50 protein-coding genes, 7 tRNA genes and 2 pseudogenes (1 of these 59 cut by a window edge) are annotated in these 52,995 nt (G+C 65.8%); 33 read left to right on the top strand and 26 right to left on the bottom strand.

Annotation, left to right across the window (positions count from 1 at the left end):
- Window positions 1–1,807: VCBS domain-containing protein (locus tag ACFOLG_RS15855; protein WP_386093578.1), on the bottom strand; the 1,807-nt coding region annotated here is incomplete at its 3' end.
- 229 nt (window positions 1,808–2,036) lie between these two features.
- Window positions 2,037–3,500, bottom strand: coding sequence for an IMP dehydrogenase (gene guaB, locus ACFOLG_RS15850; protein WP_386093575.1), 1,464 nt, complete (start codon window positions 3,498–3,500; stop codon window positions 2,037–2,039).
- Between the two features lie 155 nt (window positions 3,501–3,655).
- On the opposite strand from guaB, the gene ACFOLG_RS15845 reads away from it, so the two are divergent.
- From ACFOLG_RS15845 to ACFOLG_RS15795, 11 genes are all read left to right on the top strand, one after another.
- Window positions 3,656–4,036: a DUF4124 domain-containing protein gene (locus ACFOLG_RS15845; protein WP_386093572.1), complete on the top strand. Its 381-nt coding sequence runs from the start codon at window positions 3,656–3,658 to the stop codon at window positions 4,034–4,036.
- Window positions 4,036–5,835, top strand: a complete 1,800-nt coding sequence (gene uvrC, locus ACFOLG_RS15840) for an excinuclease ABC subunit UvrC (RefSeq protein ID WP_386093569.1) — start codon at window positions 4,036–4,038, stop codon at window positions 5,833–5,835. Before ACFOLG_RS15845 ends, uvrC begins: the two co-directional genes overlap by 1 nt.
- A gap of 16 nt (window positions 5,836–5,851) precedes the next feature.
- Complete coding sequence (gene pgsA, locus ACFOLG_RS15835) at window positions 5,852–6,433, top strand: CDP-diacylglycerol--glycerol-3-phosphate 3-phosphatidyltransferase (protein WP_386093567.1); 582 nt, start codon at window positions 5,852–5,854, stop codon at window positions 6,431–6,433.
- A 93-nt stretch (window positions 6,434–6,526) separates the two neighbouring features.
- Window positions 6,527–6,602 (top strand) — tRNA-Gly (locus ACFOLG_RS15830).
- Window positions 6,603–6,625: 23 nt separating this feature from the next.
- Window positions 6,626–6,701, top strand: a tRNA-Gly gene (locus tag ACFOLG_RS15825).
- Between the two features lie 25 nt (window positions 6,702–6,726).
- Window positions 6,727–6,802 (top strand) — tRNA-Gly (locus ACFOLG_RS15820).
- 22 nt (window positions 6,803–6,824) lie between these two features.
- Window positions 6,825–6,900, top strand: a tRNA-Gly gene (locus ACFOLG_RS15815).
- Between the two features lie 25 nt (window positions 6,901–6,925).
- Window positions 6,926–7,001: transfer RNA gene (locus ACFOLG_RS15810), tRNA-Gly, on the top strand.
- 51 nt (window positions 7,002–7,052) lie between these two features.
- Window positions 7,053–7,126, top strand: a tRNA-Cys gene (locus ACFOLG_RS15805).
- A 528-nt stretch (window positions 7,127–7,654) separates the two neighbouring features.
- Entirely contained in the window at window positions 7,655–8,938 is a 1,284-nt protein-coding gene (locus ACFOLG_RS15800; RefSeq protein ID WP_386093564.1) for an acetyl-CoA C-acetyltransferase, read from the top strand.
- 57 nt (window positions 8,939–8,995) lie between these two features.
- A tRNA-Leu gene (locus tag ACFOLG_RS15795) sits at window positions 8,996–9,080 on the top strand.
- Between the two features lie 18 nt (window positions 9,081–9,098).
- Here ACFOLG_RS15795 and ACFOLG_RS15790 read toward each other — a convergent pair.
- From ACFOLG_RS15790 to ACFOLG_RS15770, 5 genes and pseudogenes are all read right to left on the bottom strand, one after another.
- A pseudogene (locus ACFOLG_RS15790) lies at window positions 9,099–9,362 on the bottom strand (tyrosine-type recombinase/integrase); the annotation flags it as partial.
- Between the two features lie 245 nt (window positions 9,363–9,607).
- Window positions 9,608–10,021 (bottom strand): OsmC family protein, encoded by a 414-nt coding sequence (locus tag ACFOLG_RS15785; protein WP_386093561.1) that lies wholly within the window; start codon window positions 10,019–10,021, stop codon window positions 9,608–9,610.
- Window positions 10,022–10,035: 14 nt separating this feature from the next.
- Window positions 10,036–10,638 (bottom strand): FMN-dependent NADH-azoreductase, encoded by a 603-nt coding sequence (locus tag ACFOLG_RS15780; RefSeq protein WP_386093559.1) that lies wholly within the window; start codon window positions 10,636–10,638, stop codon window positions 10,036–10,038.
- Between the two features lie 54 nt (window positions 10,639–10,692).
- Window positions 10,693–11,319 carry an isochorismate family cysteine hydrolase YcaC gene (ycaC, locus tag ACFOLG_RS15775; RefSeq protein WP_386093556.1) on the bottom strand — a complete coding sequence of 209 codons (627 nt, stop codon included), beginning with the start codon at window positions 11,317–11,319 and terminating at the stop codon, window positions 10,693–10,695.
- Between the two features lie 228 nt (window positions 11,320–11,547).
- Window positions 11,548–12,411, bottom strand: coding sequence for a pirin family protein (locus tag ACFOLG_RS15770; protein WP_386093553.1), 864 nt, complete (start codon window positions 12,409–12,411; stop codon window positions 11,548–11,550).
- Between the two features lie 95 nt (window positions 12,412–12,506).
- On the opposite strand from ACFOLG_RS15770, the gene ACFOLG_RS15765 reads away from it, so the two are divergent.
- Window positions 12,507–13,394 carry a LysR family transcriptional regulator gene (locus ACFOLG_RS15765; protein ID WP_386093550.1) on the top strand — a complete coding sequence of 296 codons (888 nt, stop codon included), beginning with the start codon at window positions 12,507–12,509 and terminating at the stop codon, window positions 13,392–13,394.
- Between the two features lie 414 nt (window positions 13,395–13,808).
- Here the strand turns inward: ACFOLG_RS15765 and ACFOLG_RS15760 are convergent, their stop codons facing one another.
- The 6 genes from ACFOLG_RS15760 to ACFOLG_RS15735 all read right to left on the bottom strand — a co-directional run bounded on the left by ACFOLG_RS15760 (window position 13,809) and on the right by ACFOLG_RS15735 (window position 20,818).
- Window positions 13,809–14,795 carry a hypothetical protein gene (locus tag ACFOLG_RS15760; protein ID WP_386093547.1) on the bottom strand — a complete coding sequence of 329 codons (987 nt, stop codon included), beginning with the start codon at window positions 14,793–14,795 and terminating at the stop codon, window positions 13,809–13,811.
- Between the two features lie 629 nt (window positions 14,796–15,424).
- Window positions 15,425–16,222, bottom strand: a complete 798-nt coding sequence (gene map, locus ACFOLG_RS15755; RefSeq protein WP_386093544.1) for a type I methionyl aminopeptidase — start codon at window positions 16,220–16,222, stop codon at window positions 15,425–15,427.
- Entirely contained in the window at window positions 16,219–16,449 is a 231-nt protein-coding gene (locus ACFOLG_RS15750; RefSeq protein WP_386093541.1) for a ParD-like family protein, read from the bottom strand. Before ACFOLG_RS15750 ends, map begins: the two co-directional genes overlap by 4 nt.
- Before the next feature lie 173 nt (window positions 16,450–16,622).
- Window positions 16,623–18,158 carry a DHA2 family efflux MFS transporter permease subunit gene (locus ACFOLG_RS15745; protein ID WP_386093538.1) on the bottom strand — a complete coding sequence of 512 codons (1,536 nt, stop codon included), beginning with the start codon at window positions 18,156–18,158 and terminating at the stop codon, window positions 16,623–16,625.
- 10 nt (window positions 18,159–18,168) lie between these two features.
- Window positions 18,169–19,311 (bottom strand): HlyD family secretion protein, encoded by a 1,143-nt coding sequence (locus ACFOLG_RS15740; protein ID WP_386093535.1) that lies wholly within the window; start codon window positions 19,309–19,311, stop codon window positions 18,169–18,171.
- A gap of 73 nt (window positions 19,312–19,384) precedes the next feature.
- The gene (locus ACFOLG_RS15735) at window positions 19,385–20,818 is read right to left on the bottom strand and encodes an efflux transporter outer membrane subunit (protein WP_386093532.1); all 1,434 of its coding nucleotides are present in this window, start codon (window positions 20,816–20,818) and stop codon (window positions 19,385–19,387) included.
- 110 nt (window positions 20,819–20,928) lie between these two features.
- Between ACFOLG_RS15735 and ACFOLG_RS15730 the strand changes: the two genes are divergently transcribed.
- The gene (locus ACFOLG_RS15730; protein WP_386093529.1) at window positions 20,929–21,534 is read left to right on the top strand and encodes a TetR/AcrR family transcriptional regulator; all 606 of its coding nucleotides are present in this window, start codon (window positions 20,929–20,931) and stop codon (window positions 21,532–21,534) included.
- Between the two features lie 9 nt (window positions 21,535–21,543).
- Here the strand turns inward: ACFOLG_RS15730 and ACFOLG_RS15725 are convergent, their stop codons facing one another.
- Entirely contained in the window at window positions 21,544–22,134 is a 591-nt protein-coding gene (locus tag ACFOLG_RS15725) for a TetR/AcrR family transcriptional regulator (RefSeq protein ID WP_386093526.1), read from the bottom strand.
- Window positions 22,135–22,217: 83 nt separating this feature from the next.
- Here ACFOLG_RS15725 and ACFOLG_RS15720 point away from each other — a divergent pair, with 83 nt between their 5' ends.
- Complete coding sequence (locus ACFOLG_RS15720; protein ID WP_386093523.1) at window positions 22,218–23,096, top strand: alpha/beta hydrolase family protein; 879 nt, start codon at window positions 22,218–22,220, stop codon at window positions 23,094–23,096.
- A 141-nt stretch (window positions 23,097–23,237) separates the two neighbouring features.
- Here ACFOLG_RS15720 and tauD read toward each other — a convergent pair whose 3' ends face one another.
- The 4 genes from tauD to tauA are packed head-to-tail and all read right to left on the bottom strand — an operon-like array spanning window position 23,238 to window position 26,743.
- Window positions 23,238–24,071, bottom strand: a complete 834-nt coding sequence (gene tauD, locus ACFOLG_RS15715) for a taurine dioxygenase (protein WP_386093520.1) — start codon at window positions 24,069–24,071, stop codon at window positions 23,238–23,240.
- 42 nt (window positions 24,072–24,113) lie between these two features.
- Window positions 24,114–24,968, bottom strand: a complete 855-nt coding sequence (tauC, locus tag ACFOLG_RS15710) for a taurine ABC transporter permease TauC (protein ID WP_386093517.1) — start codon at window positions 24,966–24,968, stop codon at window positions 24,114–24,116.
- A complete protein-coding gene (gene tauB, locus ACFOLG_RS15705) occupies window positions 24,965–25,747 on the bottom strand; it encodes a taurine ABC transporter ATP-binding subunit (RefSeq protein WP_386093513.1) in 783 nt (260 codons plus the stop codon). The genes tauC and tauB overlap by 4 nt, the downstream gene beginning before the upstream one ends.
- A 12-nt stretch (window positions 25,748–25,759) precedes the next feature.
- A complete protein-coding gene (tauA, locus tag ACFOLG_RS15700; RefSeq protein ID WP_386093511.1) occupies window positions 25,760–26,743 on the bottom strand; it encodes a taurine ABC transporter substrate-binding protein in 984 nt (327 codons plus the stop codon).
- Window positions 26,744–26,996: 253 nt separating this feature from the next.
- On the opposite strand from tauA, the gene ACFOLG_RS15695 reads away from it, so the two are divergent.
- The 4 genes from ACFOLG_RS15695 (at window position 26,997) to ACFOLG_RS15680 (ending at window position 33,152) form a co-directional block, all read left to right on the top strand.
- Complete coding sequence (locus ACFOLG_RS15695; protein WP_386093509.1) at window positions 26,997–27,833, top strand: hypothetical protein; 837 nt, start codon at window positions 26,997–26,999, stop codon at window positions 27,831–27,833.
- Between the two features lie 171 nt (window positions 27,834–28,004).
- Window positions 28,005–28,640 carry a peroxiredoxin gene (locus ACFOLG_RS15690; RefSeq protein ID WP_386093507.1) on the top strand — a complete coding sequence of 212 codons (636 nt, stop codon included), beginning with the start codon at window positions 28,005–28,007 and terminating at the stop codon, window positions 28,638–28,640.
- A gap of 334 nt (window positions 28,641–28,974) precedes the next feature.
- Window positions 28,975–32,052, top strand: a complete 3,078-nt coding sequence (locus tag ACFOLG_RS15685; protein WP_386093505.1) for a response regulator — start codon at window positions 28,975–28,977, stop codon at window positions 32,050–32,052.
- A complete protein-coding gene (locus ACFOLG_RS15680) occupies window positions 32,049–33,152 on the top strand; it encodes an HD-GYP domain-containing protein (RefSeq protein WP_386093503.1) in 1,104 nt (367 codons plus the stop codon). The genes ACFOLG_RS15685 and ACFOLG_RS15680 overlap by 4 nt, the downstream gene beginning before the upstream one ends.
- Window positions 33,153–33,199: 47 nt before the next feature.
- Here the strand turns inward: ACFOLG_RS15680 and ACFOLG_RS15675 are convergent, their stop codons facing one another.
- Window positions 33,200–34,252 carry an NADP(H)-dependent aldo-keto reductase gene (locus ACFOLG_RS15675; RefSeq protein WP_386093502.1) on the bottom strand — a complete coding sequence of 351 codons (1,053 nt, stop codon included), beginning with the start codon at window positions 34,250–34,252 and terminating at the stop codon, window positions 33,200–33,202.
- A 233-nt stretch (window positions 34,253–34,485) separates the two neighbouring features.
- Here ACFOLG_RS15675 and ACFOLG_RS15670 point away from each other — a divergent pair.
- The 6 genes and pseudogenes from ACFOLG_RS15670 to ACFOLG_RS15650 all read left to right on the top strand — a co-directional run.
- A pseudogene (locus tag ACFOLG_RS15670) lies at window positions 34,486–35,217 on the top strand (methionine ABC transporter ATP-binding protein); the annotation flags it as partial.
- Window positions 35,218–35,268: 51 nt separating this feature from the next.
- Window positions 35,269–35,496 (top strand): NIL domain-containing protein, encoded by a 228-nt coding sequence (locus tag ACFOLG_RS18110; RefSeq protein ID WP_449369295.1) that lies wholly within the window; start codon window positions 35,269–35,271, stop codon window positions 35,494–35,496.
- Window positions 35,496–36,173 (top strand): methionine ABC transporter permease, encoded by a 678-nt coding sequence (locus ACFOLG_RS15665; protein WP_386093498.1) that lies wholly within the window; start codon window positions 35,496–35,498, stop codon window positions 36,171–36,173. Before ACFOLG_RS18110 ends, ACFOLG_RS15665 begins: the two co-directional genes overlap by 1 nt.
- Window positions 36,174–36,270: 97 nt before the next feature.
- Window positions 36,271–37,059 carry a MetQ/NlpA family ABC transporter substrate-binding protein gene (locus tag ACFOLG_RS15660; protein ID WP_386093496.1) on the top strand — a complete coding sequence of 263 codons (789 nt, stop codon included), beginning with the start codon at window positions 36,271–36,273 and terminating at the stop codon, window positions 37,057–37,059.
- Window positions 37,060–37,379: 320 nt separating this feature from the next.
- Window positions 37,380–38,621 carry an MFS transporter gene (locus ACFOLG_RS15655; protein ID WP_386093494.1) on the top strand — a complete coding sequence of 414 codons (1,242 nt, stop codon included), beginning with the start codon at window positions 37,380–37,382 and terminating at the stop codon, window positions 38,619–38,621.
- The gene (locus ACFOLG_RS15650) at window positions 38,614–39,549 is read left to right on the top strand and encodes an alpha/beta hydrolase fold domain-containing protein (RefSeq protein WP_386093492.1); all 936 of its coding nucleotides are present in this window, start codon (window positions 38,614–38,616) and stop codon (window positions 39,547–39,549) included. Before ACFOLG_RS15655 ends, ACFOLG_RS15650 begins: the two co-directional genes overlap by 8 nt.
- Window positions 39,550–39,842: 293 nt before the next feature.
- Here ACFOLG_RS15650 and ACFOLG_RS15645 read toward each other — a convergent pair whose 3' ends face one another.
- Window positions 39,843–40,727 (bottom strand): DMT family transporter, encoded by an 885-nt coding sequence (locus ACFOLG_RS15645; RefSeq protein ID WP_386093490.1) that lies wholly within the window; start codon window positions 40,725–40,727, stop codon window positions 39,843–39,845.
- Window positions 40,728–40,835: 108 nt separating this feature from the next.
- On the opposite strand from ACFOLG_RS15645, the gene ACFOLG_RS15640 reads away from it, so the two are divergent.
- A complete protein-coding gene (locus ACFOLG_RS15640) occupies window positions 40,836–41,636 on the top strand; it encodes an AraC family transcriptional regulator (RefSeq protein WP_386093488.1) in 801 nt (266 codons plus the stop codon).
- Window positions 41,637–41,649: 13 nt separating this feature from the next.
- Window positions 41,650–42,321 (top strand): thermonuclease family protein, encoded by a 672-nt coding sequence (locus ACFOLG_RS15635; protein ID WP_386093486.1) that lies wholly within the window; start codon window positions 41,650–41,652, stop codon window positions 42,319–42,321.
- Window positions 42,322–42,564: 243 nt separating this feature from the next.
- Here the strand turns inward: ACFOLG_RS15635 and fabI are convergent, their stop codons facing one another.
- The gene (gene fabI / locus ACFOLG_RS15630) at window positions 42,565–43,353 is read right to left on the bottom strand and encodes an enoyl-ACP reductase FabI (protein WP_386093484.1); all 789 of its coding nucleotides are present in this window, start codon (window positions 43,351–43,353) and stop codon (window positions 42,565–42,567) included.
- 176 nt (window positions 43,354–43,529) lie between these two features.
- Here fabI and trxA point away from each other — a divergent pair, with 176 nt between their 5' ends.
- The 4 genes from trxA (at window position 43,530) to ACFOLG_RS15610 (ending at window position 46,639) form a co-directional block, all read left to right on the top strand.
- The gene (trxA, locus tag ACFOLG_RS15625; RefSeq protein ID WP_349583372.1) at window positions 43,530–43,859 is read left to right on the top strand and encodes a thioredoxin TrxA; all 330 of its coding nucleotides are present in this window, start codon (window positions 43,530–43,532) and stop codon (window positions 43,857–43,859) included.
- A 205-nt stretch (window positions 43,860–44,064) separates the two neighbouring features.
- Window positions 44,065–45,321 (top strand): transcription termination factor Rho, encoded by a 1,257-nt coding sequence (rho, locus tag ACFOLG_RS15620; RefSeq protein ID WP_386093482.1) that lies wholly within the window; start codon window positions 44,065–44,067, stop codon window positions 45,319–45,321.
- Window positions 45,322–45,389: 68 nt separating this feature from the next.
- Window positions 45,390–46,034 (top strand): trimeric intracellular cation channel family protein, encoded by a 645-nt coding sequence (locus ACFOLG_RS15615; RefSeq protein WP_386093480.1) that lies wholly within the window; start codon window positions 45,390–45,392, stop codon window positions 46,032–46,034.
- Window positions 46,035–46,045: 11 nt separating this feature from the next.
- The gene (locus ACFOLG_RS15610; RefSeq protein WP_386093478.1) at window positions 46,046–46,639 is read left to right on the top strand and encodes a CoA pyrophosphatase; all 594 of its coding nucleotides are present in this window, start codon (window positions 46,046–46,048) and stop codon (window positions 46,637–46,639) included.
- Between the two features lie 223 nt (window positions 46,640–46,862).
- Here the strand turns inward: ACFOLG_RS15610 and ACFOLG_RS15605 are convergent, their stop codons facing one another.
- Window positions 46,863–48,143: a haloacid dehalogenase-like hydrolase gene (locus ACFOLG_RS15605; RefSeq protein ID WP_386093476.1), complete on the bottom strand. Its 1,281-nt coding sequence runs from the start codon at window positions 48,141–48,143 to the stop codon at window positions 46,863–46,865.
- A 287-nt stretch (window positions 48,144–48,430) separates the two neighbouring features.
- Between ACFOLG_RS15605 and ACFOLG_RS15600 the strand changes: the two genes are divergently transcribed.
- A complete protein-coding gene (locus tag ACFOLG_RS15600; RefSeq protein WP_386093474.1) occupies window positions 48,431–49,198 on the top strand; it encodes a DeoR/GlpR family DNA-binding transcription regulator in 768 nt (255 codons plus the stop codon).
- Window positions 49,199–49,321: 123 nt separating this feature from the next.
- Here the strand turns inward: ACFOLG_RS15600 and nadC are convergent, their stop codons facing one another.
- The gene (gene nadC / locus ACFOLG_RS15595) at window positions 49,322–50,164 is read right to left on the bottom strand and encodes a carboxylating nicotinate-nucleotide diphosphorylase (protein WP_386093472.1); all 843 of its coding nucleotides are present in this window, start codon (window positions 50,162–50,164) and stop codon (window positions 49,322–49,324) included.
- A 135-nt stretch (window positions 50,165–50,299) separates the two neighbouring features.
- On the opposite strand from nadC, the gene ACFOLG_RS15590 reads away from it, so the two are divergent.
- Together ACFOLG_RS15590 and ACFOLG_RS15585 are read left to right on the top strand one after the other, a co-directional pair.
- On the top strand, window positions 50,300–50,962 hold the full coding sequence (locus tag ACFOLG_RS15590) for an energy-coupling factor ABC transporter permease (protein ID WP_386093470.1): 663 nt from the start codon (window positions 50,300–50,302) through the stop codon (window positions 50,960–50,962).
- Between the two features lie 25 nt (window positions 50,963–50,987).
- On the top strand, window positions 50,988–51,368 hold the full coding sequence (locus ACFOLG_RS15585; RefSeq protein WP_386093468.1) for an MAPEG family protein: 381 nt from the start codon (window positions 50,988–50,990) through the stop codon (window positions 51,366–51,368).
- 84 nt (window positions 51,369–51,452) lie between these two features.
- On the opposite strand, the gene ACFOLG_RS15580 is transcribed toward ACFOLG_RS15585, so the two are convergent.
- The 3 genes in view from ACFOLG_RS15580 to ACFOLG_RS15570 are tightly spaced (at most 56 nt apart) and all read right to left on the bottom strand, a layout consistent with a single transcriptional unit that may run on beyond the window.
- Window positions 51,453–51,821 carry a bleomycin resistance protein gene (locus ACFOLG_RS15580; RefSeq protein ID WP_386093467.1) on the bottom strand — a complete coding sequence of 123 codons (369 nt, stop codon included), beginning with the start codon at window positions 51,819–51,821 and terminating at the stop codon, window positions 51,453–51,455.
- 56 nt (window positions 51,822–51,877) lie between these two features.
- The gene (gene murB / locus ACFOLG_RS15575) at window positions 51,878–52,906 is read right to left on the bottom strand and encodes a UDP-N-acetylmuramate dehydrogenase (RefSeq protein WP_386093465.1); all 1,029 of its coding nucleotides are present in this window, start codon (window positions 52,904–52,906) and stop codon (window positions 51,878–51,880) included.
- A gap of 8 nt (window positions 52,907–52,914) precedes the next feature.
- On the bottom strand, window positions 52,915–52,995 hold the 3' end of the coding sequence (locus tag ACFOLG_RS15570) for an MATE family efflux transporter (protein ID WP_386093463.1). The gene runs 1,299 nt beyond the window's last position; the window shows 81 of its 1,380 coding nt (coding positions 1,300–1,380); the start codon falls outside the window, past its right edge — the gene reads right to left on this strand; it ends in the stop codon at window positions 52,915–52,917.

Genomic DNA, 52,995 nt, shown 5'->3' with positions numbered 1-52,995 from the left:
TGAAGGTTTTGTCGGCAGTGGAGCCGTCGGCGCTGGTGGCGCGCACGGTGATGTCGTAGTGATCGGCGGCCTCGCGGTCGAGCGCGCCGGCGACGGTGACCAGGCCGGTGCTGGCATCGATGGCGAAGCGGCCGCCGGCGTTGTCGCTCAGCGTGTAGGCAATTGCCTGCCCGCCGGCATCGGCATCGCTGGCGAAGGCGGTGAGGCCGACTGTGGTACCGACGCTGCTGTTCTCATCTACCGCATTGTTGGCCGCATCGCTGTCGCTGGGGCCGACCACCGGGTTGTCGTTGACGTTGCCGATATTGATGGTGAAGCTCTGGCTGCTGCTGCCTCCCACGCCGTCGGCAGCCAGTACGGTGATGCTGTGGCTGGTGGCGGTTTCGTAGTCCAGAAGTGCGCCATTGGCCACGCTGACCACTCCGGTGACGGGGTCGATCTGGAAGCGGCCGCCGGCATCATCGCTAAGGGTGTAGGTGACGACGCTTCCGTGATCCACGTCTGTGGCGTGAGCGGTAATGCCGACCAGTGTGCCGTTAGCTGCGCCTTCGGCCACGATATTGGTGGCGGCATCGCTGTCTGTGGCAACGGTGGGGGCGTCGTTGGTGCCGGTGATGGTGATGGTGACCAGCTGGTCGACATAGCCGCCGTGATTGTCGCTGACACGCACGGTGAAACTGTCGGCAAGGGTTTCGCCTGCCGCCAGGGCATCGACCGCACCGCTGTCGTGAACGGTGTAGTGCCAGCTGCCATCGGTATCCACGCTGGCAGTGCCGTAGGCTGCCGGGGTGCCATGCAGGGCAAAGCTGTGGCTGTCGCTGCTATCGACATCGCTGTAGGCAATGACGCCGCTGGTGCTCATGCTGCTACTGTCGTCACCTTCCGACACCGTGCCGCTGGCGGTGGTGTGGGTCGCATCGATCTGCGGCGCGTCATTGGTGCCGACGATGGTGACGGTGACATTCTGCGTGAGCACTGCGCCATGCCCGTCGTTGATGGTGACCACATAGGTTTCGGTAACGGTCTGGCCTTCAGCGAGGTACTGGGCGGCGGCATTGTTCAGTGCGTAAGTCCAGTTCACGCTGCCGTCGGTGGTGCCGCTGCCTTCGGTCAGCGGGGCCAGTGTAAAAGTGCCCAGCGCGGTGCTGTTGCCGGCGGCGGGGGCAAACGAGGCACTGTGGAGGTCGTGCGCGTCCGCGTCATGGAAAGCGATGCTGCCCGAGGTGGTCAATTTGTCGCTGGGGCTGGGCGTCTGCTGGGCATCTTCGGTGACCGTGCCGCTGCTGATGCTGGCCGTGCTGAGGGTGATGACATCGTTGGCACCGGAGAATGCCACCTGTGCCGTTGCCCAGCTGAGCGTGCCGTTACCAAGGCGGATGGCATAGGTAAAGCTGTCCTTCAGCACTTCGCCCGCCGACAGTGCCTGCAGGCTGGCTTTGAACGTGTCGGATAGCATGGTTGCGTCGTAGCCCACCTTGCCGTCGGCGGTAATCCAGATCTTTGCGCCATTCGCGCTGTAGTCGGGGGTCGAGTCGATGACCCCCCCTTTGTCGTCCTGCACCAGCAGGTCCGCCGGGGCGTAGGTTTTGGTGCCGGTCGAGGTGCTGATGCCATCATCCAGCGACCACAGCGTTTTCGCATTGCCACCCAGGTCGTTGGCCATCACGTCCAGGTACATCACCGCCAGCAAGTCTTCCGTGATGGTGCTGCTTAGCCCGTTGATCAGCGCGCTGCTGAAGGTGTCGTCCGAGGCTTGGGGCGTATTCGAGAACGAGGTGGTGGTACCGCCGCTGCTTGTCGTGGCCATGTTGATCTCCCTGAATGGTGGTGCTCGCTTGCGTTTACCCAGCAAGCCAATCTGTAAACTTTTCGAATAGTAGTTTTCAGGAGAGTTAAATCTATTGTCCTTCGGTACACCCCGTTTTTTGCTGGTAAAAGAACGGCCGATGCGCTATTTGCGGCATTTTTCCGGCGGCAGAAATGCAAAAACCCCGCACCGGGGTGCGGGGTTTGTCGTGCGGCCAACCTTGCGGGTGTTAGCGATCCACGTGGTAGTTCGGCGCTTCCTTGGTGATCTGCACGTCGTGCACGTGGGATTCGCGCATGCCGGCGGAGGTGATCTCCACGAAGCCGGCTTTTTCGTGCATTTCGTCGATGGTCTTGCAGCCGAGGTAGCCCATGGAGGAGCGCAGGCCGCCCACCAGCTGGTGGATTACCTGGGCGATCGGGCCCTTGTACGGTACGCGGCCTTCGATGCCTTCCGGCACGAACTTGTCGGCGTTGCTGGTGGTGTCCTGGAAGTAGCGGTCGGCGGAGCCCTGGCTCATTGCGCCCAGGCTGCCCATGCCACGGTAGGACTTGTAGGAACGGCCCTGGTACAGCTCGACTTCACCCGGGGCTTCCTCGGTACCGGCGAACATGCCGCCCAGCATCACGGCGTTGCCGCCGGCGGCCAGCGCCTTGGAGATGTCGCCGGAGAAGCGGATGCCACCGTCGGCGATCATCGGTACGCCGGTGCCTTTCAGCGCCTCGGACACGTTGTGGATGGCGGTCAGCTGCGGTACGCCGACACCGGCCACGATACGGGTGGTGCAGATGGAGCCGGGGCCGATGCCGACTTTCACGCCGTCGGCGCCGGCAGCCACCAGCGCGCGGGCGGCGTCGGCGGTGGCGATGTTGCCGCCGATCACGTCAACCTGCGGGAAGTTGGTTTTTACCCACTTCACGCGATCCAGCACGCCCTGGCTGTGGCCGTGGGCGGTGTCGACCACGATCACGTCCACGCCGGCAGCCACCAGCGCGGCTACGCGCTCGTCGGTGTCGCCACCGGTGCCGACCGCTGCGCCTACGCGCAGGCGGCCCTGGCTGTCCTTGTTGGCGTTCGGGTGTTCGCTGGTCTTGATGATGTCTTTAACGGTGATCAGGCCCTTCAGTTCGAAGGCATCGTTGATCACCAGCACGCGCTCCAGGCGGTGGGTGTGCATCAGGCCGCGGGCTTCTTCGATGCTGGCGCCTTCCTTGACCGTCACCAGACGCTCGCGCGGGGTCATGATGCTGGCTACCGGCTGATCCAGGCGGGTTTCGAAGCGCAGGTCACGGTTGGTGACGATGCCGACTACCTTGCCATCCTGCACCACCGGCAGGCCGGAAATCTTGTGTTGACGAGTGAGCAATACCAGATCGCGCACCAGCATGTCCGGTGCGATGGTGATCGGATCCTTCACCACGCCGCTTTCATGGCGCTTGACCTTGGAGACCTCCTGCGCCTGCTTGTCGGCAGACATGTTCTTGTGGATGATGCCGATGCCGCCTTCCTGCGCCATGGCAATGGCGAGGCGGGCTTCGGTCACGGTATCCATGGCAGCGGAGATCAGCGGCAGGTTCAGGCTGATATTGCGGGTCAGGCGGGTGGTGAGGGCAACGTCGCGCGGCAGTACAGCGGAATGGGCCGGGACGAGGAGAACGTCGTCGAAAGTATAGGCTTTCTCGATGATGCGCATCTTGGCGTTCCTTAAGCGGCAAAAACGCATTATACCGATACCCGCCGGGCTCTGCAAAACCCTGCTAGGCTTCGTCTGATAGGGCTGGCCATATACAATTCAGTCTATCGTGCAAACGCTACTGGGGATCGATGATGGGTAAGGGATACAGATGGTTGCTGCTGGCGGGCCTGTTGGCCGCAGGCGTGGCCGAGGCAGCCGATGTGTACCGCTGGGTGGATGCCAATGGCCGCACCGTTTTTTCCGATACGCCGCCGCCGGGCCGCCGCTCCAGCAAGCTGACGCTGCAGCCGGGAGGCATCGTGCCGGCACCGGAGGCCTCGGCACCGGACGGCAAGGCGCCGCTGGATGCCAAGGCGCTGGCGGCCAAGGCACAGGAACAGAACCGGCGCATGATGGCGGCCAACTGCAAGACCGCCAAGGAAAACCTGGCGCTGATGTCCAAGCCGCCGGTGCCGGGGCGCGCGCCGGATGCGGGCAAGGCCGAGGCCATTCGCCGGGCACAGGATGACGTGAAGACCTGGTGCCAGCAGTAATGACGCAAAAGTTTGACCCCAAGCCGGTACTGGCCAGCCTGCCTGGCCTGCCCGGCGTGTACCGTATGCTGGATGCCGCTGGCAACGTGCTGTATGTCGGCAAGGCCATCGACCTCAAGAAGCGCGTCAGCTCCTATTTCCAGAAAAGCGATCTCAGCCCGCGCATCCAGCTGATGGTGGCGCAGATCGCCGGCATTGAGACCACGGTGGTGCGCAGCGAGGCCGAAGCGCTGATCCTAGAAAACAACCTGATCAAGGCGCTGGCCCCCAAGTACAACATCCTGTTCCGCGACGACAAGTCCTATCCCTACCTGATGTTGTCCGGGCATGACTACCCGCAGCTGGCGTACTTCCGCGGCGAGCCGAAAAAGCCCAACCAGTTTTTCGGCCCTTATCCCAATGGCTACGCGGTGCGCGAGAGCATCCAGATCCTGCAGAAGGTGTTCCGCCTGCGCACCTGCGAGGACAGCGTGTTCGCCAATCGCTCCCGTCCCTGCCTGCTGTTCCAGATCAAGCGCTGTTCCGGGCCGTGCACCGGCGAGATCAGTCCCGAGCATTACCGCGAGGACGTGCGCCGGGCGGTGACTTTCCTGCAGGGCAAGCAGAGCGAACTGATCGACGAACTGAGCGACCGCATGTTGGCCGCATCGCAAAACCTGGAGTTTGAACAGGCTGCCGAGCTGCGCGACCAGATCCAGGCGTTGTCGCGGGTGCAGGAGAAGCAGTTCGTCTCCAGCAATGCCACCCAGCTGGATGCCGACGTGGTAGCCATCGCCAGCGACGGCGGCCTGGTGTGCGTCAACCTGGTGATGATCCGCGGCGGCCGCCACCTGGGTGACAAGAGCTTCTTCCCCAGCAATCCGGACGACACCCTTGCGGCCAACCTGGAGGCCTTCCTGGCGCAGCATTATCTGGGCGCGGCGCTGCCGGCGGTGATCATCCACAACGAGCTGGTGGCACCGGAATTGCAGCAGTTGCTCGTAGAGCAGGCGCAGAAACGGTTGGCCTTTGTCGGCAACCCGATCGGCGAGCGCCGCGTCTGGCTGGAGATGGCGGAGAAGAACGCGCGCATCGCCATCGGCCAGCGCCTGTTGAGCGCCGCCAGCCAGCACGCCAGGTTGGCCGCACTGGCCGAACTGATGGAGGTGGACGAGGTGGCGCGGCTGGAATGCTTCGACATCAGCCACACCATGGGCGAGGCCACGGTGGCGTCCTGCGTGGTGTATGACCGCGGCGGCATGCAGCCGTCGGAATACCGCCGCTTCAATATCGAAACCGCGGCGGCGGGCGACGATTATGCCGCCATGCGCGAGGCGCTGACCCGGCGCTACAGCAAGCTGGCCGCCGGCGAGGGCAAGTTGCCGGACGTGCTGCTGATCGACGGCGGCAAGGGGCAGGTGGGGGTGGCGCTGGAAGTGCTGGCGGAAGTTGGTGTGGATGTGCCCATCGTCGGCGTGGCCAAGGGCGAGGAGCGCAAACCGGGGCTGGAAACACTGATCGTGCCGCACTTGCAAAAAACGCTACAATTGCCGCGCGATCACGCCGCCCTGCACCTGATCCAGACCGTGCGCGACGAGGCCCACCGCTTCGCCATTACCGGACACCGCGCACGACGGGCCAAGGCCAGGACGCAATCCACGCTGGAGGACATCCCGGGCGTGGGGCCAACGCGGCGCCAGCGCCTGCTCACCCGTTTTGGCGGCTTGCGCGGCGTGATCGCCGCCAGTATCGATGATCTGGCGCAAGTAGACGGCATCAGCCATGCGCTGGCCGAAAAAATCCATAATGCCCTGCATTGAATAACAAGACCCAACCATGCCCTTCAACTTGCCGATTTTGCTTACCTGGCTGCGCGTGGCGCTGATTCCCGTCTGCGTAGCCGTGTTCTTCCTGCCCGATAGCGTGCTGATCCAGCACCATCGCAACAGCCTGGGCGCCTTCATCTTCGGCATGGCGGCCGCCACCGACTGGCTGGATGGCTACCTGGCACGCCGGCTGGGGCAAACCTCCGCCTTCGGCGCCTTCCTCGACCCGGTGGCGGACAAGCTGATCGTGGCGGCGGCGCTGATCCTGCTGGTGGAACTGGGGCGGCTGGAGGGCTGGATGGCGATGATCATCATTGGCCGCGAGATCACCATCTCGGCGCTGCGGGAATGGATGGCGGAAATGGGGCGCCGCAACAGCGTGGCGGTGGCCTATATCGGCAAGCTGAAAACCGCGGCGCAGATGGGGGCCATTCTGCTGCTGCTGTATGCCGGCCCGATTGTGCCGGGTATCGATACCATGACCGCCGGCAGCCGCTTGATGGTGGTGGCGGTGATTTTGACTTTGTGGTCAATGGTTTATTACTTGCAGATGGCGGCGCGGGAATTTTCGGGCAAAAAAATTGATGGTTGAGCGTTGACAATCTCGAATCCATCATTATAATTCGCCTTCTCTTAACGACGCAGTCAGCAGCAAGGGCAGCGAAGTGACAGAAAAAACGGTTTTGCGGGAATAGCTCAGTTGGTAGAGCGCAACCTTGCCAAGGTTGAGGTCGCGAGTTCGAGCCTCGTTTCCCGCTCCAAAAAACCAAGCAGTTTTAGCAGTGCGGGAATAGCTCAGTTGGTAGAGCGCAACCTTGCCAAGGTTGAGGTCGCGAGTTCGAGCCTCGTTTCCCGCTCCATAAAACTGCCGCAGTAGTTAGCGACGCGGGAATAGCTCAGTTGGTAGAGCGCAACCTTGCCAAGGTTGAGGTCGCGAGTTCGAGCCTCGTTTCCCGCTCCAAAAATTCAAGCAGTTTCGCAGTGCGGGAATAGCTCAGTTGGTAGAGCGCAACCTTGCCAAGGTTGAGGTCGCGAGTTCGAGCCTCGTTTCCCGCTCCATAAAACTGCCGCAGTAGTTAGCGACGCGGGAATAGCTCAGTTGGTAGAGCGCAACCTTGCCAAGGTTGAGGTCGCGAGTTCGAGCCTCGTTTCCCGCTCCATAGATTGTTCAAATTGTCTGAATGATATAAGCTTCGGGCAAGCAAGTTTACGGCGCGGTAGCAAAGCGGTTATGCACCGGATTGCAAATCCGTGTAGGTCGGTTCGACTCCGGCCCGCGCCTCCAACAAAACCCTTGTCAATCAAGGTGCTAGACGCCCAGCAGATGCTGGGCGTTTTGCTTTTCTAGCCTCGAATACCTCTCAAATCGGTTCGTGACCGCTCCAAATTAGCGGTCAGACCGCTCAAAATCGGATTGTTTTGCCTGTTAAGGTCTGCAAGCCGCGCGGCCAAATACATTGCCCGGTCTGTCGCCGTGGCCAGCCAGCAGGCCGGGCACGCGTTGCTAGTGGCGCGTGCGTCGCAAGCGGCCTGCCAAGTCTCTGCGCCAGGCCGTTGCAAGTGCGGCTGCCACGCGTGGTGGCGGCTCGGCAGCTCGGCACCCTGCGGCCAACCTTTACCGGCTGGCAGGCGGCGGCACTGCCGGCCGGAGGGGTATCTAGCGCGCGCAGATCGGGCCAATGCCGGCTGTGCGGCTACCGACGCTAGTGCGCATTTTTGCTTGTGTGAAATTCAAACGAGTGTTTAATTCTATTGCTTGCGTGCCCTCGGCACGCCCTATAAAGCACAACAACATCACACGAGGCGCACACACATGCTTAACGGAACACCTCGCCGGGTGGCCGTCGTCGGGGCCAACCGCATTCCCTTTGCCCGCTCCGGCACCGCCTACGCCCAGCTTTCCAACCAGACCATGCTCACCGACACCCTGAAGGGGCTGGTGGATAAGTACGGTCTACAGGGCAAAGTGCTGGGCGAGGTGGTGGGCGGCGCGGTGATGAAGCATGCCCGCGACTGGAACCTGGTGCGCGAATGCGTACTGTCCTCCGGTCTGCACTCGGCCACCCCTGCCTACGACGTGCAACAGGCCTGCGGCACCGGGCTGGAAGCCGCCATCCTGGTGGCCAACAAGATCGCGCTGGGGCAGATCGACGCCGGCATCGCCTGCGGCAGCGACACCACCTCGGACGCACCGGTGGCGGCGCATCGCGGCCTGCAGCGTGCGCTGATGGACCTGAACGCCGCGCGCAGCAGCGGCCAGCGGCTGAAGCACCTGCTGCGGGCGCTGAATCCCGCGCACCTGCTGCCGGAGCTGCCGGCCAATGCTGAGCCGCGCACCGGCAAGTCCATGGGCCAGCATGCCGAGCTCACCGCGCAGCGCTACGGCATCAGCCGCCAGGCGCAGGACGAGCTGGCGCTGGCCAGCCATCAAAGGTTGGCCGCAGCCTATCAGCGCGGCTTCTTCGATGATCTGGTGATGCCATATCACGACCTGCAGCGCGACAACAATCTGCGCGCTGACAGTTCGCTGGAGAAAATGGCCAAGCTGGCGCCGGCGTTCGATCGTCAGCACGGCACCATTACCGCGGCCAACGCTTCGCCGCTGACCGACGGCGCCTCCGCCGTGCTGCTGGCCAGCGAGGAGTGGGCCGCGGCCAACGGTCTGCCAGTGCTGGCCTGGCTGGTGGCCGGCGAGACCGCGGCGGTGGATTTCGTCGACGAGCGCGAGGGGCTGCTGATGGCGCCGGCCTATGCCATTCCGCGCCTGCTGCAAAAGCATGGCCTGACCCTGCAGGACTTCGACTTCTACGAAATCCACGAAGCCTTCGCCGCCGTGGTGCTGTGCACCTTGGCCGCATGGGAGTCGGACGAATTCTGCCGCCAGCGCCTGGGCCTGCCCGGTGCGCTGGGCAGCATCGACCGCAGCAAGCTCAACGTGGCCGGTAGCTCCATCGCCGCCGGTCACCCGTTTGCCGCTACCGGCGGCCGGGTGGTGGCCACGCTGGCCAAGCTGCTGGCGGAGAAGGGTAGCGGGCGCGGCCTGATCTCCATCTGCGCGGCCGGCGGGCAGGGGGTAACGGCGATTCTCGAGCGCTGATGGCGCGCCGGGTGGCGGTCTGGCGGGGTTTCGGCTAGAATCGCCCCCCTGTTCGCTGCCCCGGTGGTGAAATTGGTAGACACAAGGGACTTAAAATCCCTCGCCTTCGGGTGTGCCGGTTCGACCCCGGCCCGGGGCACCACAGTGACAGATCAAAGACTTAGGCGACTCTTGCGGTCGCCTTTTCTTTTTGGCTTGACGACGGGCGTGTCTTTTTTGTGTCATGATAGATGAAAATATCGTCAATCGTCGCGGCGTGGCATAGCAAATGTTCAGGGCTAAGGTGGGCATAACGCTGCACCATTGCAGCTGTTTCCCAGCCCCCCATCTCCTGAAGTGCCGCAAGTGGCATGCCACTTTGCACCAGCCAGCTTGCCCAAGTGTGGCGTAGATCGTGCCACCTGAAGTCAACCAGCTCTCGAAGGGCGGCAAAAGCAACTACACAGTGAGTCCACCGCGTAGCCGTGGTAGGCCGTAATCGCTGCTAAGCAGACGTTGGCTGAATAAGCTCAAATGGCCACAATGGGCTGGAAGCGGTCTGTGTGTCCTATGGACTCAGTCGTCCGCTTTGGCCGACCTGCTGCCGGACCAACGCGAGCAGTAGCAGATCGTCGGCCCCAAGGCTGAAGTAGTGGCGTGATGGAGACACAGCCTGCTGCACACGGGAATTCAGCCACGCCCGTTGTTGAGCTCAGTTTGGATGCGAATCTCCCCGCTTAACAGCTTGTGCATCGGGCAGCTGTTGGCCACCTTCAGTAGTTGCGCCTGCTGTTCCTCGTTCAAGTCACCCTGCAGGGCAATCCGGCGAACGATGTCGTTGCCGGTCTCCGGCTTACCATCCGGGTTGAGCTGCAGTTCGACCTGGACGCCTGTCAGTGGCAATTGCCGACGGGCGGCAACCATCTTCAGGGTAATCGCCGTGCAGGCGCCAAGGCTGGCCAGAATCAGGCGTTCTGGCGTTGGTGCCGTGTTGCCGCCACCCGCCTCCAGCGGTTCGTCAGCTGTCCAGCTGTGGCCGAGATCATCGGCAAACGAGACGATATAAGGCGTCTCTTGCAGTGTGGCTTTGACGGTTGCTGTCATTGGTAATTCTCTCCTCAGCTGGCAATGCGGCTCAGTTCGGCATGGGCAATCGCCAGCCCGGTCGCCTTGCTTTCTGCGCCCATGTTCAGGCCTTCTGCGTAAATAAACTCAACCTCGGTGATGCCGATAAAACCCAGGAAGTTGCGCACGAAATCGCTCTGGGTATCAAAGGCAGTACCGGCATAACGGCCACCACGCGTGGCAAAAACGTAGACCTTCTTGTTGGCGAGCAGCCCCTCGGGCCCGTTTGCCGTATAGCGGAAGGTGATACCGGCGCGAGCAACATGATCCATCCAGGCTTTCAGCATCGACGGCACGCCCAGGTTGTACATCGGCAGGCCGATGACCAGCACGTCCGCCGCCTGCAGTTCGGCGATCAGCGCATCAGAGTAGGCAACCTTGGCCTGCTGCTGACCAGTGCGCTCCTCCGGCTTGCTCAGGAAGGCCTGGAAGCCCGCGCCGTCCAGGTGTGGCACCGCTTCGACGGCGAAGTCGCGGATAGTTACTTCCGATCCGGGCCGGCTGGCTTGCCATGCCGCAACAAAGGCATCGGATAGCTGGCTGGATTGCCCCTGATCGGCAAAGAGGCTGGTCTTGAGCTGCAGCAGTTTTTGCATGGTGCGTATTTCCCAGGTAAGGGGGTGCCACGATGAGGTGGCACCCCCACAGCCTTACTTGCTGTTCTGTACGGTGGTGTAGCTGTTGATCAGGTTGCGGTAGTCGGGAATGTGGTTGGCAAACAGGGTGCCCAGGCCCTCGACATCATTGCGCCAGTCGCGATGCAGCTCGCAGGCGACGCCGAACCAGGTCATCAGCTGGGCGCCGGCGCTGGACATGCGATCCCAGGCCGAATGGCGGGTCACTTCATTGAAGGTGCCGGAGGCATCGGTTACCACGAACACTTCGTAGCCTTCCGCCAGTGCGGACAGTGCCGGGAAGGCAACGCAGACTTCGGTGACGATGCCGGCAATGATCAGCTGCTTCTTGCCAGTGGCCTTCACCGCCGCCACGAAGTCTTCATTGTCCCAGGCGTTGATCTGGCCCGGCCGGGCGATGTAGGGCGCATCCGGGAAGGTATCCTTCAGCTCACTCATCAGCGGGCCGTTCGGGCCGTTTTCAAAGCTGGTGGTCAGCACGGTTGGCAGCTTGAAGTACTTGGCCAGATCCGCCAGCGCCAGCACGTTGTTGCGGAACTTGTCCGGTTCGATGTCGCGCACCAGGGAGGACAGGCCGGCCTGGTGATCTACCAGCAACACGGCGGCGTTGTTCTTGTCGAGTTTGACGTAGGGCTTGCTCATGGGAATGCTCCTTTTCAGAGACGGGCCATGCTGGAAATCCGGCATGGCGGTACTTTTCACGGTTTGTGTTGCCTGGCCGCTGCGGGCGATCGGCAACTGGCACGCCGGGAAAATCCAGGTATAGACCTTGGCCCGTGCACTGCCGGCATCAGACGGGCCGATGCCGGGCCGGCGCGGGGAGGTTGCGGCTGAGCACAGGCTCAGCCATCTGCGGGGGCTGGCATGGGGTCAGCCGATGCGCCCGAAGCGGCCATGGTTGAAGTCGTCCACTGCCTGGCGGATTTCCGCCTCGCTGTTCATCACGAACGGGCCGTAGCCCACCACGGGCTCACCCAGTGGCTCGCCGTTGAGCAGCAGCAGCGTGCTGTCTTCGAGCACGTCAAACACCAGGCGACTGCCGGCGCGCTCCATTACCGCCAGTTCGGCACCGTGAACTTCGTGCTGATTCCCCAGGCGGATGGCGCCGTGCAGCACGAACAGGGCCGTGGTGTGCCCTTCCGGCAGCTCGAACGCCACTTGATGGCCGGCTTTCAGCCGCAGATCCCAGACATTCATCGGCGTGAAGGTGTGTGCCGCGCCGGCAGTGCCGTCGTAATTGCCGGCAATTACGCGCATCTGGCCGGCATCGTGCGGCAGCGCCACGGTGGGAATCTGCCCGGCGGTAATGCCCTGGTAGCCGGGTGCGGCCAACTTGTCCTTTGCCGGCAGGTTGACCCACAGCTGGATCATCTCGAAGGCGCCGCCCTGGCTGGCGAAATCGGGGCTGTGGTATTCCTCGTGGATCAGGCCGGATGCGGCGGTCATCCATTGCACATCGCCCGGGCCGATGCTGCCGCCGCCACCCGACGAGTCGCGGTGCGACACGCCGCCTTCGTAGACGATGGTCACCGTTTCGAAGCCGCGGTGTGGATGCTGGCCAACGCCGAGCTTGCGGCTGGTGGGCGGAAAGGTGGCCGGGCCGGCGTAGTCCATCAACAGGAACGGGGACATTTCCTCGGCGATATCGCGATAGGAAAAGATGCCCCGAACCGGGAAGCCATCCCCGACCCAATGACTGCCGCTGCCGCGTTTGATGAATGCCAGCTGTTTCATGACTGCTCTCCTTGAGTGGATGCAGTTACTGTAGAAGGCTGACTGATTGCGCACTAGATGGTTAAATACGAAAACATTTTCCAACTGGTTGCATAATGGATCTCAATCAAGCCGCAGTATTCGTCAAGGTGGTGCAGGCCGGCAGTTTCAGCGCCGCCGCCCGTCTGCTCGGCCTGCCAACCTCCACGGTGAGCAATCGGGTCGCCACCCTTGAGAAGCGTCTGGGGGTGACGCTGCTGCAACGCACGACGCGGCAGCTCAAGCTGACCGAGGCGGGCGAGCTGTACTACGAGCACGCGTCTACCGGTCTGGCACACATGCTGGATGCGGAATCAGTAGTGACCGAATCGATTGGCGAGCCAAGGGGCGTGCTGCGCGTCACCGCGCCTGCCGATCTTGGCGACCAGCTGCTGTCCAGCATCGCCCAGCAAGTGCGGCGCAACTACCCGAAGGTCAGCATCGACATGCTGCTGGTGGATCGCTACGTCGACCTGATTGCCGAAGGGGTGGATGTGGCCATTCGCACCGGGGCGCTCAAGGATTCCAGCCTGATCGCCAGGCATGCCGGCGTTGCACAGTGGGTGCCGTTTGCCAGCCCTGGCTATCTGGCAGCCGCACCGCTACCCGATATGCCGCAGGCACTGCGGCACCATCGCTGCCTGCAGTTCACCCCGCTGGGCAGGGACAGCTGGACACTGAGAGGCGAAACCGGCAGCGTGACGGTGCCGATGACAGGCCAGGTGCAGGTCAACGACATCCGGGTGATTCGCGCCCTGGCACTGGCAGGAGAAGGCGTTGCCCTGCTGCCGCTTTACCTGTGCAAGGAAGACTGCACGGCAGGCCGCCTGGTGCGGGTGTTACCCGAGTGGTACGCCAAGGCAGACCCAGTCCACCTCGTCTACCCCCGCCAACGCTTCATGGCGCCAAAACTGCGTGCCTTTATTGACCTGGCCATACAAGAGCTGGCTTTGTGGCTGGCATAAATCTGCTGCCAGTACGCCATGCAAACCATCAGCAGAGGGAAGGTCTTCTTGGATAGGATGTCAGTTTTTCTCTGCTCAGCAGGCTGAGCAAGATATTGGGAACCTGTCTGCTTTGGCCGATGATCTGCCGCTGCTCACCATGGGCAGGCAGTCGGTCGGCCTAAACCGCCACCGTGTCAGCGGCTAAGTGATGCCCGGTTTCGCCAATATTTGGACAAGCCCTCCGTCCGAAGCCGGTCAATGTGACGCTTTTGACAGGACTGCGGCCTGGACTTGTCCTGGTTGGTTGTAGTTTGCTACAGCGGACTTGGTGGTTGCTGCAGGAGTAGGGGCCTGTGGCACTCCCATCGAATAACTGGTTAGGCATGGTGGTGGCGCCAGGAGGCCTCTCTGCATTCTCTTCATCCCCCGGTGTTACTGCTCTGTTGCGGGAGGCCACATGTATGGCGGTTTATTGGGGTGCATTTTTTGCTGTGGTTGACCCGGGGAGTGCTGCGAGTCAGGTAGCTGCTGACGCGGCTCGGCACGCGATCTGCCTTGATGGTCACCCTGCTGCGGCTGCTGTCGTTGCTGCCACTGCGGCTCCGGCTGCTGCTGGCGCTGTGACGGTGGTGGTGCTTGCCGCTGTTGTTGCTGCCACTGCGGCTCCTGCTGTTGCTGCCGTGGTGCCGGCGGTGGCGCTTGCCGTTGCTGTTGTTGCCACTGTGGCTCTTGCTGTTGCTGCCATTGCGGGCGCCGCGGCTCTTGCTGCTGCTGATTGCGCTGCTGGAAATGCTGCTGTGTTACTGGCTCGCGTGGCTGATAGCGGTAGCTTTGCGACCTGATCATATCTTGCCGCTCTACTGAACCCGGATAGCGGCTACCCGAGTAATCGCGCTGGTAATGCGGCAACGGTGCCGGTGCCGGGGCGGATGGGCGACTCCAGTGATCCCATCCCCTGTGTCGTCTTGTCCAGCCTGGCCCCCAGTAGTCCCCCCACCGCGGTGGCCGATCTAGGCGCCAATCGCTGAAATACGCCGGTGGCCTACGGTAATAGCGTACGGGAATCCGTAATATAAAGAGCGGAACATATTCGGGTTCCACTTCGAACCAAGGCCCGTTATACCAACTGCCGGTATACCAGCGGTCATCCTCATATACCCAATACAGGCCATCGTAAAAGAAGAAATTCACATCCACCTGGGGAGCGTAATAGACCGGATAGCCAGGCACCCTGACCAGATATGGATACATGGGCAGGTTGATGCCGATATTGATGCCCGGAAGTGCCACACCAATACCGATAGTCACCTGCGCAACAGTTGAGGTTGCCGGGTACAGCAGCAAAGACAACGCAAGAATGAGATAGCGCATTTTCAATCCTCCAATAGGGTGAATGGCCATCGCAGCGATGGTTATCATGAATGAATCTAAAGGCGGGGTAATGGCGAGAATGGCTCTGGAGATACGGATCGGCGAGAGCAATTCACAACAGACACTAGAGTGCCCAATAGAATCACCAAACCCAGAAGCTGATAACTGTCACGTCGCGGTAGCAATAAATAAACCGGTGACATGGGAAATATTCTTGTCAGATATTACGTTTGAATTGCTGATATCCAGATGTGCGGCGACATCAATGAGGAGGTCATTTGTGATAGACACTTTCCCCGTCGACAAGTTTCTCTTTCTCTTGGCGCTTTCTATGCGGTCGGTGGGCAATTATTAGTATTGGAATAATCTGGCGTGCGGTTATGCCCGTTCTACCTTATTGAAAGAGTAGGACGGGCCAGCGCTGTTATGGCAGTCACTGATATTGTATTCAGCGCCGGTATTTCCCCCGGCAGGCGGCGGCGGGCTAGCGGATATGATGCGGCCAACCTTCCACCTGACACTGTCTGCCGGGGTGTGGTCGCCTGCTACGGTGCGCGGTGGATTGCCTGCTTGAGGGATGGCAAGGCTGTTCCAGGGGATGGTGCGTTGCGGGTTTTGGTGGCCAGTCGGCGGCAGGGCAGGCGGGCGCGGCCGCCGTGTTGCCGTCTGCCGTGCGCTCAGTCGATGGCCGGGTAGCCGCCGTAGCCGTCCGGCCACGGCGTCAGCACCTCGAAACCGCTGGCGGTGACGGCGACCATGTGTTCCCACTGGGCGGACAGCGAGTGGTCCTTGGTGACCACCGTCCAGCCATCCGCCAGCTGCTTTGTCGCCGCCTTGCCGGCGTTGATCATCGGCTCGATGGTGAAGATCATGCCCGCCTCTAGCCGCAGGCCTTCGCCACGACGGCCGTAGTGCAGCACTTCCGGCTCGTCGTGATACACCCGGCCGATGCCGTGGCCGCAGTATTCGCGCACCACGCTGAAACCGGCCTGTTGCGCCACGCTCTGGATGGCGTGGCCGACATCGCCCAGCGTGGCGCCGGGCTTGACCTGGCGGATGCCGGCCAGCATCGCCTGATAGGTGGTGTCGACCAGCCGCCGCGCCAGCGGGTCCGGCTCGCCGACGTAGTACATGCGGCTGGTGTCGCCGAACCAGCCGTCCTTGATGATGGCCACGTCGATATTGATGATGTCGCCGTGCTTGAGCGTGCGCGCGGACGGAATGCCGTGGCAGATCACGTGGTTCACCGAGGTGCACACCGTCTTGGGGTAGCCGTGGTAGCCGACGTTGGCCGGAATCGCGCCCTGCACCTGGACGATGTAGTCGTGGCACAGCTTGTCCAGTTCATCGGTGCTCACGCCGGGTTTTACGTGTTCGGCGATCATGTGCAGCACCTCGGCGGCCAGCTGGCCGGCGCGGCGCGCCTTGGCGATGTCGGCGGCGTGGTGCAGGGTGACGCGTCTGGGAGTCTTCATGCTGATGGTTCCGTGCTGGGTTCCGCGGTGCCTTTGCCGGTGGCGGCCTGCTGCTCCAGCTGGATCAGCAGTTGGCAGATTTCGCCGTAGCGCAGGCCGGGGTTCAGCTCGGCCAGCATGCCGACCCGCAGCCAGTGCTCGGCCTGCGCGTTGATCGAGCGGCTGAGCGCGCCGCTGCTGACGCGCAGGTTTTCGTGCATGTGTTCCGAGATCTTGATGATGCCCACCGCGGTCGCCTGTATATGGTTTGTAGTCGTTTCATATATTACCGCGTCGCGGAGCACAGCGCCCGCGTTTTTGCCGCCGCGGCGGCCGGCAAGGTTGGCCGCAGCCAGCGCATTCAGCGCCGTCGCGGCGTGGCGACGGCGCCGGGTGCGCTGGCGGGCGGGTTAGCCGGCGCCTAGTGCGCCTGGCTGGTATCCGCCACCCGGCTCGGTTTGGGCGCCAGCCAGATCACGCAGGCGGCGGCGACGAAGGACAGCCCGGACAGCAGGAACAGCTCGTTGGTGGACAGCATGATGCTCTGCGCCTGCACTAGCTGGTTGAGCTGCTGGCGGCCAGCCTCCAGCCCGGCGGCCTGGCTGAGCTGGCTCAGCGCCTGGCCGCCGCTGTCCACCAGTCCGGCCAGCTCGGCGTGGTAGTAGCTGGCCTTGTCGTCCCAGGCGGTGGTGACGAGGGAGGTGGCGAAGGCGCCGGACAGCGTGCGCATGAAGCTCATCAGCCCGGCAGCCGAGGCCATTTCGTCCGGGTTGACGCTGGCCATGGCCAGCCCGGTCAGCGGCACGAAGAAGAACGGCATGCCGACGCCCTGCAACAGCAGCGGCAGCGCCACCTGCCAGAAGTCCATGTCGGTGGTGGCAAAGCTGCGGTACAGCGTCACCGCGCCCAGCCACATCACGCCGGCAAACACCAGCGGCCGCGGGTCCATGCGCTGCGACAGCTGCGCCGCCAGCGGCGCCACCAGCACCGCCAGGATGCCGCTCATGGCGGTGGCGTAGCCGGCGTCGGTGGCGGTATAGCCCATATAGCTTTGCAGCCACTGCGGCGTGAGCACCGTGGCGCCGAAGAAGGAGCCGAACGCCAGCGAGATGGTCAGCACGCTGACCCAGTAGCCGCGGTGGCGGAACACGCGCAGGTTCACCACCGGGTTGCGCTCGGTCATCTCCCAGATCATGAAGGCGGCAAAGCCGACCGCGCTGACCACCGCCAGGCCGGCGATGAACGGCGAATTGAACCAGTCCAGGTTCTTGCCCTCGTCGATCATCAGCTGGAACGCGCCCACCCACAGCACCAGCAGCGCCAGCCCTACCGCATCGATGCTTATTTTCTGCAGGCGGCTCTGGTAGCGCTGCAGCAGCTGCCAGCCAAAGTAGCCGCAGGCCAGCGCGATCGGCACGTTGATGTAGAAGATCCACGGCCAGCTGGCGTCATCGCACAGCTTGCCGCCGAGGATAGGCCCCATGATCGGCGCCACCAGCGTGGTCATGCTCCACAGCCCGATGGCGGCGCCGGCTTTTTCCTTGGGGAAGATCTGCAGCAGCAGCGTCTGCGACATCGGCATCAGCGGCCCGCCGGCCAGGCCCTGCAGCACGCGGAACAGGATCAGCATCTCTAGCGAGGTGGCCATGCCGCACAGCAGCGAAAACACGCCGAACAGCATCATCGCGCTGGCGAACAGCCGCACGGTGCCAAAGCGTGCCGCCAGCCAGCCGGTAAGCGGCACGGTAATTGCCTCGGCCACCGCGTAGGAGGTAATCACATAGGTGCCCTGGCTGGCGGACACCCCCAGGCTGCCGGAAATATTGGGCACCGACACGTTGGCGATGGTGGTGTCCAGCACCGCCACAAAGTTGGCCGCAGCCAGCAGCAGGGCGGCCAGCCACAACTTGTTGCCGCTGAGCGGGGTAATCGGCGGCTGGGCGCTGATGGATGACATGGCGGCTCCCTTACTGCGCGGCGGTATCGACAGTCGCCGTCATCGACAGCCCGACCTGCAGCGGGTGCGCCCGCAGCTCGGCCGGATCCAGCGCGATGCGCACCGGCAGGCGCTGCACCACCTTGATCCAGTTGCCGGTGGCGTTCTGCGCCGGAATGGTGGCAAACGCGGCGCCGGAGCCGCCGGACAGGCCGGCCACCTTGCCGTGGTAACGCACCTTGCTGCCGTACAGGTCGGCCTTCAGCTCCACCGGCTGGCCGATGCGCACTTCGCGCAGCTGCACCTCCTTGAAGTTGGCATCGACATGCACCGCATGCAGCGGCACCAGCGACAGCAGCGTACTGCCGGCCTGCACCCGCTGCCCCAGTTGCACCTGGCGCTTGGCGACCACGCCGTCGATCGGCGCGCGGATCACTGTGCGCGCCAGATCCAGGCGTGCCTGGTCGCGCTTGGCGCGGGCCAGCGCCACTTCCGGGTTGCTGTCCGGCGCGCTGTTTTCGGTCAGCGCCTGGTTGGCCTTCAGCGTGCCGATGGCGGCGCGATAGTTGGCCGCACTCTGCTGCGCGGCGGCTTCGGCGGCGCTGTAGCCGGCAGTGGCCACCGCCAGCGCGTTGCGGGCATTGCTCAGCTCCTCGCCGGACACCGCGCCATTGTTGGCCAGCGCCTGACGGCGGGCGAAGTCCAGTCGGGCGCGCTCCAGCTCCGATTTGGCCGACACCTGTTGCGCGGCGCTGCGTGCCTGCTCGGCGGCGCGGGCCTGCACCTGTGCGGCCAACCCTTCGTCACTGGCCAGATAGCCTTTTACCCGCCGCTGTGCGCGGGCCAGCTCGGCTTCGGCCTGTGCCAGCGCCAATTTCGCGTCGCTGTCGTTCAGCAGCACCAGCACATCGCCGCGCTTCACCGCCTGGGTGTCGATCACCCGCACCTGGCTGACGGTGCCGGCCACTTCCGGGGTGAGCTGGGCGATTTCCGCCGCCACATAGGCGTTGTCGGTGCTGACCTGGTGCGACGACACCAGGTACCAGTAGCTGCCATAGCCGATGGCGGCCAGCGCCACCACGCCGCCCAGCAGGCGGAACAGCTGTTTGCGGCGGCCGCTCAGGTCGCTGGCCGGGTGGGCGGGAGAGGGCAGGGTTTGGGTGAGTTCGCTCATGATGGATTCTTTCCTTGCGGGCTGGCACGGCATCCGCTGCTGGCCAGCCGTTATTTGTTCAGATGGCGCTGTTTCAGGCGGGCAGTTCCGCGCCGCCCAGCGCCTTGATCAGGGCAATGTCGTGGCTGAAGCGCTGGCTTTGCACATTCGCCAGCGTGCGCCGGGCGGTGATCACGCTGTCCTCGGCATTCAGCACCTCCAGATAACTGGCCAGGCCGCCGCGGTAGCGGTCGTTGGCGACGCGCATGGCGTCCTGCGCGGCGCTCAGCGCCAGCTGGCGCTGGCTTAGTTGCGGCAGCAGCAGGCGTTGCTGCGTCACCGCATCGGCCACCTCGCGCAGCGCCTGGCTGAGGGCCTGGTTGTAGCTGGCCACCGCTGCGTCGTAGTCGGCGCGCGCCACGCGGTAGCCGCCCTGCAGTTGGCCGCTGCGGAAGATCGGCAGGCTGATGGCCGGGCCGATGCCGGCAATGCCGGAGCCGGCCTTGGTCAGCAGGTCCAGCCCCAGCGACTGGGCGCCGAGATAGGCGCTGAGGTTCACATCGGGATAAAAACCGGCCTCGGCCACGTCGATGCGGCGCGCGGCGGCCTCGGCGCGCAGCCGCGCGGCCTGCAGGTCCGGGCGGCGGCCCAGCAGCTCGGCCTGCAAGCTGGCCGGCAGCCCCTGCGGCTGGCCGACGCTGGCCGCCGGGCGGGCAATGTCGCCGCCGCGGTCCGGGCCGGCGCCCAGTAGCGCGGCCAGCGCATGGCGTTGCAGGGCGATGGCTTGTTCCGCGGCCAGCAGGTCGGCCTCGGCACCGGCCAGGCGCGAGGCCGCCTGGCGCACGCTGCCCTCGGTCTCCAGCCCCTGCTGCTGGCGCGCCTGCAGCAGCTGGGCGCTGTGCTGGCGCACGGCGACCGCCTGGCTGGCGGCGTCCTGTTCGGCAAACAGCCGCGCCAGCTCGGCATAGTTGGCCGCCAGCGTGGTGGTCAGCAGCAGGCGGCTTTGTGCCGCTTCGGCACGGGCGGCGGCCAGTTCGGAAGTCGCCGCCGCGATCGCCGCGCGGTTCTTGCCCCAGAAGTCCAGCTCGTAGCTGACGTCCAGCGCCACGCGGCTGGCGTTGTTGAAGCCCTGCGGCACAAAGCTTTTCGGATAGCCGTTGTTGTAGCTCTGCTTCTGGCGGTTGACGCTGGCGTTCAGGTCCACCGTCGGCAGGCTGCTGGCGCCGGCCTGCTGGGCATAGCCTTCGGCGCGGGCGATGCGGGCGGCGGCGCTGGCCAGATCGGGGGCGCTGGCCAGTGCTTCGGCCATCAGCTGGTTCAGCTGCGCGTCGCCATAGGCCTGCCACCAGTCCTGCTGGACCCAGCCGCTGGCGGAGCCTGGCAGGCTGTGCTCGCTGGCCAGTTGCGACAGCGGCTGCATGGCGGGTTTGGCGCCCAGCTCGGGCAGCGAGGCGCAGCCGGCGAGGCTGGCCAGTACGCCCAGTAGCAGGGGGAGACGTAATGCGGTTTGGGGGGAAAGTGTGTGCATCGGCGACCTCGGTTCTGGGTCATAACTAAACTGAACGGTATGGTTATAAACTTGCGGTATAATGGCTGTCAATAGAAAATTGAACCGACGAGTTCAGATATGGAGGCGGGATGAGGGTCAAGACCGAGAGCAAGCGCCAGGCGATCGTTGCGGCGGCGGCGGCGGTATTCATCGAGCGCGGCTTCGAGGCGGCGTCGATGGCGGAGATCGCGTCCCGCGCCGGCGGCTCCAAGGCCACGCTGTACAGCTATTTTCCGTCCAAGGAAGAGCTGTTCCTGATGGTGATGCGCTACCTGGCGGAAGAGCGCATGCAGCAGGCGTTTGCCCGCCTGGTGCCAAGCGACGACCTGGCCGGTGCGCTGCAGGCGTTTGGCGAAAACCTGCTGCTCAACGTGCTAAGCCCCGAGCTGGCCGCGCTGCGCGGCATCGTGCTGGGCGAGGGGCGGCGCTCCGGCGTGGGGCGGCTGTTCTACGACAACGGCCCGGGGCGCGGCTGGCAGATGGTGGCGGATTTCCTGGCTGGCGAAATGGCCGCCGGCCGCCTGCGCCAGGCCCGGCCGTGGACGGCGGCGATGCACTTGATCGGCCTGCTGGAGGCGGAATACCAGGAGCAGATGATCGTCGGCATCACCGCGCTGCCGCCGGTCGAACAGATCCGCGCCAGCGTGGCGGACGCGGTGCGCGTGTTTCTGGCCGGCTACGCCGCGGCGGCCTGAGGCGGTGTGCTAGCCGGCGGGAGGCGCCGGCAGGCTGGCCTGTAGCAAGACCTCCAGCTGTGCGCCCACCTGTAGCAGCGGCTCGGCACAACGCTGCGCCCGGCACAGCACGATCGCGCCTTCCACCGCGGCCACGATCAGCGTGGCCAGGCTGCCCGCCTGTGCCGCAGCCACGCCATGTGCGCTCAGGGTTTCGCTCAGCAGCCGCTGCCAGCTGGTGAAGGCTTCGGCGGCGGCAGCCAGCGGCCGCGCGCCGTCTTCGGCTTCTTCTGCCGCCACCGCCAGCAGCGGGCAGCCGGCGGCAAAAGCGCTGTTTTCCAGCTTGTCACGCCACAGCGCCAGAAAGGCACGCAGCCCCGGCAACGGCCCGCTGGCCAGTTCCCGCTTGATGATCTGATAAATGCTGCTGCCCACGAACTGCACCGCCTCGGTCACCACCTGCGGCTTGCCACCGGGAAAGTAGTGGTAGGTGGAACCCAGCGGTGCGTTGGCGTACTTGGCCAGCTCGCGCACGCTGGTGGCATTCAGGCCACGGCGGCCCAGCATGTCGGCGGCGGCGGCCACCAGCCGCTGGCGGTGGTCGGGAGTCTGGCGGCTCATGGTTTCGTCTCTTGCTATAACACTCGTCATAGCCTAGCATCGATACGACTATAACGACTGTAATAATCGACACGAGGCTGGCTATGAACACACTTCCCTTTCCGGATGGCCCGCAGGCCATCACGCTGACCGCCGCCGACGGCTACCCGCTGGCAGCCACCCGCTATGCCGCCGGTGCGCCGCTGTGCGGCCACCTGATCGTGGCGGGTGCCACCGGCGTGCCGCAGGGCTTCTACCGGCGCTTTGCCGAATACGCCAGCGCGCGCGGTTTCTGCGTGCTGACGCTGGATTACCGCGGCATCGGCAAGTCGCGGCCGGCCAGCCTGAAGGGCTTCGAGATGGACTACCTGGACTGGGCGCGGCTGGATCTGGCGGCAGCGGTGGCGGCGATGGCCTGCGACAGTGTGCCCTTGTTCATGGTGGGGCACTCCTTTGGTGGCCACGCCTTCGGCCTGCTGCCGAACCACCAGCAGGTGGCGCGCTTCTACACCTTTGCCACCGGCGCCGGCTGGCATGGCTGGATGCCGTGGCGCGAGCGGCTGCGGGTGCAGCTGATGTGGCGCTGGGTGCTGCCACTGTTTACCCGCTGGAAAGGCTATTCGCCGTGGGCGCTGCTGGGGCTGGGCGAGGACTTGCCGCTGGGCGTGTTCTACCAGTGGCGGCATTGGTGCCGGTTTCCGCACTACTTTTTTGACGATCCGCAGATGGCTGGCATTGCCGAGCACTACGCGCAGGTGCGCACGCCGATCATTGCGGCCAACGCGCTGGACGATCTGTGGGCGCTGCCGCGCTCGCGCGATGCTTTCATGCAGGCGTACCGCAATGCGCCGCTACAGCGGGTAGACCTGGACCCGGGGCCGGGGCGCATCGGCCACATGGGCTACTTCCGCCCGCAGGCGCAACCGCTGTGGGACGACGTGCTGGCATGGTTTGGTGCTTCCGCACCACTGGGGACGCAGTAGCGCGTCAAGCACCGCATCAGAAGCCGCAGTGGTGCCCACCTTCGTGCGCTGGCCATCACTGTCGACCAGGGTTGGCCGCAGCGGGTGTGGCGCGCCACCGGCCGCGCCCGCAGGCCGGCCGGCGGCAGCACCGGCGCCGCGCTAGAACGGCTTGTCGCCGAGGATGGTGGCGCGGTGCATCACGCGGTGCGCCGGGCGGTAGTCGTCCACCGCGTAGTGCTGGGTGACGCGGTTGTCCCAGAACGCCACGTCGCCCGGCTGCCAGCGCCAGCGCACGCTGAATTCCGGCTTGGCATAGTGGGCGAACAGCAAGGCCAGCAGCGCATCGCTTTCCGCCGGTTGCAGCTCATTGATGCGGGTGGTGAAACCGTCGCTGACGAACAGCGCCTTGTCGCCGCTCACCGGGTGGGTGCGCACTACCGGGTGGCTCACCGGCGGCGTGCTGCGCCGCGTTTCCTCGTAGCGTGCCAGCGCCTCTGGCGTGTGGCCGAAGCGCTCCAGCGGAAACGACTTGGTGAAGTCATGGGTGGCGCTCAGCCCGTCCAGCAGCTGCTGCAGGCGCGGCGACAGCGCCGCGTAGGCGGCGGTGCCGCTGGCCCACAGTGTGTCGCCGCCGTACGGCGGCAGCTGGCGGGCGGCCAGCACCGAGCCAAGCGGCGGGGTGTCGATGAAGGTGACATCGGTGTGCCAGATGGCGTTGTCGCGCAGGTCGTTCTGCGCGGTGTCCAGCACCATGATCTGCGGAAGCTCCGCGATCTGCGGATACAGCGGGTGCACGTGCAGGTCGCCGAACCAGGCGGCGAAGTCGCGCTGCTGCCGCGGGCTGAGATCCTGGCCGCGGAAGAACAGCACCTGGTGCTGCAGCAGCGCCGCAGTCAGCTCGTCGCGCAGCGTGGTGGTCAGCGGCTGCGCCAGATCGATGCCGGCCACTACCGCGCCGATGGCCGGGGACAGGCGGGTAAAGCTAAGACTCATGGCAATTCCTTGTTGATGGTTGTCCAGCTGGGTGGTTTGGTATCACAGCGCCTGGCCGTGCCACGGCGTCAGTGCGCGCTGCAGGCGGCGCAGCCCCAGCTCCAGCGCAAAGGCCACCACGGCGATGACGATGATGCCCAGCAGCACGATGTCGGTGGCCAGGAACTGCGCGGCAGACTGCACCATGAAGCCCAGGCCGCGGGTGGCGGCGATCAGCTCGGCGGCCACCAGCGTGGACCAGCCGGCGCCCAGGCCGATGCGGATGCCGGTGAGGATGTCCGGCAGCGCGCCGGGCAGGATCACGTAGCGCAGCAGCTGGCTGCGGCTGGCGCCCAGCGACAGCGCCGCTTGCCGGCGCAGCTGGTGCACGCTGGCCACGCCGTGGCTGCTGGCGATCAATACCGGCGCCAGAATGGCGAGGAAGATCAGCAGCACCTTGGAAAACTCGCCGATGCCGAACCAGATCACGATCAGCGGCAGGTAGGCCAGCGGCGGCAGCGGGCGGTAGAACTCGATGATCGGGTCCAGCCAGTGGCGCAGCCGCGGAAACACGCCGATCAGAATGCCCAGCGGCACGCCGATGCCGACTGCGGCCAACAGCGCCAGCAGCATGCGCTGCAGGCTGGCCAGCAAATGTTGCTGCAGCGTGGCGTCCATATAGCCGTGGCTGAGCAGCGCGGGCAGCTTGCCCAGCACCGCGACCGGCGACGGCAGGAACAGCGCCGGCAGCAGTTCGCTGGCGGCCAGCGCCCACCAGGCCAGCAGCAGGCTGGCCAGGCTGAGCGCGCTCCAGTGCCATGCGGCCAACGTTCGGCGCCGGCGCGGCGGGCGGGGTAACGCTGCGGGAGCCGGCGGCGTGGCCGCCGCCGGCAGGGTGTGTTCGCTGGGCTGGCTCATGCGGCCTCCTGTTGCTGGGCGCGGCTCAGGCTGGCCAGCAGCTCCTCGCGCAGGGTGATGAATGCCGGGTCGGACTTGATGCTGCGCACGCTCTCGCCGGCCAGGAAACGCTGGCTGAAGGTTGGCCGCAGGTACTGCACGATGCGGCCCGGGCCGGGCGACATCAGCACCAGGCTGCTGGCGAGGAACAGCGCTTCCTCGATGTCGTGGGTGATCAGGAACACCGCGCGCCGCGACTGCTGCCACACCTGCAGCAGCAATTGCTGCATCTGTTCGCGGGTGAAGGCGTCCAGCGCGCCGAACGGCTCGTCCAGCAGCAGCACGCGCGACTGGCTGGCCAGCGCGCGGGCAATGCCCACCCGCTGGCGCATGCCGCCGGACAGCTGCCATATCCGCTTGCCGCCGGCATCGGCGAGGCCGACTTGCTGCAGGGTGGCGGCGACGATGGCGGCGCGCTCGGCGGCCGGCACACGCTGCAGCTTGAGGCCGAAGGCCACGTTGCCGGCCACGTCCAGCCACGGCAGCAGGCCGTCGTGCTGGAACACCACCGCGCGCTCGGCGCCGGGGCCGCGCACCGGCTGGCCGGCAAACTGCACCGTGCCGTGAGTGGGGGCGATGAAGCCGGCCAGCACGTTCAGCAAGGTGCTCTTGCCGCAGCCGGACGGCCCCAGCGCCACCAGCAGCTCATCCTCGGCCAGGCCCAGCGACACCTGCTGCAAGGCAGGCAGCGGCTGGCCCGGGTAGTGCACGCTAAGATTGTCTACCTGCAACAGGCTCATGGCGGCTCCCGCTCAGCGCAGCGCGGCGTTGATGAACTGGTTGGTCACGTACGGGCTGTAGTCGGCCTGCAGGCTGTCCACCTTGCCCTGCGACTTGAGGAACGCCGAGGTGTCGCTCACCGCCTTCACGAACGGCTTTTGCAGCAGCGCACTCTGCGCTTTCAGCGACGGGTAGACGTTGCCCGGCAGCAGCGCGGCCACTTCCTCCGGTTTGCTGCCGGTGAGGCGGGCGATCTTGTCCACGTTGGCCGCATCGTTGGCAAAGCCTTTCGGGTCCTGGTTGTAGCGCTCGAACACCTTGCCGGTGACTTTCACGAACTGCTTGAGGAAGTCCGGGTTCTTCTTGGCAAAGTCCTGGCGCACGATCCACAGGTCGTAAGTCGGCGCGCCCCATTTGCTGACTTCGGCCGAGCTGGTCAGCACCTTGCCGCTGGCCTTCACCTTGCCCAGCGCCGGCTCCCACACATAGGCGCCGTCGATGTCGCCACGCTGCCAGGCGGCGGCGATCTCGCTGGGGCGCAGGTTGACGATGTTCACCTTGCCGGCATCCACTTTCCAGTGCTTGAGCGCCGCCAGCAGGCTGTAGTGGGTGGTGGACACATACGGCACGGCGATCTTCTTGCCGGCCAGATCGGCCGGCTTGTTGATGCCGCTGCCGTTGCGCACCACCAGCGCCTCGGACTCGCCGATGATGCCGGTGACCAGGAAGGTCTGGATCGGCAGGCCGCGGCTGGCGGCGGCGGCCAGCGGGCTGGAGCCGATATTGCCGATCGGCACGTCGCCGGAGGCCACCGCGGCAATCACCTCGGCGCCGCTTTCGAACTTGCGCCAGTTGATCTTCTTGCCGGTGGCTTTCTCGTAGTCGCCATCGGCCTGCGCCACCTTGGACGGGTCGACGCCGGTCTGGAAGGCGATGGTCACGCCGTCGTCGGCGTGGGCGAGGCCGGCGCTCAGCGCCAGGGTCACAAACAGGGTGGTCAGGTTCGGTCGGGTCATGATGCTTGTCCTTGGGGTTGTGTCTGCTGGATGGCCCCATTTAAAAAGCAAACGCCCGTGGCGGTGAAATAACAAAAACCGAACTGCATATCGGCCCGGCATGGATATGCATTGCCGGATAACAGCTAACGGCCGGCGCCGGCCTGGCGGTGGCGGCATTATCGAAAGCGCTGGATTGCTTGCCGGATAAACGCATAAGTCTCAATGCATAAACTGGCTACAGTAGCGGCCTGTTACAGCGACGGGCGGCACCATGAAACGATTCAAACAGGCCAGACATTACCCGGCCGGCTACTTGCCGGCGCATATCGAGCACTGTCAGCGCTTGCTGGCCGCCATGCCGTGCGCGGTGCAGCTGCAATGGAACGAGCGCGAGGTGTTCGCCGAGTTCGACGGCTGGTGGCTGACCAGCGATTTCTTCGCCGTGGCGCGCCACGATGGCGAGCAGTGCGCGTTTTCGCATTACGCCGCGCGGCTGCGCATCTACGGCCAGTTCGGGCAGTCGATCCCGGCCGACTGGCTGTTCGCCATGAATTACGCCGAGCCGAAAACGCTGGCGCTGCTGAAGCTGATCCGCGTGCTGCACCTGCTCAACCACCTGGGCCGCCACGGCCCGCAGCAAGGGCTGCGCATCGACCTGGACCCGCGCATCTGCAACGCGCACAGCGAGCGCATCGTCGATTTCACCGCCGCGCTGCTGGCCGCCTTGGGCATGCCGCCGGCGCTGCTGCGCTTCCTGCTGTTCATCGATGCCGGCACCGCCAGCACCGGCCAGGCGCTGGTGACGCGCTATCGCAGCCAGCAGCACCGCGTCGGCCTGGGCGGCTTTGGCGAAGGCGCGCACGACCTGGCCTGCCTGTGGGCGCTGGAGCCGGACGAAGTGGTGCTGGCGCCGCGCTACAGCCGCCGCGCGGTGATCTATCCGCTGGTGCGCCAGCAGTTGCTGGCGCTGATGCCGCAGCTGGTGGCGCAGGGCTTCCAGCTGGGGGTGGACGAGGTGAGCTGCGGCAAGATGCTGGCGCTGTCGCAGGCGATGCAGGCGCGCTATGTCGCCGGCCAGCTGGTGTCGTCGCTGTTGCCGGCGGCCTGAGGCGCAGCGGCTGGGTGGCGGCTGGCGCCAGTGCCCGGCGGGGCGCGCTCGGCGGCGCTAAGCAATGCAGCCGGGCGCAGATAAGCAAAGCAGATTTGCTTGGTTCGCGGCGCCAGGTTGGCCGCATACAGTGGTGGCATCCACGACAGCGCAACAGCAAAGGAGCTCACGATGACACTGCGTCTTGGCGATATCGCCCCCGATTTCCAACAGCACTCCAGCGAGGGCGACATCTCGTTCCATGCCTGGCTGGGTAACAGCTGGGGCGTGCTGTTTTCGCACCCGGCGGACTTCACCCCGGTGTGCACCACCGAGCTGGGGCTGACCGCCAAGCTCAAGGATGACTTTGCCCGCCGCAATGCGAAGGTGATCGCGCTGTCGGTGGATCCGGTGGCTGCGCACCTGGAGTGGATCCAGGACATCAACGACACCCAGCACACCACGGTGAACTTCCCGATCCTCGCCGATGCCGATCGCAAGGTGTCCGAGCTGTACGACCTGATCCACCCCAACGCCAGCAGCACCCATACCGTGCGCTCGGTGTTCGTGATCGACCCGGCGAAGAAGATTCGCCTGATCATTACCTATCCGGCCAGCACCGGCCGCAATTTCAACGAGCTGCTGCGGGTGATCGACTCGCTGCAGCTCACCGACCAGCACAGCGTGGCCACGCCGGGCAACTGGCAGCAGGGCGACGAGGTGGTGATCGTGCCGTCGCTGCAGGACGAGGCGCTGATCCGCCAGAAATTCCCGCACGGCTACCGCGCGCTGAAACCGTACCTGCGCCTGACGCCGCAGCCGGGCTGAGTCGGCTGCCATTTCTCTCTCCGCTCTCTGTATTGGGGGTTTTCTACCGGGCCGTGGGCCCGGTTTTTTTTTGTCGCGCCGGCGCTGGCGGGTGGCGGAATCCGTTGTCGCGGCGCAACAGCCGCCGCACCGGCGCGATGCGGCCAACATGCCCGCCCGGCGCGGCATGCAGCCGGCTGACCGCCGCTGGCATTTTCCGCCGGCAGCATGAAAGTGCGGCGGTATCAAGAAATGTCGAATGATTATCCGGCTGTTTGTGCTACACCGAAAAAGACCCGCCTCGCCTTGACGCGATCCATAGTGAGTTGCCCAAACCATGCAGCGATCGGCCGCCATGCAATACGAAGGCTTCGCCTTCCTCGCTACCTCTGCCCCTTCGGCCAAACAACAGCGCCTGATGCTGGCGGTGATTGTGCTTTCCGCCGTGCTGTTTGCCGTGCTGGTGCCGTTTGCCAAGCAGCCGCAGGCCAAGGTGTGGGCGTTCATCCCGGCCTACCAGTCGGCGCTGGTGGTGAACGACGTGATCACCGCGGTACTGCTGTTCGGCCAGTTCTACATCCTGCGCTCGCTGGCGCTGCTGGTGCTGGCCACCGGCTACCTGTTTACCGCCTGCATGGCGGTGGTGCATGCGCTGAGCTTTCCCGGCCTGTTCGCCGCCGGCGGGTTGCTGGGCGCCGGGCCGCAGACCACGGCCTGGCTGTACATGTTCTGGCATGGCGGCTTTCCGTTGCTGGTGATGCTCTACAGCCTGCTGCAGCGTGAGCGGGCGGAGCTGCCGGCGCAGTGGTCCCCCGGCTATGTGATCGCGCTGTGCTGCATGTTGGCCGCAGCGGCTACCCTGGCGCTGCTGCTGGTGACCACGCTGGGCCACCCGTATCTGCCGCCCATCATGCAGGGCAGCCGCTACACGCAGGTGATGCGCGGGGTGGTGTCCAGCGTGTGGGGGCTCAGCCTGCTGGCATTCGTGCTGCTGCTACGCCGGCGGCGGCGCACCATGCTGGATCTGTGGCTGACGGTGGTGATGTTTGCCTGGCTGTGCGATATCGCGCTGTCCGCGGTGGTGAACGGCGGCCGCTTCGACCTGGGGTTCTACGCCGGTCGCATCTACGGGCTGCTGGCGGCCAGCTTCGTGCTGATCGTGCTGCTGCTGGAAAACGGCCTGCTGTATACCCGACTGGCGCAGAGCGCGGCGGCGCTGCGCGAGGCCAAGCGCGAGGCCGAGGACGCCACCCGCGCCAAATCCCTGTTCCTGGCCAATATGAGCCACGAGATTCGCACGCCGATGAACGCCATCATCGGCATGTCCTACCTGGCGCTGAAAACCGAGCTGAGCCAGCGCCAGCGCGACTATGTCGCCAAGATCCACAATGCCGGCACCTCGCTGCTGGGCATCATCAACGACATTCTGGACTTCTCCAAGGTGGAGGCCGACCGCATCGAGCTGGAAACGGTGAGCTTCCGGCTGGACGAGGTGCTGGAGAACGTGTCGTCGCTGGTGGGGCAGAAGGCGACGGACAAGGGGCTGGAGCTGCTGTTCGAATGTGGCAACGAGGTACCGCAGAACCTGGTGGGCGACCCGCTGCGCCTGGGCCAGGTGCTGACCAATCTGGTGGGCAACGCGATCAAGTTTACCGAGCAGGGCCAGGTGGCGGTGAACATCCAGTTGCTGGAGCGGGTGGGCGACAAGCTCAAGCTGCGCATCAGCGTGACGGATACCGGCATCGGCATGGATGATGCGCAGCAGGCCAGGCTGTTCCAGGCCTTCAGCCAGGCCGATGGCTCCACCACGCGCAAGTACGGCGGTACCGGCCTGGGGCTCGCGATTGCCCGCCGGCTGGTGGAGCTGATGGGCGGCACGATCCAGGTGGAGTCGGCGCCCGGCGGCGGCAGCTGTTTCCTGTTCAGCGCCTGGCTGGGGGCCTCCGCCGCGGTCGAGACGCGCGGCAAGGCGCTGCCGGAGATTGCGCACGGGCTACGCGTGCTGGTGATCGACGACAACGCCTCGGCGCGCGACATCCTGTCCGAGCAGCTGCGCGGCCTGGGCTTCGCCGTCAGCACCTGCGCCTCCGGGCGCGAGGCGCTGGACATCTATCGCCAGGCCAGCATGGATCACCCGTTCGACATCGTGTTCGTGGACTGGATGATGCCGGTGATGAACGGCGTCGAGACCGCCAGCCGCATCCGCGCGCTGAACGGCGCCAAGATCATCATGGTCACCGCCTTTGGCCGTGACGACGTGCGAGCCGAGGCGGAGGCCGTCGGCGTGGAGGCCTTCCTGGTCAAGCCGGTGAGCCAGTCGTCGCTGCTGGACGTGATGCTGGGGCTGTTCGGCGGCCGCCGTGACAGCGACGCGATGCGGCAGCTGCTGGCCTTGCCCAGACTGGACGGGGTGCGCGTGCTGCTGGCCGAAGACAACAAGATCAACCAGCAGCTGACGGTGGAGCTGCTGCAGGTGGCCGGCGCTGTGGTCGAGGTGGTGGACAACGGCCGCGATGCGGTGATCCGCCTGGCGGAGCAGGCGGCGGACCACTACCAGCTGGTGCTGATGGACGTGCAGATGCCGGTGCTGGACGGCATCGAGGCCACCCGGCTGATTCGCGGCGACCCGCGCTTGCTGGAGCTACCCATCATCGCGCTGACCGCGGATATCCAGGCTACCGAGTACGAAAGCTGCCTGGCTGCCGGCATGGTCGATCGCATCCTCAAGCCGGTGGACCCGCACCTGATGTTCGACACCCTGCTGCGCTGGGTGCAGGCAGGGCAGGCGACGCCGGCCCTGCCGCCGGCTACGGCGCCTGCCGCCGTGGCGGCAGAGGCGCCGCCGGTGGCGCTGCTCAGCCAGAGTGCCGGCCTGGCCAGCGTGGCCGGCAACCGCAGCTTGTACCTGCACCTGTTGCGTCAGTTCGTGGCGGAGGAGAGCGATGCGGCCAACCGGGTTGCCAGCGCGCTGTTGGCCGCCGACTACGAGACGGCAGTGCGGGTGGTGCACAGTCTCAAGGGCCTGGCCGGCACCCTGGGCTTTTTGCGGCTGCAGGCGGTGGCGGCCAGTCTGCAGCGGGCCATCGTCGAGCGCGAGGCGCACCAGCAGCTGCTGGCGGATTTCGACCAGCAGATGCAGCGCGTGGTGTCGCTGCTGAAAGATGCGCTGGCGCAGGAGGAAAGCGCCAGCGACCGGCTGCCGGACGATGCCGCGGTGCTGCTGCGCGAGCTGGCTGGCTTGCTGGCGGCCAGCGACGGCGATGCGCTGGGCTTCTTTCTGGAACATGCCGACAGCCTGCGCACGGTGCTGCCGGCCGCCAGCTATGCCGGCTTCGACAAGGCGATGCGGCAGTTTGATTTTCCCGCCGCGCGCGACTGGCTGGAGCAGGCGGCGGCAGAGGCCGGCATCCGCTGGCAGGAGGACACGACATGATCGATGCCCAGATGCTGCCGCAACGGCAGTGCGTGTTGATTGTCGACGACACGCCGGAAAACCTGACCCTGCTGTACGGCCTGCTGAAAGACCGCTACCGCGTGCTGGTGGCCAACAGCGGCGAGCGGGCGCTGCAGCTGCTGGCCGGCGACCCGTTGCCGGACCTGGTGCTGCTGGACGTGATGATGCCGGGCATCGGCGGCTTTGCCGTGTGCCGGCAGCTGAAGCGCGAGTCGCGCACCGCCAGAATCCCGGTGATCTTCCTTACCGCCATGGGCGAGCACGAGGACGAGCAGGCCGGCTTCGACGCCGGCGCGGTCGACTACATCGTCAAGCCGATCTCGCCGCCCATCGTGCTGACCCGGGTGAACACCCATATGCAGCTGAAGGCGGCGGCGGACTTTCTGGAAGACCAGGCGGCGTTTCTGCGCCGCGAGGTGGAAATCCGCACCCGGGAAGTGCAGGTGATCCAGGATGTCACCATCATGGCGCTGGCGTCGCTGGCCGAGACCCGCGACCACGAGACCGGCAACCATATCCGCCGCACGCAGAACTACGTGCGGGCGCTGGCCCGCCAGCTGCAGTCCCATCCGCGCTTTGTCAGCGCGCTGGACGACGACACCATCGACATGCTGTACAAGTCGGCGCCGCTGCACGACATCGGCAAGGTGGGGATTCCGGATGCCATCCTGCTCAAGCCGGGTAAGCTGACGCCGGAAGAGTTCGAGATCATGAAGACCCACACCACGCTGGGACGCGATGCCATCACCACGGCGGAAAAGCTGCTGGACGCGCCCAGCAGCTTTCTGCGTCTGGCGCGCGAAATCGCCAACTATCACCAGGAAAAATGGGATGGCAGCGGCTACCCGGAAGGGCTGTCCGGCGACGCCATTCCGGTGTCGGCACGACTGATGGCGGTGGCCGATGTCTACGACGCGCTGATCTCGCGCCGGGTATACAAGCCGCCGTTTCCGCACGAGCAGGCGGTGGAAATCATCCGTGCCGGGCGTGGCCGGCACTTCGACCCGGACATGGTGGATGCCTTCGAGGCCATTGCCGAGGAATTCCGCGCCATCGCCCGGCGCTACGCCGACGAATAAGCGGCAAAACGCAGCGCCCGCCTGCCGCGGCGGACGCAGCGCCGCGCTTACGGCGCCGGGTTGGGCTGCGCCTGATGAATGGCCTCGATGGCGGCCAGGGTGTCGGCATCCAGCGTCAGCGCGGCGCTGGCGATGTTTTCTTCCAGCTGCGCCAGCGTGGTGGCGCCGATGATGTTGCTGGTGACGAAGGGCCGGCTGTTGACATAGGCCAGCGCCAGCTGCGCCGGCGACAGGCCGCGCTCGCGCGCCAGCGCCACGTAGCGCGCGGTGGCGGCTTCCGCCTGCGGGTTGGTGTAGCGGGTGAAGCGGTCGAACAGCGTCAGCCGCGCGCCTGCCGGCTGGGCGCCGTCCAGGTACTTGCCGGACAGCACGCCGAAGGCCAGCGGCGAATAGGCCAGCAGGCCCACCTGCTCGCGGTGGCTGAATTCGGCCAGCCCCACCTCAAAGCTACGATTCAGCAGGCTGTACGGGTTCTGGGTGCTGTGTACCCGCGGCAGGCCGTGGCGCTCGGCCAGCGCCAGGAACTGTGCCAGCCCCCACGGCGTTTCGTTGGAGACGCCGATGGCGCGCACCTTGCCGGCGGCGACGAAGTCCTGCAGCACGCGCAGGGTTTCCTCGATGGCGACGCTGCCCGGCGCATCGTCCTGCCACGGGTAGCCCAGCTGGCCGAAGTAGTTGGTGCTGCGATCCGGCCAGTGCAGCTGGTACAGGTCGACGTAGTCGGTCTGCAGCCGGCGCAGGCTGTCGTGCAGCGCCTGGGTGAGGTTGGCGCGGTCGAAGTGCACCTTGCCGTCGCGGATGTGGCCGGGGCGCTTGGGGTCGTTGCTCGGCCCGGCCGCCTTGGTGGCCAGCACGATGCGCTCGCGCCGGCCGCCCTTGGCCAGCCAGCTGCCGATATGGCTTTCGGTGCGGCCCTGGGTTTCCGCCTTGGGCGGTACCGGGTACATCTCGGCGGTGTCGATCAGGTTGATGCCGCGCTCCAGCGCCAGATCCAGCTGGCTGTGGGCGTCGGCTTCGCTGTTCTGTTCGCCCCAGGTCATGGTGCCCAGCGAGATCAGGCTGACATTGATGCCGCTGCGGCCGAGTGGTCGGAATTCCATTGATTGCATCCTTGGCTAACAAGTGGGTGGGCGCGGGCGGGCCGCTGCATGTGTGCTGTCTATATGGTGCCGGCATGGCCGGAAGGCAACATGATAAGCCGCGGTAGGTACATCACTAAAAGTAATAAAAAAATCAATTTATATCGTTTTTGGTTTTTTGTAACGGCGCCTAGACTGGCGTTCGCTCCCCCCAACCGGGGCGGAGCCGTAGCCGCCGTTGACAGAAAAATATCATGATAGAAGTAAGCGATCTGACCAAACATTACCCGCACGCCGGCCGCGCCGTGGCCGCGCTGGACGGTGTCAACCTGCGCATCGGCCAGGGGGAAATCTACGGCATCATCGGCCGCTCCGGCGCCGGCAAGAGCACGCTGATCCGCTGCCTCAACCTGCTGGAGCGCCCGGATCGCGGCAGCGTACGGCTGGGCGACGAGGAGCTGACCGCGCTGGGCGAACGCGCGCTGCAGCAGCGCCGCCGGCGCATCGGCATGGTGTTCCAGCACTTCAACCTGCTGCGTTCGCGCAGCGTTGCGGCCAACGTGCGTTTTCCGCTGGAGCTGGCCGGCGACCTGAGCGCGGCGCAGATGGATGCGCGGGTGGACGAGCTGCTGGCGCTGGTGGGGCTGCAGGATCACCGGCACAAGCGCCCGGCGCAGCTATCCGGCGGGCAGAAGCAGCGGGTGGGTATTGCCCGCGCGCTGGCCAACCAGCCGGAGGTGCTGCTGTGCGACGAGGCCACCTCGGCGCTGGACCCGGAAACCACCGACGCCATCCTGGTGCTGCTGGCCGACATCAACCGCCAGCTGGGGTTGACCATCGTGCTGATTACCCACGACATGCGGGTGATCCGCCAGCTGTGCGACAGCGTGGCGGTACTGGATCACGGCCGCGTGGTGGAGCAGGGCAAGGTGCTCGATGTCTTTCTGCAGCCGCAGCACGCCGTCACCCAGAGCCTGCTGGCGGAAACCGGCCTCGGGCAGGCGGCCTTGCTGGGGCAGTGGCGCGAGCGCATCGCCATGCCGCTGCTGAAGCTGAGCTTTGTCGGCGCGCCGGCACTGCAGCCGGTGCTGGACAAGGTTGGCCGCACGGCCGGGCTGCGGCTGAACCTGCTGTCCGGCACGCTGGCGGAAATCAAGCACACGCCGTTCGGCCTGCTGCTGGCCGCGGTGGTGGCCAGTGATGTCGAGCTGCCGGCGCTGCCGGCCATTTTTGCCCGCGAGGGCGTGCGTTGCGAGGTGCTGTGATGGCGGACATCGACTGGAACCTGCTGTGGCAGCTGGACTGGGCGGAAATCGCAGACGCCACGCTGGATACGCTCACCATGCTGGGGGTATCGCTGCTGTTCACCGTGCTGCTGGGGCTGCCGCTGGGCGTGCTGCTGTACCTCAGCGCGCCGGGCCAGCTGCGGCCGCGGCCACGGCTGTACGCGCTGCTGTCGTTGCTGGTGAACGTGCTGCGCTCGCTGCCGTTCGTGATCCTGCTGATCGTGCTGATGCCGCTCACCCTGCTGCTGGTGGGCACCTCCATCGGCGTGGCCGGCGCCATCGTGCCGCTGGTGGTGGGCGCGGTGCCGTTCTTCGGCCGGCTGGTGGAGAACGTGCTGCGCGAGGTGGACCGCGGCGTGATCGAGGCCAGCCAGTCCATGGGCGCGCGCCTGCCGCAGATCATCGTCAAGGTGCTGCTGCCGGAGGCGCTGCCGGGGCTGATCGGCGCCATGACCGTCACCGGCGTGGCGCTGGTGGGCTACACCGCCATGTCCGGCGTCATCGGCGGCGGCGGGCTGGGCGATCTGGCGGTGCGCTACGGCTACCAGCGCTTCCAGAGCGAGGTGATGCTTGTCACCGTGGCCTTGCTGCTGCTGTTGGTGCAACTGCTGCAATCCGCCGGCGACCGCCTGCTGCGGCGCTGTCGTCTGGACTGAATCTCTCCCGCTGCATCCCTTTCATCCGTACGCCCGCATGCCCTGGCCAATCCGGCCCAGGCAGGGGCAAGACTTGCTCTCAAAAAAGGAAAAAACCATGACCCGACTCAACCAAATCGCCATCGCCTTCGCCCTGGCCGGCTTCACCTTTGCCGCCCAGGCCGAGAACGTCAAACTCACCGTCGCCGCCTCGCCGGTGCCGCATGCCGAGCTGCTGGAGGCGCTGAAACCGGCCCTCGCCAAGCAGGGCGTGGATCTGGAGGTGAAGGTGTTCAACGACTACGTGCTGCCCAACACCCAGGTGGAGGAAAAGCAGCTGGACGCCAACTTCTTCCAGCACATTCCCTACCTGAACAAGTTCAACAAGGATCGCGGCACCCACCTGGTGGTGGCCAGCAAGCCGGTGCACATCGAGCCGTTTGCTGCCTACTCGCTGAAGGTGAAGAAAGTGGCCCAGCTGCAAGACGGCGCCACGGTGGCGATTCCCAACGACCCGACCAACGCCGGCCGCGCGCTGCTGCTGCTGGATCAGGGCGGGGTGATCAAGCTGAAGGACCGCAGCAATATCTACCCGACGCTGAAAGACATTGCGGCCAACCCCAAGCACCTGAAGATCAAGGAACTGGAAGCCGCCACCCTGCCGCGGGTACTGAATCAGGTGGATCTGGCGCTGATCAACGCCAACTACGCGCTGGAAGCCAAGCTGAACCCGAAGAAGGACGGCCTGTTTACCGAAACCACCTCGCCGTACGCCAACCTGCTGGTGGCGCGGCCGGATAACAAGGACAGCGCGGCGGTGAAGAAGCTGGCGGCGGCGCTGAACAGCCCGGAAGCGCGCAAGTTCATCGAGAGCAAATATCAGGGCGCGGTAGTGCCGGCGTTCTGATCGCGTTGCCCGGCGGGGCTGGATGATCGCTACCGTGCTGGCGGCGATGCCGGTTGCGCCTGCTGGCACGTGTCACGCCCCCGCCATGTCGGCGGGGGTTCTTGCCTGTTGCCGCTGCCGCAAGCAGGTAGCTGAGGCAGCGGACTCAGGTCAAAGCCGCCGCTAGTTGGCCGCACCGTTCTCGTTACCAGCGTGCCCTCCCGTCCCTGGCCACGGCTGGCGGCTTGTTACGGCTAGAACAGACTGTGCTGCGGCCAACTATGGCGCGCTGCAGCAATGGGGAGTAGGCTGGCTGCCCCCTGCCTGCCCATACCTTAGTCATGAATTTTCATAGCGACTCTCCTTCTTCCCTGCGCCATTGCAAGCCGTTCTGGCGCTTCTGGCTGGCACGCCTGCTGCTGACCGGCGGTTTCCAGATCATGGGCGTGGCCATCGGCTGGCAGGTGTACAGCCTCACCGGCAGCACGCTGGACCTGGGACTGGTCGGGCTGCTGCAGTTCCTGCCGCGCATCCTGCTGGTGCTGGTCACCGGCACCGTGGCCGACCGCTACCCGCGCCAGCGCATCGTGGCCATCAGCATGGCGGCGCAGGCCACGGCGGCGCTGTTGCTGCTGTTGGGCAGCGTCGGCATCGGCCCCGCGGTTGGCCGCGAGCTGCTGTTCGCGGTGTCGGTGCTGATCGGTATCTGCCGCGCCTTCGACATGCCCACCATGCAGTCGCTGCTGCCCAATATCGTGCCGCCGGCGCTGTTGCCATCGGCGGTGGCGGCGGCGGCTTCGGCCAACGAGGTGGCCACCATCGTGGCGCCGGCGCTGGGCGGCCTGCTGTTCGCGCTGGGCGCACCGTTTACCTACGGCCTGGATGCGCTGATGTTCGGCAGCGGCGCGCTGCTGGTGCTGGGGCTGGCGGCGCCGCGCCAGCAGGCGGCCGCCGGCCGCGTGACGCTGGATTCGCTGCTGGCCGGGGTGCGTTTCATCCGCAGCCGGCCGGACATCTTCGGTGCCATCTCGCTGGACCTGTTCGCGGTGCTGCTGGGTGGCGCCACCGCCTTGCTGCCGGTGTTCGCCGCCGACATCCTGCACACCGGGCCGTGGGGCCTGGGTCTGCTGCGTGCCGCGCCGGCGGTGGGCGCGCTGGCGATGTCGGCCTGGCTGCTGCGCAACCCGGTGGAGCGCAAGGTTGGCCGCACCATGTTCGCCGCGGTGGCGGTGTTCGGCCTTGCCACCATGGGCTTCGGCCTGTCCAGCCACTTCGGCCTGTCGCTGCTGGCGCTGGTGGTGCTGGGCGCCTCCGACATCATCAGCGTGGTGATTCGCGGTACCTTCGTGCAACTGGAAACGCCGGACGAGATGCGCGGCCGGGTGAACGCGGTCAACTCGCTGTTCATCGGCGCCTCCAACCAGCTGGGCGAATTCGAATCCGGCGTCACCGCCACCTTGCTGGGCACGGTGCCGGCGGTGGTGGTGGGCGGTGCCGGCACCCTGCTGGTGGTGGGACTGTGGATGCGCTGGTTCCCGTCGCTGGCGCAGCGCGATCATATGCTGGAGCAGAAACATGGCTGAACTCGACCCGACGGTGGCCGCCTGGCTGGCCAAGGTGAATGCGGCGCAGGCCGAGCGCCAGGCCGCCGGCTGGGTGAACACGCCGATCGGCGCCCGCGAGGCGCTGGCCGGGCTGATCGCCGCCATGCTGCCGCCCGGCCCGGCGCTGCCGTGGGTGAACGAGGCGCTGGTGGAAGGCGGCGACAGCCCGGTGCCGCTGCGCATCTATCACCCGGCGCCGGACGAGGCGCGGCCGGTGCTGGTGTACTGCCACGGCGGCGGCCACATGGCCGGCAGCGTCAGCAGCTACGACCCGGTCTGCCGCAGGTTGGCCGCATGCAGCGGCCACATCGTGGTGGCGGTGGAATACCGGCTGGCGCCGGAAAACCCGTACCCAGCGGCGCTGGACGACGTGGCGCTGGTGCTGCGCCGGCTGTGGTCGATGCTGGACGCGGCCGGGGTGCGCTACCGGCGCGAGCGCGCGCTGGGCGGTGATTCCGGCGGCGCGGCGCTGGCCGCCACCCTGGCGCAGCGCGGCCAGCATGATGCTGAGCTGGCCTGCGATCGACTGCTGCTGATCTACCCCAGCGTGGACTACACCCTGACGCAGCCGTCCATCCAGCGCCTGGGGCAGGGCTATCTGCTGGAGGCGGAGCGCATCGCCTGGTATTTCGCACATTACTTCCGTCGTGGCGGCGACCGCGTGGCGGCCTCGCCGCTCTATGGCACGGTGACAGCGGCGCATCCGCCGACGCTGCTGCTCACCGCCGGCTTCGACCCGCTGCTGGACGAGGGTGCAGCCTATGCCCACAAGCTGGCCGCCGCCGGCGTGGCGGTGGACTACCACTGCGAGCCAGCGCAGATCCACGCCTTCCTGCTGCTGGAAGCGCTGCTGCCGGCGGTGTGTGCGGCCAACTACCGGCGCATCGCCGAGTTTTTGCAGCGCTAGTTGGCCGCATGGCTGCCACTCCCTGTCTCAACGGCCGGGGGTGCTCAAGTTCCCGCCCTCCGGTTCGATAAAGCGGCATCAACAAGAACAAGGGGTGTCCGCGATGTCCTTCGCTATCCTGATTTTTCTGCTGACGCTGCTGGCGGGCGTAGTGTTGTTCATTACCGATGCCGGCGAGGCGGACTACTCCGAGTGAAGCGCCGCGCGGCCGACCAGCCGACTTGAGCGCCGGCGCAAGATGAAAACGGCCTGGCTCCTGCTACACAGGGGCCAGGCCGTTTGTCATGTTGGCCTCAGGCGGTTTGCGCGGCGGGTGCGGGGGCCGGTTTGCGCTGGCTCAGGCTCACCCCAGCCAGGATCAGGCCGCCGCCCACCCAATGGTAGGGGTGGATGGTTTCGCCCAGCATCGCGCTGGCCATCAGCGCGGTGAACAGCGGCAGCAGGTTCATGAAGATGGCGGTGCGTTCGCTGCCGATGCGCTGGATGCTGAGCATCCACAGGTAGGCGGCGATCACCGAGGAGCCGATGCCGGCCACCAGCAGCACCGGCACTCCGGCCAGCGGAATCGCCAGGCTGTCGGCGGTGGCGGCCAGCGGCAGCAGCATCAGCACCGCCAGCAGCACCTGGGCGTACAGGTTCAGCCACTGCCCCAGCGGCGGCGCCCAGCGACGGTACAGCAGGCCGTACAGCGCATAGGCGGCGGAGCCCAGCACGATCATGGCATCGCCCGGATTGACGCCGTGCTGCAGCAGGAACAGCGGGTTGCCGGCACCCATCAGGTAGCACACGCCAGCCAGTGACAGCAGCACGCCGGCGGCGGCCGCGGCGCTGATCGGCTGGCGGAAGAACGCCGCCCCCAGCAGCAGCCCCAGCAGCGGAATCACCGCGGTGAACACCCCCATATTGGTGGCGGTGGTGAGGTGGGCGGCGTAGTAGGCCAGGCTCTGCGTGGCCACCATGCCCAGCAGTGCCAGCACCGCCAGCTGCGGCAGGTGGCGGCGCAGCTGCGCGCGTGCGCGCCACAGCGGGCGGGCGAACAGCGGGGTCATGACGATGCAGGCCAGCAGCCAGCGGTACAGCGAGATTGCCGCCGGGTCGAACACGGCGGCAGCGGCCTTGGACGCCACGGTATTGGCCGACCAGATCAGTACGGCCAGCAGGGGAAACAGGGTAGCCATCACGGCCTCCAGCAATTGCACTGCCGACAGTGTAAGGCTGTCTGTTTAGTGACATATAATGCAAACCAGACAAAACAATGCCGGACTTCCGACAAGCGAAAGCCTGCCATGCCCGAACTGCCGTTCAGCGCCGTGGATTTGTCCCTGCCGCCGCCGGCGCCGCTGACCTTCCGTTACGAAAAATACCCGGCCGATACCGAGTTCGACTGGCACCGCCACCCGTGGGGCCAGCTCAACCGCATCAGCCTGGGGCTGCTGGAACTGCAGCTGCCGCAGCGCACGTTGGCCGCACCGGCGGAATACCTGGTGTGGATTCCGCCGGAGCTGCCGCATGCGGCGCACATCCGCCAGTCGCTGGATTACGTGTCGGTGTACGTGGCCGCGGCCCAGGCCGCCACCTTGCCATCCCAGCCCTGCCTGATCGCGCAGACGCCGCTGATCCGCGCCTTGCTGGATGACTTCTGCCAGCGCGGCGTTACCCGCCTGCAGGACGAATGGGATGTCAGCCAGGCACAGCTGCTGCTGCAGCGCCTGCGCCAGGCGGGCAGTGTGGACGACTACCTGCCGGACAGCGACGACCGCCTGCTGCGGCCCATCCTGCTGGCGATGCGGGCGCAGCCTGGCGACGACACCACGCTGGCGGCATGGGCGCGGCGGGTGCACAGCACCGAGCGCACGCTGGCGCGGCGCTTTCAGCAACTGCTGGGCATGAACTTCGTGCAATGGCGCAGCCGGCTGCGGCTGCTGCAGGCGCTGGCGTGGCTGAAGCAGGGGCGGACGGTCAGCGACATCGCCGCCGGGCTGGGCTATGCCACGCCGTCCGCCTTCATCGCCATGTTCGTCAAGCAGACCGGCATCACCCCGGAGCGCTACCGCCGCCAGTTGCTGGCGGAGGCGCCCCTCAACTGACAGGATGCATGCAATGAAATACTGGATCGCGGCGGCGCTGGGTCTGCTGGCCTTGCCGGCAGCGGCGTCGCCGAGCAGCATCAGCTGCCGCGTGGTGGCGGTATTGGATGGCGATACCCTCAAGTGCCTGGCCGACTGGCGCGAAATCACCGTACGGCTGGGGCAGATCGACGCCCCTGAAAAGGCGCAGGCGTACGGCCAACGTGCCAAGTACGCGCTGGCGGCCCGCGTCTTCGGCCGCAACGTGACCCTGGAGCGGCAGGAGCAGGACAAGTACGGGCGCCTGGTGGCGCGGGTGCTGCTGGACGGCATGGATATCAACCAGCAGCAGCTGCGGGACGGCTGGGCCTGGGTGTACCGCCAGTACGCCAAGGACGCCGCCTACTATGGCGCCGAGCGCGAGGCGCGCGTTGCCAGTGCCGGCCTGTGGGCGGATGCCAGGCCGATTCCGCCGTGGGAGTGGCGCCGTGGTGCCAGGGTTGGCCGCACGCCGCCGGCGCTGCCGGATGCCCCGGCGACCGTGCCGGGTGCCGCGCCGGCGGCGGCGAACTGGAGTTGTGGCAGCAAGCAGCGCTGCAGCCAGATGCAGAGTTGCGACGAGGCACGCTACTACCTGCAGGTGTGCGGTGTGGCGCGGCTGGATGCCAACAAGGATGGCGAACCATGCGAGGCGCTGTGCCGCTAGCGCGGCTTGGCCTGCGCTGAAGCGTTGCCTGTTGAGCCGCAGCGCGCGGCATGGCGGGCCGGCATCTTGTTGGTTCGCTGCGTTGGCGCCGGCAGGCGGCGCTGGCGGTGTGTGTGATGCACTGCAGAGGAAGGTGCGTGCAATGACGGCAATAAAAAAAGCCCACCAGCTGGTGGGCTTTTTTTGTGGGGCAGCACGGCCGGCGCTTGGCGATGCTTTGCCGCGGCGACGCTGTCCGGCTATTTACGCGTCCGGCACGTTCATCGAGTTGATGCTGAAGCCAGCGTCAACGTAGGTGATTTCACCGGTGATGCCGGAAGACAGGTCCGACAGCAGGAAGGCGGCGGTGTTGCCCACTTCCTCGGTGGTGACGTTGCGGCGCAGGCAGGACTGGCCGGCAGCGATGCTCAGCAGTTTGCCGAAGCCGGAGATGCCGGCGGCCGCCAGGGTCTTGATCGGGCCGGCGGAAATGCCGTTCACGCGGATGCCGTCCTTGCCCAGGCTGGCGGCCATGAAGCGTACCGAGGCCTCCAGGCTGGCCTTGGCCAGGCCCATCACGTTGTAGTTCGGGATCGCCCGTACCGCGCCCAGGTAGGACAGGGTCAGCAGCGCTGCATTGCGGCCTTCCATCATCGGGCGTGCGGCCTTGGCCAGCGCCGGGAAGCTGTAGGCGGACACATCATGTGCGGTCTGGAACGCTTCGCGGGACAGGGCGTCGAGGAAGTCGCCTTCCAGCGATTCGCGCGGGGCGAAGGCAATGGCATGCACCAGGCCGTCCAGGCCGTCCCAGGACTTGCCCAGGTCGACGAACAGCTGGTTGATTTCTTCGTCGTTCTGCACGTCGCAGCGGAATACCTGGCTGCTGCCGAAGTCGGCGGCCATTTCGCGCACGCGGTCTTCCAGCTTGTCGACAACATAGGTGAACGCCAGTTCGGCGCCTTCACGGTGACAGGCTTGTGCGATGCCGTAGGCAATGGAACGATTGGAAATCATCCCGGTGATCAGAATCTTTTTGCCTTGCAGGAAACCCATATTGAATCCTCTTCAATCCGATTTAGCGCGGCATTATAACCAGCAATTGTCGGACAGTCTTGTTTCTCTGTGTTGGCGGCCAATAGACGCACCGGGATGAGGGTTGCCGCCCATGGGGTGAGTTGTTAACATCGCCAATCATTAAATAATCGACATCCCATCGAGAGGACTACTCCATGAGCAGCGAGCTGATTCTGCACGTAACCGACGATTCCTTTGAGCAGGACGTTCTGAAAGCAGAAGGTCCGGTACTGGTGGATTACTGGGCTGAGTGGTGCGGTCCGTGCAAGATGATCGCCCCGATCCTGGACGATGTGGCCAAGGAATACCAGGGTCGCCTGACCATCGCCAAGCTGAACATCGACCAGAACGAAGCCACCCCGCCGAAGTTCGGCATCCGCGGCATTCCGACCCTGATGCTGTTCAAGAACGGCGAAGTGGCCGCCACCAAGGTGGGCGCACTGTCCAAGACCCAGCTGATCGAATTCCTGAACGCGCAGCTGTAAGCGGCGGCGTTGTGGCCCGGCAGCGGCGGTGACGGGTCACAGGCAGGCATCTGGCATTGACAGCTGCCTGCGGTTCCACTATCTTCACGATAGTCCTTACGAGCGGCTCTGGCCGCTCGATTCATATGCAGCATCCCTTCACGTATTTTCCCGAACGGCGCCCGCGCCGCACACTGTGACACAAACGTCCGACACCGCACACACTATGCATCTCTCTGATCTTAAGCGTACGCATGTCAGCGAACTCGTCGAGATGGCCATTGCCAACGAGATCGATGCCGCCAGCCGCTTGCGCAAGCAGGACCTGATCTTTGCGCTTCTGAAAAACCAGGCCAAAAAAGGCGAAAGCATTTACGGCGAAGGTACGCTGGAAGTGCTGCCGGACGGTTTCGGTTTCCTGCGCAGCCCGGATTCGTCGTACCTGGCCGGGCCGGATGACATCTATGTCAGCCCGTCGCAGATCCGCCGCTTCAACCTGCACACCGGCGACACCATCGAGGGCGAGATCCGCACCCCGAAAGAGGGCGAGCGCTACTTCGCGCTGGTGAAGGTGGACAAGGTCAACGGTGGCCCGCCGGAGCAGGCCAAGAACAAGATCCTGTTCGAGAACCTGACGCCGCTGTTCCCGACCGAGCGCCTGAACCTGGAGCGCGACATCCGCGGCGAGGAAAACATCACCAGCCGCCTGATCGACCTGATCGCGCCGATCGGCAAGGGTCAGCGCGGCCTGCTGGTGGCACCGCCGAAGTCCGGCAAGACCGTGATGCTCAAGCACATCGCCCACGCCATCACCAGCAATCATCCGGAAGTGGAGATGATCGTGCTGCTGATCGACGAACGCCCGGAAGAGGTGACCGATATGCAGCGTTCGGTGAAGGGCGAAGTGGTGTCCTCCACCTTCGACGAACCGGCTACCCGCCACGTGCAGGTTGCCGAGATGGTGATCGAGAAGGCCAAGCGCCTGGTGGAACACAAGAAGGACGTGGTGATCCTGCTGGACTCCATCACCCGCCTGGCCCGCGCCTACAACACCGTGATCCCGGCTTCCGGCAAGGTGCTGACCGGTGGCGTGGACGCCAACGCGCTGCAGCGCCCGAAGCGTTTCTTCGGCGCCGCCCGTAATATCGAAGAAGGTGGCTCGCTGACCATCATCGCTACCGCGCTGGTGGATACCGGCTCGCGCATGGACGATGTGATCTACGAGGAATTCAAGGGTACCGGCAACATGGAAATCCACCTCGACCGCCGCATGGCGGAAAAGCGGATCTTCCCGGCCATCAATATCAATCGTTCCAGTACCCGCCGCGAAGAGCTGCTGATTCCGCAGGAACAGCTGCAGCGCATCTGGGTGCTGCGCAAGCTGCTGTACCCGATGGACGACCTGGAAGCGATGGAGTTCATGCTCGACAAGCTGCGGGCAACCAAGTCCAACCTGGCGTTCTTCGATTCGATGCGCCGCTAAGGCTTTACGGTTACCGTTCCAGACGCCAGGCCATCCGGTCTGGCGTTTGTTTTTTCAGGAGGGCGGGCATGGATCCCGTATGGCGTTTCTTGCTGGATTTCGACGGGTACGCCGCCATCGGCACGGTGGCGTTCGCCATCTCCGGCTACCTGCTGGGGGTGCGCAAGCACCTGGACCTGCTGGGCATCATCATCGTCACGCTGCTGACGGCGATCGGCGGCGGCATCATCCGCGACGTACTGGTTGGCCGCATGCCGCAGGTGTTCCTGGGTAATACCAGCCTGGTGATCATCACCGGTGCCATGCTGTTTGCGCTGGCGGCGCGGCTGCACAAGCGCGAATACGAGGTGCTGACGCGGCTGTTCATCATCGCCGACTCCATCGGCCTGGTGGCGTTCAGCCTGGCTGGTGCCAAACTGGGAGTGGAGTACCACATCAATGCCTTTGGCGTGATCCTGCTGGGTTTCGTCACCGCGGTGGGCGGCGGCATCGTGCGCGACATGATGGTGAACGAGGTGCCGTTCATCCTGCACAAGGACTTCTACGGCACGGTGTCCATCCTGGTGGCGACGGTGCTGTATGTGCTGGCCGAGCTGGGCTGGGATCACCTGATTGCGGTGCAGCTGGTGTTTGCCTGCGGCGTGGCGCTGCGCCTGCTGGCGCACTGGAGCGAACTGACGCTGCCCAAGATCGCCAGTCGCAGCAAGGGTTAACGGACATGGACATGGCACAAGACGCAGACAGGATGGCGCAGTGGCTGGCCGGCTTCGCCGGGCTGGCGGTGGCCGACGAAGAAGGGCTGGGCCAGCGCCAGCCGCCGGCCAAGGCCGCGGCGGTGCTGGTAGCGCTGCACTGGCAGGCCGGCGCCTGGCAGATCCTGCTGACGCGGCGCACATCGCACCTGCGCAGCCATGCCGGGCAGATCAGCTTTCCCGGCGGCCGCATCGAGCCGGAAGACGGCAGCGCCGAGGTCGCCGCGCTGCGCGAAGCGGAAGAAGAGGTTGGCCTGCCGCCGGCGCTGGTGCGGGTGGTAACCGCGCTGCCGCATTACGACACGGTGACCGGCTACCGCGTGACGCCGGTGCTGGCGCTGCTGACCGCGCCATTCGAACCGAGGCCGTCGCCGCAGGAGGTGGCCGAGGTGTTCTCGCTGCCGCTGGCGCTGGCGCTGAACGAAGCTGCCTACGAGCGCCACCCGTACGTGCGCGATGGCGTCGCCGGCCACTACTACGCGCTGCGCTACGGCGACTACTTTATCTGGGGCGCCACCGCCGCCATGCTGCGGCGCCTGGCGCGGCATCATGCGGCCAACCTTTGAGTGGGCGACCGGGTCGATACCGCATCGCTACAGTCCGGGCCTGACGGCGGCGTGAAGACCGCGTGCCGGTTCGGGAGGCATGGCGGCGGCAGCGAGCTGCAGCAGCCGGCGTGAGCCATCGTGCGCCGTCTGCCGGAGCCGCCCACGTTGGCCGCACTCGGCTGCGGCCAAGGTGTGGCAGGGCAGATGGCGATGCGCCGCCACCTGCCGCGGTGCTGGCTGCTTACGCCAGCAGCTTGCGCTCGCTCTTGCCGTATTTCAGCGATTTCTCGTCCGGCAGCATCAGCCCGGTCTGCTCGTCGCGCCCCTGCAGGATGAAGCGCGGCTTGGCGGTGCCCAGCTGGGCGGCCGCCAGCTGGCTGTTGGCGCCGATCTCGCCTTTCTTCAGCCGGTTGACGATCAGCCCCAGCGCGGTGTCGCGGAAATCGCGCAGCATCCAGGCATCGCCATCGCTGTCGCCGGCCACCAGCACCGGGCCGTAGCCCTTCTGTGCCACCAGCACGTTCTGGATGCCGACCGTCTTGCCCGGCCCCCAGTTGAAATGCCAGCCGGGCTGGTAGTCGGCGCTGTACTTGCCGTCCTGCATCGCCAGCCGCAGCCCGATCACGTTCTCCGGCGGCACGCCGTAGCCGTAGCTGGGGTGGCCGGCGAACACGCGCACCACGTCGTCGATGGAGGCAGTGCTGACGTAGACATCGATGCCGTTGGCGCGCAGCGTCTGCATCAGCGCGCGGACTTCCTCGTGGATGCGGATGCCGTGGAAATGGCTGGCCACCACCACACCGGTCTTGCCCGGCAGGCTTGCCGGACTCTGGTACTTCACCTTGCGCAGCGCGTCGCCAAGGTCGTAGTTGTTCGACGCCTCGGCCATCGCCTGCAGCTCGGCGCGGCTCATGTTCTTGTAGAAATAGATGATCCACTTGTAGCCGATTTCCAGCGGCTGGCTGTCACAGATGGCGTCGTACATGAAGTACAGCTTGGCGCGGAAATCCTTGAACTGGTCGCTGGCCTGGATCTCCTCCAGGCTCTTGCTGCCGGCCAGGCCCTGGTAGTTGGCGTGCAGCCAGCGGTAGTCGGCTTCCACGTCGGCGGCCAGGTCTTCCATGCTCACCGGCTTACCGTCCACCGTGGTGTAGTCCTTGATGAACTGGCCCTTGGGCACATCCTTCCACATTACCGCCACGAACTCGTCCGGCGTCAGCTTGTACTGCAGATGGTTGATCTGGTACATCAGCAGCGCTTCTTCGCAGTCGTTCATGATGCAGGTGTTGTCCCAGTCGAACACCGCGTACGGGCGCTTGTCGGCGCGGTAGCCTGCGCTTTGCACGCCGTAGTCGTCGATCACCGCCTGGATGCGGCGGGCGTTGAGCGGCGACCAGCGGCCCGGGTCGAGCAAGGTTGGCCGCGTGCCGGCGGACTGGGCATTGGCGCGGCCAGCGGTAAACAACAGCGGGCTGGTGGCGGAGACGGCGGCAAGGGCATTCAGAAACTGGCGACGCTGCATGGCATTCCTCTCTGAGTGAAAGCGGCCGTCCGGCGGACGGCACGCTGGCATCACCGGCGTGGCCGGCAATGTGCGGCATCCTCCGCCAGCCGTGGGCGCCTTGGGCGCGGCAGATGGCGGGCAGGGGTGGTGTGCTGATGCTAGGTATAAAAACACAAAAACGCAAATTTACACAAAAAAACACAAAATCGACCGCCGGCCAGCCGGCAGGCGCCCATCGTGCTTGACAGCGGCGGCGGCCATTTCACAATGCAGGCTCGGCATTCAATTCAATTGCAGGAAGCAGCATGTGGCAGCAAGAGCGTTACCAGCGCATCCGCGCACTGTTATCCACCTTGCAGCGGGTCAGCACCGAGCGGCTGATGGTGGAGCTTGATGTCTCGCGCGAAACCGTGCGCCGCGACCTGGCGGCGCTGGAAGCGCTGGGCGTGTTAAAGCGCATTCACGGCGGCGCCATCCGCGTGGAAGACGAGGCGCCGATTGCCGAGCGCGCGCACAGCAATGTCCGCTTCAAGCGCGAGCTGGCCGGCGCCGCCACCGGCCTGCTGGCGCGCGGGCAAACGCTGTTTGTCGACGCTGGCACCACCACCGCGATTCTGGCCGAGGAGCTGGCGCGGCTGGGCGGCCTGACGGTGATCACCAATTCCTTCGAGGTGGCGCTGACACTGCGTGGCGCGGGCGACGGCGGCGCGGGTAACGAGATCATCGTGCTGGGCGGCAGCATCGGGGAGCGGGCGCCGGCCACGGTGGGGCCGGGCACGGTGGCGGAAATCGGCCGCTACCGCGCCGATCTGGCACTGATTTCGCCCACCGGCATCGATGCCCGCCGCGGCGCATGCAACTACGACCACCGCGAGACGGAAGTGGCGCGCGCAATGGTAGAGCACGCCGGGCAGGTGGTGATCCTGGCCGACTACAGCAAGATCGGCATCGAGAGCCGGGTCAGCTTCTGCCCGCCGCCGCGCATCGACGTGCTGATTACCAACCACAAGGCGCGGGAGCTGCCGGCGCTGGCCGAGCTGGAAGCGCAGGTCGGCCGGCTGCTGTTGGTGTAGTCGCCGGCCTGCTCGCTGTGGCAGCTGGCCGCCATTGGCGGGCGGCAAAATGACAACACCCCGCGGTGGCGGGGTGTTGTGCATTGGCTGGCTGCTGCCGGAGCCGGCGGCTGCGGCCAACGTTTAGCCGGCAAAGCGCATCGACAGATCCACCGCCCGCACGTCCTTGGTGAGCTTGCCGATGGAGATGCGGTCGACGCCGGTGTCGGCGATGGCGCGCACGCTGGCCAGCTCCACGCCGCCGGAGGCTTCCAGCTGGGCGCGGCCGGCGCTCAGGCGCACCGCCTCGCGCATGTCGGCCAGCGACATATTGTCCAGCAGCAGCAGCGTGCAGCCGGCGGCCAGTGCCTCCTGCAGCTCGGCTAGGTTTTCCACTTCCACCTGCAGGCTGACGCCGGCCGGCACCAGCGCGCGGGCGTTGGCCAGCGCGGCGGTGATGCTGCCGGCGGCCATGATGTGGTTTTCCTTGATCAGCACACCGTCGTACAGGCCGATGCGCTGGTTCAGGCCGCCGCCGACGGTGACCGCGTACTTCTGCGCCAGGCGCATGCCCGGCAGCGTCTTGCGGGTGTCGAGGATGCGGGCGCGGGTGCCGGCGATGGCATCCACGTAGCGGCGGGTTTCCGTGGCCACCGCCGACAGCGTCTGCAGCATGTTCAGCGCGGTGCGCTCGGCGGTGAGCAGCGCGCGCGCCGGGCCGCTGATCTCGCACAGGCACTGGTTGGCGCCGACCCGCTCGCCCTCGGCCACCTGCCAGCGCACCTGGCAACGCGCATCCACCTGGCGGAAGGCCTCGTCGAACCAGGCGATGCCGCAGATCACCGCATCCTCGCGGGCGATGACGCGGGCGCTGCCCTGGCTGTCGGCGGCGATCAGCAGCGCGGTCCAGTCCTGCTGGCCGATGTCTTCGGCCAGCGCGTCGCTGACCAGGCGGGAGATGTGGTGGAAGGCGGGAAGCGTGGGCATGAATCGATCATCCTGAACGTAAGGTTGGCCGCATTTTACCGCGATTGCCGCGCCGCCGCGCCTGCTGGCTGGCCGGTGGCGCTGTTATCATGCCGCAGGCGGCGGGTGGCCGCGTATTCGAGGCGAGAGGGAACCATGAATTTCGTGGCCGGTCAGTTTCCGCTATGGGCGTTGTGGAGCGGCAATGCGCTGGCGCTGGGGCTGCTGGCGCTAGCGGCCACGCGCGTGCGCTGGCGGGCGCTGGAAGCCCGCGCCGTCAACGCCTGGCTGGGTGCCTGCGTGGTGTTGCTGGGCTTCTGGCTGGGGCGGGCCGGGCTGGAACCGGGGCTGAGTTTCCACCTGCTGGGCGCCACGGTGTTCACGCTGCTGATGGGGCCGTGGCTGGCGCTGCTGGCGCTGGCGGCGGTGCTGCTGGGGCTGGCGGCCGGCGGGCAGCTGGAATGGCCGGCGCTGGGGCTCAACTACGGGCTGAGCCTGCTGCCGGGGGTGGCGCTGACCGCGCTGCTGCTGCGGCTGGCGCAGCGCTACTTTGCGGCCAACGTGTTCGTGTACGTGTTCGTGAACGCGTTTCTCGCCGGCGCGGCCGGCATGCTGCTGGCGGCGCTGTGCGGGCTGGCGGCCTTGGCGCTGGCCGGCGCCTACCCGCTGGCGTATTTGCTGGAAAACGCCTTGCCATACTATGTTTTACTGGCCTGGTCCGAGGCGTTCACCAGCGGGCTGGTGCTGGCGATCCTGATCGTGTACCGGCCGCACTGGGTGGCCACGTTCGATGATGCCCGCTATCTGGACCAGCAGTAGCGGCCGACAACAAGAGGGGACTGACATGCAGTTTGCGTTCTGGGCGGTATTGGCCGCGGCGGTGCTGCCGCTGCTGTGGGCGGCGGTGGCGAAATCCGGCGGCGGCTTCGACAACCATGCGCCGCGCGCCTATCTGGACAAGCTGACCGGCTGGCGGCTGCGCGCGCAGTGGGCGCAGCAGAATGCCTGGGAGGCGCTGACGCCGTTTGCCGCCGCGGTCATCATCGCCACCCTGCAGCGGGTGCCGCCGGAGCGCATCGATGCCGCGGCGCTGGTATTCCTGCTGGCGCGGCTGGCGCACGGCTTCTGCTACGTGGCCGACAAGGCGGCGTTGCGCTCGCTGATGTGGCTGCTGGGCTTCGGCACCGTGGTGTACCTGTTCCTGCTGGCGGCGCAGCTGCTGTAAGGCTGCCGCGGGCGGTGCACGGCATGCGGCCAACCTGCGCCGCAAGGGAGCGATCGTGCGCAAGCGATCCCCCTGGCGGCGGGATTAGCCGTCCGCGGCCTCATAGAAGGTGACCAAATTGCCATCCGGGTCGAGGATCGCGAACTCGCTGTTGCCCCAGGGCTTGACGGCAAGCGGAGCATTGGGATGCACGATGCCCAGCGAGCTGCAGCGCTGATACAGCTGCGCGATGGCGCGCACCTGGAGCCTGCAACCGGTGGCCTTGGGGATGCTGGCATCCGCGCACGCCCAGAAATGAATACTGACCGCGCCATTGCGGACGATGCCGTACTCCCCCTGGGCGGCGTAGACCGCGGTGAAGCCCAGTGCGGACACAAAGAAGTCGATGCTGCGCAGGATGTTCAACGACGCCAGGACCGGCGTGGCATCCACGAACTGAACTGACTCGGACATGACGTTCCTTTGCTGGCTGCCCCCGGGGTTGGCCGCAGGCGCTTGCGGGGCGGGGGTTACAGCACGATCGGTTCCGGCTCCAGCTCCACGCCGTAACGTTCGCGCACCGTGTCGCGCACCTTGTTGGCCAGTGCCCACATCTGGCTGCCGCTGGCATGGCCGTGGTTGACCAGCACCAGCGCCTGGCGCGCGTGCACGCCGGCATCACCATCGCGGTAACCTTTCAGCCCGGCCTGGTCGATCAGCCAGCCGGCGGCCAGCTTGACGCGGCCATCGGGCTGCGGATAGTGCGGCAGCGCGGGAAAGCGCGCCAGCAAGGCGTCTGCCGTCTCGCGGCTGACCAGCGGGTTCTTGAAGAAGCTGCCGGCATTGCCGAGCGTGGCCGGGTCCGGCAGCTTGCTCTGGCGGATGGCGATCACCGCGGCGCTGACCTGCTGCGCGGTCGGCGCCTCGCCGGCGCCCATGGCTTGCAGCTGCTGCTGGATGTCGCCGTAGCCGATGCGCGGCTGGAAGCGGCGCTGCAGGCGGAAGCGCACCGCGGTCACCAGCAGCTGGCCGGCCAGCTGCTGCTTGAACACGCTGTCGCGGTAGGCAAAGCGGCAGTCGGCGTTGTCCAGCACTCGCTCGCAGCCGCCGTGGCGCAGGTCGGCACACACCACCTGTGCCAGGTGGTCTTTTACTTCCACGCCGTAGGCGCCGATGTTCTGGATCGGGCTGGCGCCGACGGTGCCGGGAATCAGGCTGAGGTTTTCCAGCCCGCTCCAGCCCTGTGCCAGCGTGTATTGCACGAAGTCGTGCCAGTTCTCGCCGGCGGCGGCCTCCACCAGCACGCTGTCGCCGTCGTCGGCCAGCAGGCGGATGCCGCGCAGCGCCACCTTGATCACCAGGCCGGGGTAGTCGCGGGTGAACAGCAGGTTGCTGCCGCCGCCCAGCCACAACACCGGGCCGCGCTGGAAAATATCGCTGGTCAGCAGCGCCGGCAGCTGGGCGAGGTCTTCCAGTACGCAGAAGTTGGCCGCATTGACGGGCATGCCGAAGGTGTTGAGTTCGCGCAGCGGGTAGTTGGGGTGCAGTACGGGGTTCATTCGGTCTTTCACGCAGTTTGACGGTGCAGCCGTTGCTGGCTGACGCGCGACAGATAGCTTACCAGCAGCAGGCCGGCGGCGCTCAGGCT

Origin of the sequence: Vogesella facilis, assembly GCF_042648525.1 — a bacterium.
Lineage (GTDB): Bacteria > Pseudomonadota > Gammaproteobacteria > Burkholderiales > Chromobacteriaceae > Vogesella > Vogesella facilis.
This window is presented reverse-complemented; position numbering and strand designations above follow the sequence as displayed.

Excerpts from the sequence above, each read along its gene's own strand:
- guaB (WP_386093575.1), bottom strand. The coding sequence starts at position 3,500 with ATGCGCATCATCGAGAAAGCCTATACTTTCGACGACGTTCTCCTCGTC.
- uvrC (WP_386093569.1), top strand. The coding sequence starts at position 4,036 with ATGACGCAAAAGTTTGACCCCAAGCCGGTACTGGCCAGCCTGCCTGGC.
- pgsA (WP_386093567.1), top strand. The coding sequence starts at position 5,852 with ATGCCCTTCAACTTGCCGATTTTGCTTACCTGGCTGCGCGTGGCGCTG.
- ACFOLG_RS15800 (WP_386093564.1), top strand. The coding sequence starts at position 7,655 with ATGCTTAACGGAACACCTCGCCGGGTGGCCGTCGTCGGGGCCAACCGC.
- ACFOLG_RS15785 (WP_386093561.1), bottom strand. The coding sequence starts at position 10,021 with ATGACAGCAACCGTCAAAGCCACACTGCAAGAGACGCCTTATATCGTC.
- ACFOLG_RS15780 (WP_386093559.1), bottom strand. The coding sequence starts at position 10,638 with ATGCAAAAACTGCTGCAGCTCAAGACCAGCCTCTTTGCCGATCAGGGG.
- ycaC (WP_386093556.1), bottom strand. The coding sequence starts at position 11,319 with ATGAGCAAGCCCTACGTCAAACTCGACAAGAACAACGCCGCCGTGTTG.
- ACFOLG_RS15770 (WP_386093553.1), bottom strand. The coding sequence starts at position 12,411 with ATGAAACAGCTGGCATTCATCAAACGCGGCAGCGGCAGTCATTGGGTC.
- ACFOLG_RS15765 (WP_386093550.1), top strand. The coding sequence starts at position 12,507 with ATGGATCTCAATCAAGCCGCAGTATTCGTCAAGGTGGTGCAGGCCGGC.
- ACFOLG_RS15760 (WP_386093547.1), bottom strand. The coding sequence starts at position 14,795 with ATGATAACCATCGCTGCGATGGCCATTCACCCTATTGGAGGATTGAAA.
- map (WP_386093544.1), bottom strand. The coding sequence starts at position 16,222 with ATGAAGACTCCCAGACGCGTCACCCTGCACCACGCCGCCGACATCGCC.
- ACFOLG_RS15745 (WP_386093538.1), bottom strand. The coding sequence starts at position 18,158 with ATGTCATCCATCAGCGCCCAGCCGCCGATTACCCCGCTCAGCGGCAAC.
- ACFOLG_RS15740 (WP_386093535.1), bottom strand. The coding sequence starts at position 19,311 with ATGAGCGAACTCACCCAAACCCTGCCCTCTCCCGCCCACCCGGCCAGC.
- ACFOLG_RS15735 (WP_386093532.1), bottom strand. The coding sequence starts at position 20,818 with ATGCACACACTTTCCCCCCAAACCGCATTACGTCTCCCCCTGCTACTG.
- ACFOLG_RS15730 (WP_386093529.1), top strand. The coding sequence starts at position 20,929 with ATGAGGGTCAAGACCGAGAGCAAGCGCCAGGCGATCGTTGCGGCGGCG.
- ACFOLG_RS15725 (WP_386093526.1), bottom strand. The coding sequence starts at position 22,134 with ATGAGCCGCCAGACTCCCGACCACCGCCAGCGGCTGGTGGCCGCCGCC.
- ACFOLG_RS15720 (WP_386093523.1), top strand. The coding sequence starts at position 22,218 with ATGAACACACTTCCCTTTCCGGATGGCCCGCAGGCCATCACGCTGACC.
- tauD (WP_386093520.1), bottom strand. The coding sequence starts at position 24,071 with ATGAGTCTTAGCTTTACCCGCCTGTCCCCGGCCATCGGCGCGGTAGTG.
- tauC (WP_386093517.1), bottom strand. The coding sequence starts at position 24,968 with ATGAGCCAGCCCAGCGAACACACCCTGCCGGCGGCGGCCACGCCGCCG.
- tauB (WP_386093513.1), bottom strand. The coding sequence starts at position 25,747 with ATGAGCCTGTTGCAGGTAGACAATCTTAGCGTGCACTACCCGGGCCAG.
- tauA (WP_386093511.1), bottom strand. The coding sequence starts at position 26,743 with ATGACCCGACCGAACCTGACCACCCTGTTTGTGACCCTGGCGCTGAGC.
- ACFOLG_RS15695 (WP_386093509.1), top strand. The coding sequence starts at position 26,997 with ATGAAACGATTCAAACAGGCCAGACATTACCCGGCCGGCTACTTGCCG.
- ACFOLG_RS15690 (WP_386093507.1), top strand. The coding sequence starts at position 28,005 with ATGACACTGCGTCTTGGCGATATCGCCCCCGATTTCCAACAGCACTCC.
- ACFOLG_RS15685 (WP_386093505.1), top strand. The coding sequence starts at position 28,975 with ATGCAATACGAAGGCTTCGCCTTCCTCGCTACCTCTGCCCCTTCGGCC.
- ACFOLG_RS15680 (WP_386093503.1), top strand. The coding sequence starts at position 32,049 with ATGATCGATGCCCAGATGCTGCCGCAACGGCAGTGCGTGTTGATTGTC.
- ACFOLG_RS15675 (WP_386093502.1), bottom strand. The coding sequence starts at position 34,252 with ATGGAATTCCGACCACTCGGCCGCAGCGGCATCAATGTCAGCCTGATC.
- ACFOLG_RS18110 (WP_449369295.1), top strand. The coding sequence starts at position 35,269 with ATGCCGCTGCTGAAGCTGAGCTTTGTCGGCGCGCCGGCACTGCAGCCG.
- ACFOLG_RS15665 (WP_386093498.1), top strand. The coding sequence starts at position 35,496 with ATGGCGGACATCGACTGGAACCTGCTGTGGCAGCTGGACTGGGCGGAA.
- ACFOLG_RS15660 (WP_386093496.1), top strand. The coding sequence starts at position 36,271 with ATGACCCGACTCAACCAAATCGCCATCGCCTTCGCCCTGGCCGGCTTC.
- ACFOLG_RS15655 (WP_386093494.1), top strand. The coding sequence starts at position 37,380 with ATGAATTTTCATAGCGACTCTCCTTCTTCCCTGCGCCATTGCAAGCCG.
- ACFOLG_RS15650 (WP_386093492.1), top strand. The coding sequence starts at position 38,614 with ATGGCTGAACTCGACCCGACGGTGGCCGCCTGGCTGGCCAAGGTGAAT.
- ACFOLG_RS15645 (WP_386093490.1), bottom strand. The coding sequence starts at position 40,727 with ATGGCTACCCTGTTTCCCCTGCTGGCCGTACTGATCTGGTCGGCCAAT.
- ACFOLG_RS15640 (WP_386093488.1), top strand. The coding sequence starts at position 40,836 with ATGCCCGAACTGCCGTTCAGCGCCGTGGATTTGTCCCTGCCGCCGCCG.
- ACFOLG_RS15635 (WP_386093486.1), top strand. The coding sequence starts at position 41,650 with ATGAAATACTGGATCGCGGCGGCGCTGGGTCTGCTGGCCTTGCCGGCA.
- fabI (WP_386093484.1), bottom strand. The coding sequence starts at position 43,353 with ATGGGTTTCCTGCAAGGCAAAAAGATTCTGATCACCGGGATGATTTCC.
- trxA (WP_349583372.1), top strand. The coding sequence starts at position 43,530 with ATGAGCAGCGAGCTGATTCTGCACGTAACCGACGATTCCTTTGAGCAG.
- rho (WP_386093482.1), top strand. The coding sequence starts at position 44,065 with ATGCATCTCTCTGATCTTAAGCGTACGCATGTCAGCGAACTCGTCGAG.
- ACFOLG_RS15615 (WP_386093480.1), top strand. The coding sequence starts at position 45,390 with ATGGATCCCGTATGGCGTTTCTTGCTGGATTTCGACGGGTACGCCGCC.
- ACFOLG_RS15610 (WP_386093478.1), top strand. The coding sequence starts at position 46,046 with ATGGCACAAGACGCAGACAGGATGGCGCAGTGGCTGGCCGGCTTCGCC.
- ACFOLG_RS15605 (WP_386093476.1), bottom strand. The coding sequence starts at position 48,143 with ATGCAGCGTCGCCAGTTTCTGAATGCCCTTGCCGCCGTCTCCGCCACC.
- ACFOLG_RS15600 (WP_386093474.1), top strand. The coding sequence starts at position 48,431 with ATGTGGCAGCAAGAGCGTTACCAGCGCATCCGCGCACTGTTATCCACC.
- nadC (WP_386093472.1), bottom strand. The coding sequence starts at position 50,164 with ATGCCCACGCTTCCCGCCTTCCACCACATCTCCCGCCTGGTCAGCGAC.
- ACFOLG_RS15590 (WP_386093470.1), top strand. The coding sequence starts at position 50,300 with ATGAATTTCGTGGCCGGTCAGTTTCCGCTATGGGCGTTGTGGAGCGGC.
- ACFOLG_RS15585 (WP_386093468.1), top strand. The coding sequence starts at position 50,988 with ATGCAGTTTGCGTTCTGGGCGGTATTGGCCGCGGCGGTGCTGCCGCTG.
- ACFOLG_RS15580 (WP_386093467.1), bottom strand. The coding sequence starts at position 51,821 with ATGTCCGAGTCAGTTCAGTTCGTGGATGCCACGCCGGTCCTGGCGTCG.
- murB (WP_386093465.1), bottom strand. The coding sequence starts at position 52,906 with ATGAACCCCGTACTGCACCCCAACTACCCGCTGCGCGAACTCAACACC.